This window comes from Enterobacter sp. E14S (assembly GCF_055666685.1).
Genome location: NZ_JBVODQ010000008.1, coordinates 1 through 55,565, shown reverse-complemented (window position 1 = coordinate 55,565; position 55,565 = coordinate 1). Strand labels below are relative to the sequence as shown.

At 57.2% G+C, this 55,565-nt stretch carries 54 protein-coding genes, 1 tRNA gene, 3 pseudogenes and 1 riboswitch (1 of these 59 running past the window's edge); of the genes and pseudogenes, 29 read left to right on the top strand and 29 right to left on the bottom strand.

Annotated elements, in window-relative coordinates:
- From qseC to ACZ6J2_RS16110, 3 genes are all read left to right on the top strand, one after another.
- Positions 1-1,341, top strand: the 3' portion of a protein-coding gene (qseC, locus tag ACZ6J2_RS16120) for a quorum sensing histidine kinase QseC (protein ID WP_471726191.1). The gene continues 9 nt to the left of window position 1, outside the view; the window shows 1,341 of its 1,350 coding nt (coding positions 10-1,350); its start codon lies beyond the left edge, outside the window; the stop codon is at positions 1,339-1,341.
- A gap of 105 nt (positions 1,342-1,446) precedes the next feature.
- Positions 1,447-2,028 carry an NAD(P)H-dependent oxidoreductase gene (locus ACZ6J2_RS16115; protein WP_023333418.1) on the top strand — a complete coding sequence of 194 codons (582 nt, stop codon included), beginning with the start codon at positions 1,447-1,449 and terminating at the stop codon, positions 2,026-2,028.
- Positions 2,029-2,059: 31 nt separating this feature from the next.
- Complete coding sequence (locus ACZ6J2_RS16110; protein ID WP_008502984.1) at positions 2,060-2,374, top strand: putative quinol monooxygenase; 315 nt, start codon at positions 2,060-2,062, stop codon at positions 2,372-2,374.
- 83 nt (positions 2,375-2,457) lie between these two features.
- On the opposite strand, the gene ACZ6J2_RS16105 is transcribed toward ACZ6J2_RS16110, so the two are convergent.
- From ACZ6J2_RS16105 to ACZ6J2_RS16085, 5 genes are read right to left on the bottom strand one after another with little or no spacing between them, the layout of a single operon-like run.
- Positions 2,458-3,345, bottom strand: a complete 888-nt coding sequence (locus tag ACZ6J2_RS16105; protein ID WP_033146656.1) for a MurR/RpiR family transcriptional regulator — start codon at positions 3,343-3,345, stop codon at positions 2,458-2,460.
- Positions 3,342-4,292, bottom strand: coding sequence for an iron-siderophore ABC transporter substrate-binding protein (locus ACZ6J2_RS16100; RefSeq protein WP_094935310.1), 951 nt, complete (start codon positions 4,290-4,292; stop codon positions 3,342-3,344). Before ACZ6J2_RS16100 ends, ACZ6J2_RS16105 begins: the two co-directional genes overlap by 4 nt.
- A gap of 9 nt (positions 4,293-4,301) precedes the next feature.
- Complete coding sequence (locus ACZ6J2_RS16095; RefSeq protein ID WP_039263001.1) at positions 4,302-5,342, bottom strand: FecCD family ABC transporter permease; 1,041 nt, start codon at positions 5,340-5,342, stop codon at positions 4,302-4,304.
- Positions 5,339-6,322, bottom strand: a complete 984-nt coding sequence (locus tag ACZ6J2_RS16090; protein ID WP_063439520.1) for a FecCD family ABC transporter permease — start codon at positions 6,320-6,322, stop codon at positions 5,339-5,341. Before ACZ6J2_RS16090 ends, ACZ6J2_RS16095 begins: the two co-directional genes overlap by 4 nt.
- A complete protein-coding gene (locus ACZ6J2_RS16085) occupies positions 6,319-7,131 on the bottom strand; it encodes an ABC transporter ATP-binding protein (protein WP_471726190.1) in 813 nt (270 codons plus the stop codon). The genes ACZ6J2_RS16090 and ACZ6J2_RS16085 overlap by 4 nt, the downstream gene beginning before the upstream one ends.
- Before the next feature lie 386 nt (positions 7,132-7,517).
- Between ACZ6J2_RS16085 and ACZ6J2_RS16080 the strand changes: the two genes are divergently transcribed.
- Positions 7,518-9,659: a TonB-dependent siderophore receptor gene (locus tag ACZ6J2_RS16080; protein WP_471726189.1), complete on the top strand. Its 2,142-nt coding sequence runs from the start codon at positions 7,518-7,520 to the stop codon at positions 9,657-9,659.
- 83 nt (positions 9,660-9,742) lie between these two features.
- Here ACZ6J2_RS16080 and parE read toward each other — a convergent pair whose 3' ends face one another.
- Genes parE through nudF form a run of 5 tightly spaced genes read right to left on the bottom strand, consistent with a single transcriptional unit; the run spans position 9,743 to position 14,151 of the window.
- The gene (parE, locus tag ACZ6J2_RS16075) at positions 9,743-11,635 is read right to left on the bottom strand and encodes a DNA topoisomerase IV subunit B (protein ID WP_029740698.1); all 1,893 of its coding nucleotides are present in this window, start codon (positions 11,633-11,635) and stop codon (positions 9,743-9,745) included.
- A gap of 28 nt (positions 11,636-11,663) precedes the next feature.
- Positions 11,664-12,245 (bottom strand): esterase YqiA, encoded by a 582-nt coding sequence (gene yqiA, locus ACZ6J2_RS16070; RefSeq protein WP_008502976.1) that lies wholly within the window; start codon positions 12,243-12,245, stop codon positions 11,664-11,666.
- Positions 12,245-13,072, bottom strand: a complete 828-nt coding sequence (gene cpdA / locus ACZ6J2_RS16065; protein ID WP_194401735.1) for a 3',5'-cyclic-AMP phosphodiesterase — start codon at positions 13,070-13,072, stop codon at positions 12,245-12,247. Before cpdA ends, yqiA begins: the two co-directional genes overlap by 1 nt.
- 27 nt (positions 13,073-13,099) lie before the next feature.
- The gene (locus ACZ6J2_RS16060) at positions 13,100-13,522 is read right to left on the bottom strand and encodes a DUF1249 family protein (protein ID WP_003862516.1); all 423 of its coding nucleotides are present in this window, start codon (positions 13,520-13,522) and stop codon (positions 13,100-13,102) included.
- Entirely contained in the window at positions 13,519-14,151 is a 633-nt protein-coding gene (nudF, locus tag ACZ6J2_RS16055; protein WP_471726188.1) for an ADP-ribose diphosphatase, read from the bottom strand. The genes ACZ6J2_RS16060 and nudF overlap by 4 nt, the downstream gene beginning before the upstream one ends.
- Before the next feature lie 204 nt (positions 14,152-14,355).
- Between nudF and tolC the strand changes: the two genes are divergently transcribed.
- The 3 genes and pseudogenes from tolC to ACZ6J2_RS16040 all read left to right on the top strand — a co-directional run bounded on the left by tolC (position 14,356) and on the right by ACZ6J2_RS16040 (position 17,857).
- The gene (tolC, locus tag ACZ6J2_RS16050) at positions 14,356-15,834 is read left to right on the top strand and encodes an outer membrane channel protein TolC (protein ID WP_032659905.1); all 1,479 of its coding nucleotides are present in this window, start codon (positions 14,356-14,358) and stop codon (positions 15,832-15,834) included.
- Between the two features lie 192 nt (positions 15,835-16,026).
- Positions 16,027-16,695 (top strand): DUF1190 family protein, encoded by a 669-nt coding sequence (locus ACZ6J2_RS16045; RefSeq protein WP_023309204.1) that lies wholly within the window; start codon positions 16,027-16,029, stop codon positions 16,693-16,695.
- A 2-nt stretch (positions 16,696-16,697) separates the two neighbouring features.
- Positions 16,698-17,857: pseudogene (locus ACZ6J2_RS16040) on the top strand (glutathionylspermidine synthase family protein).
- A 91-nt stretch (positions 17,858-17,948) separates the two neighbouring features.
- Here ACZ6J2_RS16040 and ygiD read toward each other — a convergent pair.
- Entirely contained in the window at positions 17,949-18,737 is a 789-nt protein-coding gene (gene ygiD / locus ACZ6J2_RS16035; RefSeq protein ID WP_182071626.1) for a 4,5-DOPA-extradiol-dioxygenase, read from the bottom strand.
- A 196-nt stretch (positions 18,738-18,933) separates the two neighbouring features.
- Here ygiD and zupT point away from each other — a divergent pair, with 196 nt between their 5' ends.
- On the top strand, positions 18,934-19,707 hold the full coding sequence (zupT, locus tag ACZ6J2_RS16030; protein WP_033146665.1) for a zinc transporter ZupT: 774 nt from the start codon (positions 18,934-18,936) through the stop codon (positions 19,705-19,707).
- A 31-nt stretch (positions 19,708-19,738) separates the two neighbouring features.
- Here zupT and ribB read toward each other — a convergent pair whose 3' ends face one another.
- Positions 19,739-20,392: a 3,4-dihydroxy-2-butanone-4-phosphate synthase gene (gene ribB, locus ACZ6J2_RS16025; protein WP_010435670.1), complete on the bottom strand. Its 654-nt coding sequence runs from the start codon at positions 20,390-20,392 to the stop codon at positions 19,739-19,741.
- A gap of 106 nt (positions 20,393-20,498) precedes the next feature.
- Positions 20,499-20,649: riboswitch (FMN riboswitch) on the bottom strand.
- Between the two features lie 119 nt (positions 20,650-20,768).
- On the opposite strand from ribB, the gene ubiK reads away from it, so the two are divergent.
- Positions 20,769-21,065 carry a ubiquinone biosynthesis accessory factor UbiK gene (gene ubiK, locus ACZ6J2_RS16020; RefSeq protein WP_471726187.1) on the top strand — a complete coding sequence of 99 codons (297 nt, stop codon included), beginning with the start codon at positions 20,769-20,771 and terminating at the stop codon, positions 21,063-21,065.
- 114 nt (positions 21,066-21,179) lie between these two features.
- On the opposite strand, the gene hldE is transcribed toward ubiK, so the two are convergent.
- Genes hldE through ACZ6J2_RS16005 form a run of 3 tightly spaced genes read right to left on the bottom strand, consistent with a single transcriptional unit; the run spans position 21,180 to position 26,829 of the window.
- The gene (gene hldE / locus ACZ6J2_RS16015; protein WP_061097033.1) at positions 21,180-22,610 is read right to left on the bottom strand and encodes a bifunctional D-glycero-beta-D-manno-heptose-7-phosphate kinase/D-glycero-beta-D-manno-heptose 1-phosphate adenylyltransferase HldE; all 1,431 of its coding nucleotides are present in this window, start codon (positions 22,608-22,610) and stop codon (positions 21,180-21,182) included.
- 40 nt (positions 22,611-22,650) lie between these two features.
- Positions 22,651-25,506 carry a bifunctional [glutamate--ammonia ligase]-adenylyl-L-tyrosine phosphorylase/[glutamate--ammonia-ligase] adenylyltransferase gene (gene glnE, locus ACZ6J2_RS16010; RefSeq protein WP_471726186.1) on the bottom strand — a complete coding sequence of 952 codons (2,856 nt, stop codon included), beginning with the start codon at positions 25,504-25,506 and terminating at the stop codon, positions 22,651-22,653.
- A 21-nt stretch (positions 25,507-25,527) separates the two neighbouring features.
- Positions 25,528-26,829 carry a CYTH domain-containing protein gene (locus ACZ6J2_RS16005; protein WP_471726185.1) on the bottom strand — a complete coding sequence of 434 codons (1,302 nt, stop codon included), beginning with the start codon at positions 26,827-26,829 and terminating at the stop codon, positions 25,528-25,530.
- 229 nt (positions 26,830-27,058) lie between these two features.
- Here ACZ6J2_RS16005 and ACZ6J2_RS16000 point away from each other — a divergent pair, with 229 nt between their 5' ends.
- Together ACZ6J2_RS16000 and ACZ6J2_RS15995 are read left to right on the top strand one after the other, a co-directional pair.
- Complete coding sequence (locus ACZ6J2_RS16000; RefSeq protein WP_024906484.1) at positions 27,059-27,679, top strand: TIGR04211 family SH3 domain-containing protein; 621 nt, start codon at positions 27,059-27,061, stop codon at positions 27,677-27,679.
- Between the two features lie 60 nt (positions 27,680-27,739).
- Positions 27,740-28,981, top strand: a complete 1,242-nt coding sequence (locus ACZ6J2_RS15995) for a multifunctional CCA addition/repair protein (RefSeq protein ID WP_023309213.1) — start codon at positions 27,740-27,742, stop codon at positions 28,979-28,981.
- Between the two features lie 10 nt (positions 28,982-28,991).
- Here the strand turns inward: ACZ6J2_RS15995 and bacA are convergent.
- Together bacA and folB are read right to left on the bottom strand one after the other, a co-directional pair.
- Positions 28,992-29,812 (bottom strand): annotated as a pseudogene (bacA, locus tag ACZ6J2_RS15990) (undecaprenyl-diphosphate phosphatase).
- Positions 29,813-29,917: 105 nt separating this feature from the next.
- A pseudogene (gene folB / locus ACZ6J2_RS15985) lies at positions 29,918-30,285 on the bottom strand (bifunctional dihydroneopterin aldolase/7,8-dihydroneopterin epimerase).
- 107 nt (positions 30,286-30,392) lie between these two features.
- Here folB and plsY point away from each other — a divergent pair.
- Positions 30,393-31,013 carry a glycerol-3-phosphate 1-O-acyltransferase PlsY gene (gene plsY / locus ACZ6J2_RS15980; RefSeq protein ID WP_048974922.1) on the top strand — a complete coding sequence of 207 codons (621 nt, stop codon included), beginning with the start codon at positions 30,393-30,395 and terminating at the stop codon, positions 31,011-31,013.
- Positions 31,014-31,097: 84 nt separating this feature from the next.
- Complete coding sequence (locus tag ACZ6J2_RS15975; RefSeq protein ID WP_471726184.1) at positions 31,098-32,564, top strand: MFS transporter; 1,467 nt, start codon at positions 31,098-31,100, stop codon at positions 32,562-32,564.
- A gap of 40 nt (positions 32,565-32,604) precedes the next feature.
- Here the strand turns inward: ACZ6J2_RS15975 and ACZ6J2_RS15970 are convergent, their stop codons facing one another.
- Entirely contained in the window at positions 32,605-33,027 is a 423-nt protein-coding gene (locus tag ACZ6J2_RS15970; RefSeq protein WP_045356087.1) for a MarR family winged helix-turn-helix transcriptional regulator, read from the bottom strand.
- Positions 33,028-33,174: 147 nt separating this feature from the next.
- Here ACZ6J2_RS15970 and ACZ6J2_RS15965 point away from each other — a divergent pair, with 147 nt between their 5' ends.
- The 9 genes from ACZ6J2_RS15965 to ureG all read left to right on the top strand — a co-directional run bounded on the left by ACZ6J2_RS15965 (position 33,175) and on the right by ureG (position 39,819).
- Positions 33,175-34,188: an alpha/beta hydrolase gene (locus tag ACZ6J2_RS15965; RefSeq protein WP_033146672.1), complete on the top strand. Its 1,014-nt coding sequence runs from the start codon at positions 33,175-33,177 to the stop codon at positions 34,186-34,188.
- Between the two features lie 145 nt (positions 34,189-34,333).
- On the top strand, positions 34,334-35,161 hold the full coding sequence (locus ACZ6J2_RS15960) for an urease accessory protein UreD (protein ID WP_471726182.1): 828 nt from the start codon (positions 34,334-34,336) through the stop codon (positions 35,159-35,161).
- A 10-nt stretch (positions 35,162-35,171) separates the two neighbouring features.
- Positions 35,172-35,474, top strand: a complete 303-nt coding sequence (locus ACZ6J2_RS15955) for an urease subunit gamma (RefSeq protein ID WP_006811999.1) — start codon at positions 35,172-35,174, stop codon at positions 35,472-35,474.
- Between the two features lie 10 nt (positions 35,475-35,484).
- Complete coding sequence (locus ACZ6J2_RS15950) at positions 35,485-35,799, top strand: urease subunit beta (protein ID WP_471726180.1); 315 nt, start codon at positions 35,485-35,487, stop codon at positions 35,797-35,799.
- Positions 35,792-37,495 carry an urease subunit alpha gene (gene ureC, locus ACZ6J2_RS15945; protein WP_471726179.1) on the top strand — a complete coding sequence of 568 codons (1,704 nt, stop codon included), beginning with the start codon at positions 35,792-35,794 and terminating at the stop codon, positions 37,493-37,495. The genes ACZ6J2_RS15950 and ureC overlap by 8 nt, the downstream gene beginning before the upstream one ends.
- 9 nt (positions 37,496-37,504) lie before the next feature.
- Complete coding sequence (gene ureE, locus ACZ6J2_RS15940) at positions 37,505-37,969, top strand: urease accessory protein UreE (protein ID WP_471726249.1); 465 nt, start codon at positions 37,505-37,507, stop codon at positions 37,967-37,969.
- A 9-nt stretch (positions 37,970-37,978) separates the two neighbouring features.
- Positions 37,979-38,518, top strand: coding sequence for a HupE/UreJ family protein (locus ACZ6J2_RS15935; RefSeq protein WP_471726178.1), 540 nt, complete (start codon positions 37,979-37,981; stop codon positions 38,516-38,518).
- Positions 38,518-39,192: an urease accessory protein UreF gene (locus tag ACZ6J2_RS15930; protein WP_471726177.1), complete on the top strand. Its 675-nt coding sequence runs from the start codon at positions 38,518-38,520 to the stop codon at positions 39,190-39,192. The genes ACZ6J2_RS15935 and ACZ6J2_RS15930 overlap by 1 nt, the downstream gene beginning before the upstream one ends.
- Positions 39,193-39,201: 9 nt before the next feature.
- Positions 39,202-39,819, top strand: a complete 618-nt coding sequence (gene ureG, locus ACZ6J2_RS15925; protein WP_471726176.1) for an urease accessory protein UreG — start codon at positions 39,202-39,204, stop codon at positions 39,817-39,819.
- Positions 39,820-39,863: 44 nt separating this feature from the next.
- Here ureG and tsaD read toward each other — a convergent pair whose 3' ends face one another.
- Entirely contained in the window at positions 39,864-40,877 is a 1,014-nt protein-coding gene (tsaD, locus tag ACZ6J2_RS15920; RefSeq protein ID WP_029741753.1) for a tRNA (adenosine(37)-N6)-threonylcarbamoyltransferase complex transferase subunit TsaD, read from the bottom strand.
- 236 nt (positions 40,878-41,113) lie between these two features.
- Here tsaD and rpsU point away from each other — a divergent pair, with 236 nt between their 5' ends.
- The 3 genes from rpsU to rpoD all read left to right on the top strand — a co-directional run bounded on the left by rpsU (position 41,114) and on the right by rpoD (position 45,203).
- On the top strand, positions 41,114-41,329 hold the full coding sequence (gene rpsU, locus ACZ6J2_RS15915; protein ID WP_001144069.1) for a 30S ribosomal protein S21: 216 nt from the start codon (positions 41,114-41,116) through the stop codon (positions 41,327-41,329).
- A 115-nt stretch (positions 41,330-41,444) separates the two neighbouring features.
- Positions 41,445-43,190: a DNA primase gene (dnaG, locus tag ACZ6J2_RS15910; protein ID WP_023294585.1), complete on the top strand. Its 1,746-nt coding sequence runs from the start codon at positions 41,445-41,447 to the stop codon at positions 43,188-43,190.
- Between the two features lie 165 nt (positions 43,191-43,355).
- The gene (gene rpoD, locus ACZ6J2_RS15905) at positions 43,356-45,203 is read left to right on the top strand and encodes an RNA polymerase sigma factor RpoD (RefSeq protein WP_023309228.1); all 1,848 of its coding nucleotides are present in this window, start codon (positions 43,356-43,358) and stop codon (positions 45,201-45,203) included.
- 100 nt (positions 45,204-45,303) lie between these two features.
- Here the strand turns inward: rpoD and mug are convergent, their stop codons facing one another.
- Complete coding sequence (mug, locus tag ACZ6J2_RS15900) at positions 45,304-45,810, bottom strand: G/U mismatch-specific DNA glycosylase (protein ID WP_029741755.1); 507 nt, start codon at positions 45,808-45,810, stop codon at positions 45,304-45,306.
- A gap of 125 nt (positions 45,811-45,935) precedes the next feature.
- On the opposite strand from mug, the gene ACZ6J2_RS15895 reads away from it, so the two are divergent.
- The 4 genes from ACZ6J2_RS15895 (at position 45,936) to ACZ6J2_RS15880 (ending at position 48,101) form a co-directional block, all read left to right on the top strand.
- Positions 45,936-46,011: transfer RNA gene (locus ACZ6J2_RS15895), tRNA-Ile, on the top strand.
- Between the two features lie 39 nt (positions 46,012-46,050).
- Positions 46,051-46,332, top strand: coding sequence for a hypothetical protein (locus ACZ6J2_RS15890; RefSeq protein ID WP_471726248.1), 282 nt, complete (start codon positions 46,051-46,053; stop codon positions 46,330-46,332).
- Between the two features lie 3 nt (positions 46,333-46,335).
- Complete coding sequence (locus ACZ6J2_RS15885; protein ID WP_471726175.1) at positions 46,336-47,355, top strand: phage integrase; 1,020 nt, start codon at positions 46,336-46,338, stop codon at positions 47,353-47,355.
- Positions 47,352-48,101: a hypothetical protein gene (locus ACZ6J2_RS15880; RefSeq protein ID WP_471726173.1), complete on the top strand. Its 750-nt coding sequence runs from the start codon at positions 47,352-47,354 to the stop codon at positions 48,099-48,101. The genes ACZ6J2_RS15885 and ACZ6J2_RS15880 overlap by 4 nt, the downstream gene beginning before the upstream one ends.
- Before the next feature lie 229 nt (positions 48,102-48,330).
- Here the strand turns inward: ACZ6J2_RS15880 and ACZ6J2_RS15875 are convergent, their stop codons facing one another.
- The 9 genes from ACZ6J2_RS15875 to ACZ6J2_RS15835 form a co-directional block, all read right to left on the bottom strand.
- Positions 48,331-48,531, bottom strand: coding sequence for an ogr/Delta-like zinc finger family protein (locus ACZ6J2_RS15875; RefSeq protein WP_029741756.1), 201 nt, complete (start codon positions 48,529-48,531; stop codon positions 48,331-48,333).
- A gap of 67 nt (positions 48,532-48,598) precedes the next feature.
- Complete coding sequence (locus ACZ6J2_RS15870) at positions 48,599-49,753, bottom strand: phage late control D family protein (protein WP_214580105.1); 1,155 nt, start codon at positions 49,751-49,753, stop codon at positions 48,599-48,601.
- Positions 49,750-50,214 carry a phage tail protein gene (locus ACZ6J2_RS15865; RefSeq protein WP_023309232.1) on the bottom strand — a complete coding sequence of 155 codons (465 nt, stop codon included), beginning with the start codon at positions 50,212-50,214 and terminating at the stop codon, positions 49,750-49,752. Before ACZ6J2_RS15865 ends, ACZ6J2_RS15870 begins: the two co-directional genes overlap by 4 nt.
- Before the next feature lie 11 nt (positions 50,215-50,225).
- Positions 50,226-52,505 carry a phage tail tape measure protein gene (locus ACZ6J2_RS15860; protein ID WP_471726171.1) on the bottom strand — a complete coding sequence of 760 codons (2,280 nt, stop codon included), beginning with the start codon at positions 52,503-52,505 and terminating at the stop codon, positions 50,226-50,228.
- On the bottom strand, positions 52,498-52,617 hold the full coding sequence (locus tag ACZ6J2_RS15855; RefSeq protein WP_023616176.1) for a GpE family phage tail protein: 120 nt from the start codon (positions 52,615-52,617) through the stop codon (positions 52,498-52,500). Before ACZ6J2_RS15855 ends, ACZ6J2_RS15860 begins: the two co-directional genes overlap by 8 nt.
- 32 nt (positions 52,618-52,649) lie before the next feature.
- On the bottom strand, positions 52,650-52,958 hold the full coding sequence (locus ACZ6J2_RS15850; protein WP_023309234.1) for a phage tail assembly protein: 309 nt from the start codon (positions 52,956-52,958) through the stop codon (positions 52,650-52,652).
- 56 nt (positions 52,959-53,014) lie between these two features.
- Positions 53,015-53,533, bottom strand: a complete 519-nt coding sequence (locus ACZ6J2_RS15845; protein WP_023309235.1) for a phage major tail tube protein — start codon at positions 53,531-53,533, stop codon at positions 53,015-53,017.
- 11 nt (positions 53,534-53,544) lie between these two features.
- Positions 53,545-54,732: a phage tail sheath protein gene (locus ACZ6J2_RS15840; RefSeq protein ID WP_471726170.1), complete on the bottom strand. Its 1,188-nt coding sequence runs from the start codon at positions 54,730-54,732 to the stop codon at positions 53,545-53,547.
- Positions 54,733-54,790: 58 nt separating this feature from the next.
- A complete protein-coding gene (locus ACZ6J2_RS15835) occupies positions 54,791-55,384 on the bottom strand; it encodes a recombinase family protein (protein WP_471726169.1) in 594 nt (197 codons plus the stop codon).
- Positions 55,385-55,565: the final 181 nt, after the last annotated feature.

Sequence of the window (55,565 nt, the reverse complement as noted above, 5' to 3'; positions counted from 1 at the left end):
ACGCAACGCCTTAGCCTGAAGCTGCGCCTGACGCTTCTCTTTTTACTTCTGTCTCTGACGGCCTGGTTTGCCGCCAGCCTGGTTGCCTGGCAGCAGACGACCCACAAGCTCGACAAGCTGTTCGATACCCAGCAGATGCTGTTTGCTAAACGGCTGCTGACGATGGATCTGGACGAGATCCGCGCCCCCGAACGCATGCGCGAGATCCCGAAAAAAGTGAAGCACGGTCGTCTGGACGACGACGCGCTGGCTTTCGCCATTTACGCCGTCGACGGCAAAATGCTCCTCAACGACGGTGAAAACGGACGCGATATTCCGTACCACTATCGCCGCGACGGGTTCGATAACGGGCAGCTGCAGGGCGACAACGACGAGTGGCGTTTTTTATGGCTAACCTCACCCGACGGGAAGTACCGCGTAGTGGTCGGCCAGGAGTGGGAGTACCGCCAGGAGATGGCGCTGGACGTGGTCAGCTCGCAGCTGACCCCCTGGCTGGTGGCGCTGCCCGCGATGTTGCTGCTGCTGATCGTCCTCCTGAGTCGGGAGCTGAAGCCGCTGAAAAAGCTGGCGCAGACCCTGTGCTCCCGCTCGCCGGATGCCACCGATAAACTGCCGACCGAGGGCGTCCCTACGGAAGTACGCCCCCTGCTCGACTCGCTGAATCATCTCTTCGCGCGCACCCAGGAGATGATGACCCGCGAGCGCCGCTTTACGTCCGATGCCGCCCACGAGCTGCGCAGCCCGCTGGCGGCCCTGAAGGTGCAAACTGACGTGGCCCAGCTCTCTCATGACGATCCGCAGGCGCGGGAAAAAGCGCTGACGCAGCTGCATGCGGGCATCGACCGCGCTTCCCGGCTGGTGGATCAGCTCCTCACGCTTTCGCGTCTGGACTCGCTGGATAACCTTGACGATGTCGAACCGATTCCCCTGGCCGACTTGCTGCAGTCGGCCGTGCTGGATATCTGGCATCCGGCGCAGCAGGCGGGCATTGATATTCGCCTGAACATTCATGCACCAGAGGTGACACGCACGGGCCAGCAGCTGCTCCTGAGCCTGCTGGTACGCAACCTGCTGGATAACGCGATTCGCTACAGTCCACGCGGCAGCGTGGTGGACGTGACGCTGGACGCGCGTGGCTTTACCGTGCGCGACAACGGCCCAGGCATTTCACCTGACGCGCTGGCGCGCATCGGCGAGCGCTTTTATCGCCCGCCGGGTCAGGATGCCACGGGCAGCGGGCTGGGGTTATCCATTGTAAAACGCATCGCCGCCCTGCACCGGATGCGCCTTTCGCTGGGCAATGCCCATGAAGGCGGTTTTGAAGTGAAGGTCAGCTGGTAAGGGATTATTGCGTTTAACGCAAAAGACTTTGCACATTTTGCTCATTTTACCGCACCGTCCTCGCGCGTAGAATACTGGCCATACTCTCATCATCGAGGACAAATAATGAGCAATATCCTGATTATCAACGGTGCAAAAGAATTTGCGCACTCTAAAGGCCAGCTGAATGACACCCTGACCGAGGTCGCGGACGGTTTCCTGCGCGACGCCGGGCATGATGTTAAGGTCGTGCGCGCGGACAGCAACTACGACGTGAAGGCCGAAGTGCAGAACTTCCTGTGGGCTGACGTGGTGATCTGGCAGATGCCAGGCTGGTGGATGGGCGCGCCGTGGACCGTGAAAAAATACATGGACGACGTGTTCACCGAAGGTCACGGCTCACTGTATGCCAGCGATGGCCGCACCCGCTCTGACGCCTCCAAAAAATACGGCTCGGGCGGCCTGATTCAGGGCAAAAAATATATGCTCTCGCTGACCTGGAACGCACCGCTGGAAGCCTTCACCGATAAAGATCAGTTCTTCGAAGGCGTGGGCGTTGACGGCGCGTACCTGCCGTTCCACAAGGCTAACCAGTTCCTGGGCATGGATCCGCTGCCGACCTTTATCGTCAACGACGTGATTAAAATGCCTGACGTCCCGAGCTATATCGCAGAATATCGCAAGCATCTCGCGGAAATTTTTGCTTAACTGGTAGCCTGGAATTAAAGGAGTAGTAAACATGCTTACCGTAATCGCAGAAATCCGTACTCGTCCAGGTCAACATCACCGTCAGGCGGTGCTGGATCAGTTCGCGAAAATTATCCCGACCGTACTGAAAGAAGAAGGCTGCCACGGCTACGCGCCGATGGTGGATGCCGCCACTGACGCCAGCTTCCAGGCGACCGCGCCAGACTCGATCATCATGGTTGAGCAGTGGGAAACCGTCGCGCATCTTGAAGCGCACCTGCAGACCGCGCACATGAAAGCGTGGAGCGACGCGGTGAAGGGTGACGTGCTGGAAACCCACATCCGCATTCTGGAGCAAGGGGTTTAAGTTTCCCCTCCCCCGCCCTCTCCCGAAAGGAGAGGGAGAACAGATCCTGGCCCGGTGAGCGTCAGCGCTACCGGGCTTTGTTTTTAAGTGCTTTTCTTCCCCGGCTTTAACCCACGGTGTAACTCGTTGATGCGCTTCATCGACTTGATAGTGCGCTGCGGCTCGGTGGAGGCGACGGATAAAATGATCATCTCCAGACACAGCAGCACCGTGCCGTGGAGCGGGATTTTGCCTTTTTCGCCGCCGCGCGGAACGTGGATCACCACGCTGGCCTCCTTGCTGAAGCGCGAATCGAGGGCGTTGGTCAGCAGGATGGTGGGAATGCCCAGACGTTTTGCTTCACGCAGCGTGGTTTGCCCCTCCCGGTGCGCGGATTTCTGCGCCATCATCACCAGCACGTCGCCGCGCTGAAGCGCAATCAGCTGCTCGGCAAGCCCTATTCCGGTACGGTTAAGCGGCGTGGCGGGTAACCCCATGCGGCTGAACAGCCTGGCGGTGTACTCGGCCAGAATGCCGGAGGCGCCAATGCCAAATATGGCAACCTGCCTCGCCTGCGCCAGCAGAGAGACCGCCTGGGCCATTGCGTAGCGGTTGTGGGGCTCGGATAACACCTCGCAGGTGTGCTGATGCCCCTCCAGCACGAAATCAATGCTCGCGTTGACGTCGCTGGCGAGCGTATTCACCGTGGTGGACATCTTTTCGCTGGAGGTGACCACCGGACCAAACCACTGCTCCAGCGTTTGCTTGAGATCGCGCAGCCCGGCGAAACCCAGCGCCTGAATGGCGCGGACTACCGTGGCATCCGAGGTTTTCAACAGCGTCGCGATCTCCATTGCGGTCTGTTCCATCACCGCTTCGCGGTTGTCATGGATATAGCGTGCAACCTGCAGCAGACGAGGCGTCAGCTGATGCGCACGCGCGCGAAAGCGGTCGCCATAGACATCCACGCGCCCTTTCTCTTTGCGGATCACCGTGACGCCTCCGGCAGCGGACGCCCGGCAATCTGCGACTGCACCTGCGCGGCCATCAGCCCTAACGAGGCGTACGAATTCGAGATGGCCTCTTCACGCGAGATCAGCACGTAATGCCCGGTTCGGCAGGCATTCAGGAACTGACACCAGCCCGGCATGACCGCATCCATCGCCGCCAGCTCGTCCTGCGGTTTACCGCCCGTATCCCCGCGCCAGGTGGCGAAGACGAAATCGGCATCCAGCTCCGGCAGGCGCTCGGCGCTGACGTCGATGCGCCCTCCGTCCGGGATGGACTCAATCAGCGGCGGGAAGGTGAACCCGGCGTCGCGCAGCACGCGGCCCAGCGAGTGGTAGCTGTGCATGGCATTAATCTTTCCCTGATTCGCCTGAATCACGGACACGGTCACCTTGCTGGTATCAATTGTCGCCTTCAGCGCCTTAATCTGCTCCTGATAGCGCCGCTCCAGAACCTTGAGCCGCGCCTGCGTTCCCGTCAGCTGAGCCAGCTTGCGGTAGATCTCCGGCGCGCCGCCGTCGAGATGATCGATGCTCACCGTCGGGGCAATTTTCGCCAGCTGTTCCACCGGGGTGTTGCGGGTCGGCTCGGTAACGATCAGGTCAGGCTTTGCGGCGGCGATAGCTTCAATATCGATATCGGCCGTGCCGATAAATGTAATGTCGGAATTATCAAAGTCGACGCCGGTCAACATGCCGCTGGAGCGCAGAAAGTGGCTGCCGTCCGGCCGCGTGCGGCCATGGCTTGCCACCGGCGGTACGCCAAGCTCAATCAGCGGAATGGTGATATCAAGATCGTGTAAAGAGACAATCCGTTTCGGATGAACCGGCACCACCACTTTTCGGTTCAGATCGTCAGTAAACGTCTGCGTCGGCTCCGCCGCACCCACCGCGAACCCCACCAGCAACAGCATCGAAAACACTACGCGCATCCTAGTCTCCTAAAATCTGTCCCGACGCTGCCAGAGCAGCAGCAGGAAAAACGGTCCGCCAATCAATGAAATCACAATTCCCGCCGGCAGCTGCAGCGGGAGGAACGCCAGACGTCCGACGTTATCCGCCAGCAGCACCAGCAGCGCGCCCAGCACGGCGCTTCCCGTCAGGAGCGCGGTTTGCCCACCGCGAAGCAGCAGGCGCGCCATATGCGGGGCAATCAGCCCCACGAAACCTATACTGCCCACGCACGAGACGCAGGCCGCCGTCAGCACCACCGGGGCGAGAACCCGCAGCAGCGCCAGCCGGGTTATGCGCACGCCAAGGCCCGCTGCGGCCTGATTGCCGAGCAACGCCACGTCCGCTGCCCGCGCGGTAAACAGCAGCAGCGCAAACGCGGGTGCAGCCCAGAGCGCGGCTAGCCCCACCAGCGTCCAGTTTGCCGCATGCAGGCTTCCCGCCAGCCACAGCATCGCTGTCTGCACGTCCCGCACGTCGGCGGTGGTGATAAAGACGCCCATTGCGGCGGCAAAGGCCCACGACACGCCGATGCCGATCAGGATGAACCGCGGGCGCGAGATATCGCGCGCCAGGGCGATAACCAGCAGCGCGGTAAGCAGCCCTCCGGCCATGCCGACCAGCGGACGCCAGGCCAGGCCCAGCGCCGGGAACTGAAAAATCAGCAGCAGTACCGCCGCGCTACAGCCCTCCTTCACGCCGATAAGCCCGGGATCGGCCAGACCATTGCGGGTGATGGACTGCATTGCCGCCCCCGCCATGCCGAGCATCGCGCCGCACAGCACCGCCATCAGCAGGCGCGGCAGGCGGATATCCATCACGATGTAGCGCGTCTCCGCCGTCAGGCTCTCAGGAGAAAACAGCGCCCGCCCGATGGCGGAGGTGGGAACAGGCAGAGATCCGTGCGTCAGGCCAAAGCCCAGCAGGCTTAACGCCACCAGCGCTAAAAGCGTCAGGCAGGCAAGCGCCCTCGGGCGAACCAGCGCCGATAAACGGCCAATACGGATCGCGCGGAATCCGGCCCGGTTCATTTGAACATCCTCGACGCCATAAAGATGAATACAGGCGCGCCGACCAGGGCCGTCATGATGCCGGTTGCCAGCTCCCAGGGCGTGAACAGCGTGCGGGCGGCGATATCCGCCAGCAGCAGAACCAGCGCGCCGCACAGGGCAGATAGCGGCACCATCACGCGTAAATCGACCGACACCAGACGACGAATGAGCTGCGGCACGACCAGGCCGATAAAGCCAATCGGCCCGGCAATTGAGACGGCCGCACCGCAGAGCAGCGCGATGGCCAGCAGGGCGAGCAGGCGGGTTTTCAGCAGCGACACGCCAAGCCCCTGCGCCATTCGGTCTCCCAGCGCAAGCATGTTGAGCGAGGGCGACAGACCGATGGCGAGAACAAAACCGGCTGCTGCGGCCCACAGGGCGCTCCGGAGCGTCTGCACGTTGATCCCGGCCAGGTCCCCTGCCAGCCAGGTGCGCATGGCGAGCAGAGTCTGTTCATCGAGAATTAACACCGCGGCGGTAATCGATGAGGCAAACGCCGACATCGCCACGCCGCACAGCGTGACCTTCATCGGCGTAAGCCCGGTGCGACCGGACGAGGAGAACATCAGCACCAGCAAAAACAGCGCGGCGGCACCGGCGGCGGCAACGAGCGGGCGACCAAACGGCAGCGACAGCCCAAGCGCGCTGGTAATCACGACCGCCAGCGCGGCCCCGGCGTTGAGCCCCAGAATATGCGGCTCGCCGAGCGGGTTGCGGATCACGGACTGCAGCAGCACGCCCGCCACGCCGAGCGCGGCGCCCGTCACCATCGCGGCGCAGAGGCGCAGCAGTCTTAATTTGATAATGACGTTATGGTCGAAATTGCGCGGATCGAAATGGAAGAATGCCTCCACCACCGTCTGCGGGGCGATGAAGCGTGCGCCGATGCCCAGGTGCATAATCGCGCCCAGCGCCAGCAGCAGTGCGAAGATCGGAAAGGCCAGAGAGGAGCGCATCATGGCTGAACGGTGCTCTGGCGAAACGGCATAAAGAACGGCTTGCCGGTCAACGGGTTTATGGACATATGCACGTCGACATCAAACACCGCTTTAATCAGCTCCGGCGTGCAGGCATCGCCCTCATGCAATACGCCTTCAACTTTCCCCTGGCGTAAAAAGACCAGCGAATCGCCGTAGTTCACGGCGAAGTTGAGATCGTGCAGCACCACCACGACGGTACGTCCGTGCCGGCGGGTCAGGGTGTGCAGCAGTTCCAGGATCTCCACCTGATAGCGAAGATCGAGAAACGTCGTGGGCTCGTCAAGCAGGATATACGGCGTTTGCTGCGCCAGCGCCATGGCGATCCAGCAGCGCTGACGCTGGCCGCCGGATAAGCTTTCCACCGGCATATGGGCAAACTCCGCCGTGCCGGTCAGGCGCAGGGCCTCTTCCACCGCCAGCTCGTCCTCGTCGCTCCACTGGCGCATAAAGTTTTGCCAGGGAAAACGCCCGCGCGAGACCAGTTCAAAGACGGTCAGCCCTTCCGGGAGCAGCGGAGATTGCGGCAGAATACCCAGCTGGCGGGCGACGGCTTTGGTCGGCAGTTCGTGGATCGCCTTGCCGTCGAGAACTGCCGCGCCGCCAAGCGGCTGAAGCAAACGCGCAATGGTGCTCAGCAGCGTGGATTTTCCGCAGCCGTTCGCCCCTACCAGCACCGTCATTTTCTGCTGAGGGATCGCAAGGGAGATATCATCAACGATGATTTTTTTCTGATAGCCCGCAGAGAGGTTCTCCAGAACCAGTCCCGGTTTTTTTGTGTTGTGAGCCACGTGAATGCCAACGTAATAAAAAAGCGCAACAAATATAAATAAAAATCATTCTCTTTTGAGAGTTTGACGCTGCGCCATGTAGTAGTCAAGAGAAGAAACACCCTGATAAAACCAGGGATAAGCCTGAAGGGAAATAAACAAAAAAGGACTTTCTAAAGCATTTAATTCAATAAGTTAAAAATCATCCCGCTGCGCTTATACGCCCGGCTAAACGTTGTAGCCGATTTTTTCTTTTTTCCATTTACTACTACATTCGCGCATGATTGAATGATTCTCAATTACATGTCCGATGCCCGCCGTGGCTAACGGACAGACCGTAAAGGGCAATGACTCACACATTTTTCCGCGAAACGTCATTCGCGGGATATTTCGGGATAACAGATGTAATGGCTACGTTCACACCTTCACTCTCTGGGGTAAAAGGGCGCGCGCTCTTTTCACTGCTGTTTATGGCGCCGCTGGTGCAGGCAGCAGATAACACCGCGGCTAAAGACGGCGAAACGCTTACCGTCACCGCCGATCCAAATACGACGGCGGAGGCCACGAATGGCTATCAGCCGTTGAATACCTCCACCGCGACGTTAACCAACATGCCGATGCTGGACATCCCGCAGGTGGTCAATACCGTCAGCGACAAAGTGCTGGAGGATCAGCATGCCACCACGCTGGATGAAGCGCTCTATAACGTCAGCAACGTGGTGCAGACCAACACCCTGGGCGGTACGCAGGATGCCTTCGTGCGCCGCGGATTTGGCGCGAACCGCGACGGCTCGATCATGACCAACGGCCTGCGCACCGTGCTGCCGCGCAGCTTTAATGCCGCAACCGAGCGCGTGGAGGTGCTGAAAGGCCCGGCCTCGACGCTCTACGGCATTCTCGATCCGGGCGGCCTGATCAACGTCATCACCAAACGCCCGGAGAAGACCTTCGGCGGTTCCCTTTCCGCTACCTCTTCCAGCTTTGGCGGCGGCACCGGACAGATCGATGTTACCGGCCCGATTGACGGCACGCGCCTGGCGTATCGCCTGACGGGCGAATATCAGGACGAGGATTACTGGCGTAATTTCGGCACCGAACGCAGCACCTTTATTGCCCCGTCGCTCACCTGGTTTGGCGATGATGCCACCGTGACCGTTCTCTATTCGCATCGCGACTATAAAACGCCGTTCGATCGCGGAACGATCTTCGATCTCAACACTAAAAAAGCCGTCGACGTCGATCGCAAAACCCGCTTCGATGAGCCGTTTAACGTGACCGACGGCCAGTCCGATCTCGCTCAGCTCAACGCGGAGTATCGCCTCAACAGCCAGTGGACCGCGAAGTTCGACTACAGCTACAGCCAGGATAAATACAGCGATAATCAGGCCCGCGTGATGGCCTACGATTCAAAAACCGGCAACCTGACCCGCCGCGTGGATGCGACCCAGGGCTCGACCCAGCGTATGCACACGACGCGCGCGGATCTGCAGGGGAACGTGGACATCGCGGGCTTTTACAATGAGATCCTGACCGGCGTGTCGTATGAGAATTACGATCTGCTGCGTACGGATATGATCCGCTGTAAAAACGTCAAGGATTTCAATATTTACAACCCAAGCTACGGCAGCCTCGGCAAGTGCACCACCGTCTCGGCATCCGACAGCGATCAAACCATCAAGCAGGAGAGCTACTCCGCCTACGCGCAGGACGCGCTGTATCTGACCGATAAGTGGATCGCCGTCGCCGGACTGCGCTACCAGTATTACACCCAGTACGCGGGAAAAGGCCGTCCGTTTAATGTGAATACCGACAGTAGCGACGACCAGTGGACGCCGAAGCTGGGCCTTGTCTATAAGCTCACCCCGGCGGTCTCGCTGTTTGCCAACTATTCCCAGACGTTTATGCCGCAGTCGTCTATTGCGAGCTACATCGGCGACCTGCCGCCGGAAACGTCGAACGCGTATGAAATCGGCGCTAAGTTTGACCTGTTCGACGGGATTACCGCCAACATCGCGCTGTTTGATATCCACAAGCGCAACGTGCTGTACACCGAGAGCATTGGAGATGAAACCGTCGCCAAAACCGCGGGCCGCGTGCGCTCTCAGGGCGTTGAAGTGGATCTTGCCGGATCGCTGACCGAGAACACCAACATTATCGCCAGCTACGGCTATACCGACGCGAAGGTGCTTGAAGACCCGGACTATGCGGGCAAACCGCTGCCGAACGTGCCGCGCCATACCGGCTCCCTGTTCCTGACCTACGATATTCACAATGCGTTTGCCGGGAATACCCTGACGCTGGGCGGCGGCGGGCACGGCGTAAGCCGCCGTTCCGCAACCAACGGTGCGGATTATTATCTGCCGGGCTATTTCGTGGCGGATGCGTTTGCGGCGTACAAGATGAAGCTGCAGTATCCGGTGACGCTGCAGGTGAACGTGAAGAACCTGTTTGATAAGACCTACTACACGTCATCTATCGCGACCAATAACCTGGGCAACCAGATTGGCGATCCGCGCGAAGTGCAGTTTACGGTGAAGATGGAGTTTTGACGTAAAAAAGCCCGGTGGCGCTAGCGCTTACCGGGCCTACGAACCATTCCCTCTCCCTATGGGAGAGGGTTAGGGTGAGGGCATCAGGCCTCAATATCCGCCATATCGCCTTTCTCCTGCAGCCAGTTACGTCGGTCTTCCGAACGTTTCTTGGCAAGGAGCATATCCATCATGGCGTTGGTTTGCTGCTCGTCTTCGTCGCTGATCGTCAGCTGCACCAGACGGCGCGTGTTCGGATCCAGCGTCGTTTCGCGAAGCTGCATCGGGTTCATCTCGCCCAGCCCTTTAAAGCGCTGCACGTTCGGTTTGCCCTTCTTGCGCTTCAGCTGTTCCAGCACGCCCGCTTTCTCTTCTTCCGTCAGCGCGTAGTAAACCTCTTTGCCGAGGTCGATACGGTACAGCGGCGGCAGCGCCACGTGGACGTGACCGTTTTTCACCAACGTTTTGAAGTGCTTCACGAACAGCGCGCACAGCAGCGTGGCGATGTGCAGACCATCGGAGTCCGCATCCGCGAGGATACAGATCTTGCCGTAGCGCAGCTGGCTCAGATCGTCGCTGTCCGGATCGATGCCGATCGCCACCGAGATATCGTGCACTTCCTGCGAGGCCAGCACCTCATCAGAAGAGACCTCCCAGGTGTTCAGGATCTTACCCTTGAGCGGCATGATCGCCTGATATTCACGATCGCGCGCCTGCTTGGCCGATCCGCCCGCCGAGTCCCCTTCCACGAGGAACAGCTCGGTACGGTTGAGATCCTGCGCGGTACAGTCCGCCAGCTTGCCCGGCAGCGCAGGGCCGCTGGTCAGCTTTTTACGCACCACTTTCTTCGCGGCACGCAGACGACGCTGGGCGCTGGAAATCGCCATTTCGGCCAGCATCTCTGCCGCCTGAACGTTCTGGTTCAGCCACAGGGTAAACGCATCTTTCACCACGCCGGAGACGAACGCCGCGCACTGACGTGACGACAGGCGCTCTTTGGTCTGACCGGCAAACTGCGGATCCTGCATCTTCACGGAGAGCACGTAGGCGCAGCGATCCCAGATATCTTCCGCCGACAGCTTCACGCCGCGCGGCAGAATATTGCGGTATTCGCAGAACTCACGCATCGCGTCCAGCAGCCCCTGGCGCAGGCCGTTGACGTGGGTACCGCCGAGCATGGTCGGGATCAGGTTGACGTAGCTTTCCGTCAGCAGCTCGCCGCCTTCCGGCAGCCACAGCAGCGCCCAGTCCACCGCTTCGGTATCGCCGCTAAAGTTACCGACAAACGGTTTTTCCGGCAGCGTTGGCAGGCCGTTTACCGCTTCGCACAGGTAATCGTTCAGACCATCGGCATAGCACCAGGTTTGTGCGGTATTGTTAACGTGATCGGTAAAGGTGATTTCCACGCCCGGACACAGCACCGCTTTGGCTTTCAGCAGGTGCGTCAGGCGAGAAACGGAAAAACGCGGGCTGTCGAAGAAGCTTTCGTCAGGCCAGAAGTGGACGCTGGTGCCGGTGTTGCGTTTGCCGCACGTGCCGACAACCTGCAGATCCTGCACCTTATCGCCGTTTTCAAACGCGATGTTATAGACCTGGCCGTCGCGACGAACGTTTACTTCCACGCGTTTGGACAGAGCGTTCACCACGGAAATGCCCACGCCGTGCAGACCACCGGAGAACTGGTAGTTCTTGTTGGAGAACTTACCGCCCGCATGCAGACGACAGAGGATCAGCTCAACGGCAGGCACGCCCTCTTCCGGATGGATATCCACCGGCATGCCGCGCCCGTCGTCGATGACTTCCAGCGACTGATCGGCGTGCAGAATGACGTCAACGCGTTTGGCATGGCCCGCCAGCGCTTCGTCCACACTGTTATCAATAACTTCCTGGCCCAGATGGTTTGGGCGCGTCGTATCGGTGTACATCCCCGGGCGGCGGCGAACCGGCTCAAGCCCGGTGAGGACCTCAATGGCATCAGCGTTATAGGTTTGCGTCATGATTTAAACTAGCAATTCGCATTGATTGTCAGTGGCTGTGCAGTCCAAGAAAATCGACAATCTGGGTGAAATGATTCTCAAAGCCCGTGAAAGCATGGTTTCCGCCCTCTTCTATAGTCTGGCGGCAGGAGGCGTAATACGCCACTGCCTGGCGGTAATCCAGCACTTCATCACCCGTCTGTTGCAGCAGCCAGATGAGATCCGGCGCCTCAAGCGGGTCGACCTGCATAACTTTGAGATCGTAAATATGGCGTGACTCTAGCACATATTGCTGCCCGGTGTAGGGGTTCTCGTTTTCGCCAAGAAAGTCCCTCAGCAGCTCAAATGGCCGAACCGCCGGATTAACCACAACGGCGGGCAGCATGAAGCATTGTGAGAGCCAGGTGGCGTAGTACCCGCCCAGCGATGAACCGACCACACCGAAGGTTTCGCCGCCGTGCGCAAGCACGATAGATTCCAGCATCTCCGCGGCCTCTGCCGGGTAAGGCGGCAGCTGCGGGATAATCATCTCAACGTCAGGGTGATGCTCGCTCAGCCACTGGCGAAACTGTGTCGCTTTTGCGGAGCGCGGCGAGCTGTTGAATCCGTGCAGATAAAGGAGCGTAGACATCAATAGCCTTCTGAAGCGGTATCCGGGCGGAATTTTGCACCGGTCAAACGGCAGACTTCCGTAGTCAACGTGCCGTCGGTATGCAGTTCCAGCCAGCGCCAGCCCGGCGCGATGGTATCAAGCGTAAAGTTGGCGCAGTGCGGCTTAAACTGAACGCAGGTCGACGGCGTCGCCAGCATGCGGCGTCCGTTCCAGTCGAGATCCTGTTCCTGGTGAATATGCCCACACAGCAGATTTTTCACCCGTGGGAATTTCGCCAGCACGCGATCCAGCGCCGCGGAGTTGCGCAGGCTGTGCTGATCGAGCCAGCTGCAGCCCGCCGGCAGAGGATGATGATGAAGCAATAGCAGCGTGTGACGTTCAGGTTCAGCAGCCAGTTTGGTCTCAAGCCAGTCGAGCTGAAACTCGCTTAACTCACCGTGCGGGACGCCAAACACCTGGCTATCGAGCAGCAGGATCTGCCACTGTTCACCCGCAAAAACACATTTCGCCGGAGAAATTCCCGCATCCTGAAGAGAACTGTACATGGCGGGCTGGAAGTCATGGTTTCCTGGCAGCCAGACGCAAGGCACGCTAAAGCTCGCGATGCCTTCAGCAAAATGCTGGTAGGCCGCGGAGGACTGATCCTGCGCCAGATCGCCCGTTGCGACAATCAGATCGCATGCACGGTTTTCAGCGTGAATGGCGCTAAGTACCGCCTGATAACTCTCCCAGGTGTTGACCCCCAGTAGCGTTTCATGCTTTTCGGCAAAAAGGTGGGTATCGGTGATTTGTAATATCCTGACTGGCGCCCCACCAGCAACAGTCAGGTTCAACAGGCTTTCCAAATGGTGTCCTTAGGTAGGTTTATGACGCTAACAAACCGGAATCGCCATTGCTCCATGTGCTAAACAATATCTTAGCCAGTCGGCTAAAAACTGGTTAATTTGATGCTTTTCGTCGCGTTGATGCAACTTTTTATTCGGGTAATCATACCGCGCCTTGAAGCGAAAGATCTGCTGGCTTGAACACACTTCAGCGACCATCGCATCGTGATAGAGGCGTACCGTCATCGACGGCAGGCTCCAGTAGCTAATGCTGGGTGCCGTTTGCTCAATCTCCACCAGCGTAGTGTAGCGCGTTGATTCTGTTATCGTTAACCGATACTGCGCGTTGCTCACCTGATAGCTTACCGTTTCGCCGGGTGCGTCGTTTCGCGGCAGCAGGCGGCGCAACTGTGCGAAATTGGTTTCGCACAGGCGCATCATTTCTGGGAAGTCAGGTGTATAGCGCTTCATTTTTTCCACTCGTTTAGTAATGTCTGATAATGCAGCTGTAGCCATTGCAGAGCGATGACAGACGCTGCGTTGTCGATTTTCCCCTCTTCTACCCACTGATAAGCCTGTTCCCGGCTCACCACATGAACCCGAATATCTTCGTTTTCATCTGCCAGACCGTGGATCCCTTCCGCCGTCGTGGCGTCCACTTCGCCCACCATTATGGACAAGCGCTCGCTGGTACCGCCCGGGCTTGCCAGATAGCTCAGCACCGGTTTTGTACGGCCCACCACCAGCCCGGCCTCTTCCAGCGCCTCGCGTCGGGCGACGTCTTCAACCGTTTCACCTTCTTCGATCATCCCGGCCACCATCTCCAGCAGCCACGGGCTCTCACTGACGTCATAAGCGGCGATGCGGATCTGCTCCACCAGCACAACTTCGTCACGCACTGGGTCAAAGGGTAGCAAGACTGCCGCATGCCCGCGCTCAAAAATTTCGCGTCTGATTTCGCCGCTCATTTCCCCGTTAAACAGGCGATGCCTGAAACGGTAAAGATCCATTGAAAAAAAACCGCTATAAAGCGTTTCTCGTGCAATAATTTCTACATCGTTTTTGGCGAATGTCACGGGCAACTTTTCTGGTTTTTGCATGAGTCGAGTCCTGGTAGCAATGGTGATGAAATTGTGAATTTCAAGGCTGTTTGGCTGCCGTTTGTAAGGCTATATGGTAGATTGGTGCAAATTACCGCCAGATGGCACGTTACGCCAACCTTTTGGTATGGAAGATTCTGTTAGAATCGGCAATTATTTTTTAATTAGATCAGCGCTAATACTGCTTCACAACAAGGAATGCAAATGAAGAAATTGCTCCCCATCCTTATCGGCCTGAGCCTGACGGGCTTCAGTGCAATGAGCCAGGCGGAAAACCTGTTACAGGTCTACCAGCAGGCACGTCTGGGCAACCCTGATTTACGTAAATCAGCGGCCGATCGTGATGCTGCGTTTGAAAAGATTAACGAAGCGCGTAGCCCCTTGCTGCCGCAGTTAGGCTTAGGTGCAGATTATACCTACAGCAACGGTTTCCGCGATGCTAACGGCGTAAACTCCAATGCTACCAGCGCCTCACTGCAATTGACACAGACGCTGTTTGATATGTCCAAATGGCGCGCCCTGACCCTGCAGGAAAAGAGTGCGGGTATTCAGGATGTGACCTATCAGACCGACCAGCAGACGCTGATCCTGAACACTGCCACGGCGTACTTCAACGTGCTGAGCGCGATTGACGCACTCTCCTACACCGAAGCGCAGAAACAGGCGATTTACCGCCAGTTAGATCAAACCACCCAGCGTTTCAACGTGGGCCTGGTCGCGATCACCGACGTGCAGAACGCCCGTTCACAGTACGACACCGTGCTGGCTAACGAAGTGACCGCGCGTAACAACCTCGACAACGCGCTGGAATCCCTGCGTCAGGTCACCGGGAATTACTATCCTGAGCTGGCGTCGCTGAACGTGGACAGCTTTAAAACGGATAAACCGCAGGCCGTTAACGCCCTGCTGAAAGAGGCGGAAAACCGCAACCTGAGTTTGCTGCAGGCGCGTCTGAGCCAGGACCTGGCCCGCGAGCAAATTCGTCAGGCGCAGGACGGCCATCTGCCAACCCTGAGCCTGAGCGCGTCTACCGGTGTCTCTGATACGACCTACAGCGGCTCTAAAACCAATACGTCCCAGTATGACGACAGCAATATGGGTCAGAATAAAGTGGGTCTGAGCTTCTCCCTGCCGCTGTACCAGGGCGGCCAGGTCAACTCTCAGGTGAAACAGGCGCAGTACAACTTTGTTGGCGCGAGCGAGCAGCTGGAAAGCGCCCACCGCAACGTGGTGCAGACCGTGCGTTCCTCCTTCAACAACGTGAACGCCTCGATCAGCAGCATCAACGCCTATAAACAGGCCGTTGTGTCTGCACAGAGCTCTCTGGATGCGATGGAAGCGGGCTACTCGGTTGGTACACGTACTATCGTTGACGTGCTCGACGCGACCACCACGCTGTACAACGCGAAACAGCAGCTCTCCAGCGCGCGCTACCAGTACCTGATTAACCAGCTGAACATCAAACAGGCTCTGGGTACGCTGAACGAGCAAGATCTGCAGATGCTGAACAGCGCGCTGGGCAAACCGGTCTCCACCTCTCCGGACAGCGTTGCGCCAGAGAACCCGGAGCAGGTTGCCGCGGTTGATAACTTCAACGCTAACAGCAACACCCCTGCGGCACAGCCGGCCGCTGCGCGTACCACTACATCCGCCAGCAAAGGCAATAATCCGTTCCGTAACTAAGAGTGTCATCAGGCCCATTGCGGCCTGATGCCCTCCACCCCGCCCCTATCCCACAGGGAGAGGGGCGCATCTGAATCACATCCGAACGTAAGCCAACGTAAAGATCCCCCTGATTCCGCCCCTCTTCGCTTCATTTTCAACCACTCATCCTCTATCCTGAGCGTTATTACCACTGGGTCCTGGAAGACAAACATGAAACGGACAAAATCCATAAATCACGCTTCGTTCCGCAAGAGCTGGAACGCGCGTCACCTCACCCCTGTTGCGCTGGCGGTCACGGCTGTCTTTATGCTGGCAGGCTGTGAGAAAAATGACGAAACGGTTTCGCTGTATCAAAACGCGGACGACTGCTCTGCCGCCACTGGTAAAGCGGCCGAATGTAAAACGGCTTACACCAGCGCGTTGAAAGAAGCAGAACGCACCGCGCCGAAATATGCCTCACGCGAAGACTGCGTGGCGGAGTTTGGTGAAGGTCAGTGCCAGCAGGCACCGGCTCAGGCAGGCACCGCACCTGAAAATCAGGCGCAGGCGCAGTCCAGCGGCAGCTTCTGGATGCCGCTGATGGCAGGCTACATGATGGGTCGCCTGATGGGCGGCGGTGCGGGCTACCAGCAGCAGCCGCTGTTTAGCTCGAAAAACCCGGCCAGCCCGGCTTACGGTCAATATACCGATGCCAGCGGCAAAGGCTACGGCGCAGCGACCCCCGGCCGCACAGTGACCGTACCGAAAACGGCAATGGCGCCGAAGCCTGCGACGACCAGCACCATCACCCGCGGCGGTTTTGGTGAATCGGTGGCGAAGCAGACCAGCATGCAGCGTAGTGCGACAGGCACCTCCTCTACTCGCTCAATGGGCGGCTGATCATGGAACGAGTCAGTATCATCGAGCGCCCGGACTGGCGCGAAAAAGCCACAGAGTACGGTTTTAACTTCCACACCATGTACGGCGAGCCGTACTGGTGTGAAGACGCCTATTACAAGCTCACGCTGGCTCAGGTGGAAAAATTGGAAGAGGTGACGGCCGAGCTGCACCAGATGTGCCTGAAGGTCGTGGAAAAGGTCATCGACAGCGACGAGCTGATGGCAAAGTTCCGCATTCCGAAGCACACCTGGGGCTTTGTGCGCCAGTCGTGGAAAACGAATCAACCTTCGCTTTATTCTCGCCTGGATCTGGCGTGGGACGGCAAAGGCGAGCCTAAGCTGCTGGAAAACAATGCCGATACGCCAACCTCTCTGTATGAAGCGGCGTTCTTCCAGTGGATCTGGCTGGAAGACCAGGCCAATGCCGGAAACCTGCCGGAAGGCAGCGACCAGTTTAACAGCCTGCAGGAAAAGCTGATTGAGCGTTTTGCCGAGCTGCGCGAACAGCATGGCTTTAACCTGCTCCATCTCGCCTGCTGCCGCGACACGGAAGAAGACCGTGGCACGGTTCAATATCTGCAGGACTGCGCCGCCGAAGCGGAAGTGGCGACCGAGTTTCTCTATATCGAGGATATCGGCCTGGGTGAAAAAGGTCAGTTTACGGATATGCAGGACCAGGTGATCGGCAACCTGTTCAAGCTATACCCGTGGGAATACATGCTGCGCGAGATGTTTTCCACCAAGCTGGAAGATGCTGGCGTGCGCTGGCTGGAGCCGGCCTGGAAGAGCATCATCTCTAACAAAGCCCTGCTGCCGATGCTCTGGGAGATGTTCCCGAACCACCCGAACCTGCTGCCAGCCTATTTTGCGGAAGATGATTACCCGCAAATGGAGAAATACGTCGTTAAGCCGATCTTCTCCCGCGAAGGCGCAAACGTCTCGATTATCGAAAACGGCAAGACGCTGGAAGCGGTTGAAGGGCCATACGGCGAAGAAGGGATGATCGTCCAGGAGTTCTATCAACTGCCGAAATTTGGCGACAGCTATACCCTGATTGGCAGCTGGCTCATCAACGATCTGCGGCCGGGATTGGCATTCGCGAAGATCGCGCGCTGATCACGCAGGATCTGTCACGGTTTTATCCGCACATCTTTGTCGAATAGGCCGCGGCTGATGCCCTCACCCCGAGCCTCTCCCACAGGGAGAGGATGCAAACACTAAAAACGGCAACCTGAGGTTGCCGTTTTGCTTTTATTATCCCACCTGTACCGAAAGCATACTCAGACTACCCATCTCAATACCGTCGACCGGGATCGTAACCGGTTCCTGACCATCCCACGCGCCAAGAACGTACAGCAGCGGCAGGAAGTGCTCCGGCGTCGGGTTAGAGAGCGAACCGCCTTCGTGATCCAGATAGTTCACCAGCGGATGCTCTTCAGCCGGGCCTTGCCAGGCCAGGTTCGCTTTGACGTAGTCGTTAAAAGAGGTTGCCCACGGGTACGGCGTGTTCTCACCGTGCCAGCGTGCGGTACGCAGGTTATGCACCACATTGCCGCTCGCCACCAGCATGATGCCTTCATCACGCAGGGTTGCCAGCTTACGCCCCATCTCCAGATGCCAGGCCGCCGGTTTAGTGCTGTCGATGCTCAACTGCACCATCGGGATATCCGCGTCAGGATACATTTTAATCAGCACGCCCCAGGAGCCATGGTCAAAGCCCCACGCTTCTTTATCCAGCGTCACAGGGACAGGTGCCAGCAACTCTACCAGCTTTTGCGCCAGCTCAGGCGAGCCGGGGGCCGGATAATGCGTGTCGTACAGCGCCTGCGGGAAGCCGCCAAAATCATGAATGGTTTTTGGCGCTTCCATGGCGGTCACGCCTGTCCCACGGGTAAACCAGTGCGCAGACACCACCACGATCGCTTTCGGACGCGGCAACGTCTCGCCAAGATGACGCCAGGCGCGGGTATAGACGTTGTCTTCCAGAACGTTCATTGGGCTACCGTGGCCTAAAAACAGGGCTGGCATACGGGAAGAAGTCATGGTGATATCCTTACAGAAGGTGTCAATTTAATGGTGCTACATTACGCGCAATCCGGCAAAGATGAACGCAGATAAGCGTGAAGATCATCATCAGGAAATTTGAATGTAAGGAATGTGTAAAGCCGGGTTTTAACCCTCGCTTTGCCAGAAATGAATCATTTATATTAATGAGAATCATTATCAAAAGGAGCAATGCATGTCAGTCCCCCTGATCCTGACCATACTGGCGGGCGCCGCGACCTTCATCGGTGCGCTCCTCGGCGTGCTCGGCCAAAAGCCCTCTAACCGCGTACTGGCCTTCTCACTGGGCTTTGCTGCCGGGATCATGCTGCTCATCTCCCTGATGGAGATGCTGCCTGCCGCGCTGGGCACAGAAGGCATGTCTCCGCTGCTGGGCTACGGCATGTTTGTCTTTGGCCTGCTGGGATACTTTGCCCTCGATCGGATGCTGCCGCACGCGCATCCGCAGGATTTAATGCAGAAAAACGTGACGCCCATGCCGCGCAATATCAAGCGTACCGCCGTGCTGTTAACGCTTGGCATCAGCCTGCACAACTTCCCGGAAGGGGTCGCCACCTACGTGACGGCCAGCAGCAATCTTGAGATGGGCTTTGGCATCGCGCTGGCGGTCGCCTTACACAATATTCCTGAAGGACTGGCCGTCGCCGGACCCGTGTATGCCGCAACGGGATCGAAACGCACCGCGGTGTTCTGGGCGGGCATTTCCGGGATGGCCGAAATCCTTGGCGGCGTACTGGCCTGGCTGATCCTCGGTAGCCTGGTCTCTCCGGTAGTGATGGCGGCGATTATGGCCGCGGTAGCCGGGATCATGGTTGCGCTTTCGGTGGATGAACTGATGCCGCTGGCGAAGGAGATCGATCCTAACAACAACCCCAGCTATGGCGTGCTGTGCGGAATGTCGGTGATGGGATTAAGTCTGGTTCTGCTGCAGACCGCAGGAATTGGGTAAAAAACGCCGGGACTTCCCGGCGTTTTTATTATCAGCTGGCTTTGCGCTCGTGCGCCTGGCGATACTCAACCAGATCTTCAATCGTGACCACCGGCATGTTGTGCAGGCGGGCAAAGGTGATGCACTCCGGCGCGCGCGCCATGGTGCCGTCATCGTTGGTCAGTTCGCACAGCACGCCAGCAGGTTTGAAGCCAGCCAGCGTCACCAGGTCGATCGTCGCTTCGGTGTGACCACCGCGGGTCAACACGCCGCCCGCCTGCGCACGCAGTGGGAAGACGTGGCCTGGACGGTGCAGATCGGATGGCTTCGCACCATCAGCAATCGCTGCACGTACGGTGGTCAGACGGTCAGCCGCAGACACACCGGTGGTCACGCCATGCGCAGCTTCAATGGTCACGGTAAAACCGGTACCAAAGGCGCTGGTGTTGTTTTCGACCATCATCGGCAGCTCGAGCTGCTTACGACGATCTTCGGTAATACACAGGCATACGATGCCGCTGCCGTGACGGATGGTCAGCGCCATCTGTTCAACGGTCATGTTTTCGGCGGCGAAAATCATGTCGCCTTCGTTTTCACGGTTTTCATCGTCAAGCACCATCACACCGCGGCCTTCGCGCAGTGCATCCAGTGCATGTTCAACACGTTGAGTTGAAGTGCCAAAAGAGGAAAGTAGCGTCTGATTCATGGTAAAAAAACCTCATTAACATTATGGTTACCAGAATCAGGGCAGTCTTAGGAGCGCCGTATAAGCGGCAAAAAGATAACGTGAGCGGGCCCATGCCCGACTTGATCGTTACTCTCTCCCATCCGGACTCTAACCGTCGGCCCCGGAATTACACCGGATCTGCTGACCTTTGAGTATTCACCCAAAGCGCTCGCGGGCTTTCAGCGTCACGCTGATTTACCGCCGGTGGGGAATTTCGCCCCGCCCTGAGAATAAGCGAGATAACTATAACGCTATTGATTATCCTGGGCAATGCATAAGCATCAAACAATTTTGTTTACCCCGGGCATGACGCGCTACAATGGACACTAACACTTTTCCATCAAGGGAAACGCCAATGATTGACCCGAAAAAAATTGAGCAGATCGCGCGTCAGGTTCATGAATCTATGCCAAAAGGCATTCGTGAATTTGGTGATGACGTAGAAAAGAAAATCCGCCAGACGCTGCAGGCGCAGTTGGTTCGCCTTGATTTAGTCAGCCGCGAAGAGTTTGACGTGCAGACCCAGGTTCTGCTGCGCACCCGCGAGAAGCTGGCGCTGCTGGAACAGCGTCTGAACGAGCTGGAAAACCGCAATGCGCCGGAAGAAGTGAAGCCGGCACCGGCCATTCCTCCGGTGGATGACCAGGAGTAAGTGCGGCCTGTTGTGCCCGGTGACGGCTACGCCTTACCGGGCCTACATGAACACGTAGGTCGGGTAAGCGAAGCGCCACCCGACATAAAAAACGGGCCAGCTGGCCCGTTTTTTTTACTGACTGTCCTTCTGGATCTTCTTGATGATGTTGGTGGTTGAGCACCCGTCCTCAAAGTTGAGCACCATCACCTCGCCGCCGTTGGCCCAGACCTCTTCGCTACCCGCGATTTGCTCCGGCTTGTAATCCCCACCTTTTACCAGCAGGTCCGGCAGAATACCGGCAATCAGGCGCTGCGGGGTATCTTCTTCAAACGACACCACCCAGTCCACCGCTTCCAGCGCGCCAAGCACAATCATACGCTGCTCGAGCGGGTTCACCGGACGCGTTTCGCCCTTCAGGCGTTTCGTCGATGCATCGCTGTTAACCGCCACAATCAGGCGATCGCCCAGCTTGCGCGCGTTCGCCAGATACGAAACGTGGCCCGCGTGCAGAATGTCGAACACGCCGTTGGTCATCACGACTTTTTCACCACGCTTGCGCGCGGCGGCGACGGCCACCTTCAGCTCGTCTTCGGTCATAACGCCAAAACCGGTATCCGCACGACCGCGCACCGCGTTTTCCAGCTCGATTGGCGAAACGGTTGAGGTACCCAGTTTACCCACCACCACGCCCGCCGCGGCGTTAGCGAAGTAGCACGCCTCTTCCAGCGAGTTTCCTGCTGCCAGCGTCGCCGCCAGCACGCCGATCACCGTATCACCGGCACCGGTCACGTCGTACACTTCCTGCGCCTGGGTTGGCATATGCAGCGGCGCTTTGCCCGGCTGCAGCAGCGTCATCCCCTGCTCGGAGCGGGTCACCAGCAGCGCGGACAGCTCGAAGTCAGCAATGATCTTCATGCCGCGCTCAACCAGTTCGTCCTCGGTTTTGCACTTACCCGCCACCGCTTCAAACTCGGAGAGGTTTGGCGTCAGCAGCGTCGCGCCGCGATAGCGCTCAAAATCGGTGCCTTTCGGGTCGATCAGCACCGGCACGCTGGCTTTGCGCGCCAGCTGAATCATCGTCTGCACGCTCGCCAGCGCGCCTTTGGCGTAGTCGGACAGCACCAGCGCGCCGATATTGCCCAGCGCCTGGTTGATACGCTCGTGCAGTGGCTCGGGGTCAACGCCTTCAAAGCCTTCTTCAAAATCGAGTCGGATCAGCTGCTGGTTGCGCGACAGCACGCGCAGTTTCGTAATCGTTGGGTGGGTCGGAACAGAGACGAAATCGCACTTCACGTTCACGTCCGCCAGCGACTTGCTCAGCGCGCGCGCCGCATCGTCGATGCCGGTCAGGCCCACCAGACGCGAGTGCGCGCCCAGAGAGGCAATGTTCATCGCCACGTTTGCCGCGCCGCCGGGACGCTCTTCAATGGTGTCGACCTTAACCACCGGTACCGGTGCTTCCGGAGAGATGCGGCTGGTAGGCCCATACCAGTAGCGATCCAGCATCACATCCCCAACAACCATTACCCCAGCACGTTCAAACTCTGGCAGTGTTACTTTCATTCCTGACTCCAGAAAGATTCACAATTTGCGCGCGATAATATCACACTTGATTTGTTACGCACGGTTCCACCAGCCACTTCTGCCAGCTGGCCGTTACCTGAGCACGTTCATGAGCAAAACAGTCCAGCGCCACGTGCCCCGGCTGCTCCTGCAGCGCCAGATGATGAAGCTCATCGCGCAGCGTCGTGTAGGCGCGGGTTAAGGCCTGCGCCTCCTGCTCGTCCATGATGTCGTTTTGCGCCAGCAGTTCCAGAATGCGCACGTTATCGGACCAGCGCGTCAGCTTCGGCTTGTCGTGGGCGTGCAGCAGCACCAGATACTGGGTGATGAACTCAATATCGGTAATCCCGCCCTCATCGGCTTTAATATCAAAGCGATCGCGGTGTTTATTGCCGAGATGCGCGCGCATTTTCTCGCGCATTTCGCGCACTTCCGTTTGCAGCGTGCTGCCATCACGCATGGTGGTCATAACGTCCTTACGGATGACGTCAAACTGCGTTTTGAGCTGCGGATCGCCATACACCACGCGAGCGCGCACCAGCGCCTGATGCTCCCACGTCCAGGCTTCATTCTTCTGGTAATCGGCGAAGGACTCCGTCGAGGTCACCAGCATGCCCGCCGCGCCGGACGGACGCAGTCGCGCATCCACTTCATACAAAATGCCCGACGAGGTGCGGGTACTGAACAGGTGCATGATGCGCTGCGCCAGGCGAAGGTAGAACTGGCGCCCGTCAATTTCACGCTCGCCGTCGGTCATTACGTCAACCGGGCAGTCGTGCAGGAAGATTAAATCCAGATCGGAGCTATAGCCCAGCTCCCAGCCGCCAAGCTTGCCGTACCCCACGACCGCAAAGCCGCGTCCTTCACGTTCGGCCAGGTGTTTCGGCTGGCCGTAGCGCGCCACCATCTGCACCCACGCCTGATGGACCACCGCGTCGATGATCGCCTCAGCAAGCCAGGTTAAGTGATCGCTCACTTTCATCACCGGCAGCGTTCCGGCGATGTCAGCCGCCGCCACTCGCAGCATCTGCGCCTGCTTAAACTGACGCAGCGCCTCCAGCTGTTGCTCTTCGTCCTCTTCCGGCACGCGCAGCAGATACTGACGCAGCTCGTCCCGGTAGGCATCCGTCGCCGTGGGCTGATACAGCGTGTTCGGGTCGAGCAGTTCATCCAGTAGCAGCGGGTAACGCGCGAGCTTGTTGGCCACCATCGGCGACGCGGCGCAGAGCGTAATCAGGTGCTTCAGGGCCCCCGGAAACTCGCTCAGGAGTTCCAGATACGTGGTACGCGTGATAATCCCGCTCAGCAGCGGCATCATGCGCGACAGCGGCACCGGCGCGTCCGCCCGCGAGCAGACCTCGCTCAGCAGGTGCGGCATCAGGTGATCCAGCACCTGACGGCCGCGCGGGCCGATGGCGCGTTTGTTCAGCTCAAGACGGAAATCAGCGATCAGCGCCACCACGCGATGGCGCGCGTCGTCGGTTAAGTGCGTCAGCACCGGCGTGGTGTCGTCCTCCTGAAGCGCGTCCTGCCACAGCTCGCGCCAGTGCTCGGAAAGCGCATCGTCCTGCGATTCACTTTCGTCATCACCGATCAGGTCGTTAAAGATGCGGCGCACGCCCGCCATGTGGGCGTCCAGTCGTTCGGTCAGCGTTGACCAGTCGTCCACGCGCATGCCCCAGGCCAGACGCGCCCGGTTAAGGTCATCGCCCGGCAGGGTCTGGGTCTGTTCGTCGTTGATGCTTTGCAGCAGGTTTTCCAGACGGCGCAGGAACAGATAGGCCTCGCGCAGGGTTTGCGCGTCGCCGTCCGGCAGCAGGTGCAGCTGCTCGATGGCGCTCAGCGTCGGCAGCAGCGAACGGGACTGCAGGGACGGCTCACGGCCACCACGAATAAGCTGGAAGACCTGGACGATAAATTCGATTTCACGGATGCCGCCCGCGCCGAGCTTGATGTTGTCCTTCAGACCACGACGGCGCACCTCACGGGCGATCATCCCTTTCATATTACGCAGGGACTGGATCACGCTGAAGTCGATATAGCGACGGAACACGAACGGGCGCAGCATGGCGCGAAGCTCGTTGGCGTAAGCGTCGTCGCTGTCGCCCATGATCCGCGCTTTAACCATCGCATAGCGCTCCCAGTCGCGCCCCTGCTCCTGGTAGTAATCCTCCAGCGCGGCAAAGCTCAGCACCAGCGGTCCGCTGTCGCCAAACGGGCGCAGGCGCATGTCCACGCGGTAAACAAAACCGTCCTGCGTCGGCTGATCCAGCGCCTTAATCAGACGCTGACCGAGACGGGTAAAGAACTGGGCGTTGTCCAGCTCGCGACGGCCACCGCGCGTGGAGCCGTTCTCGGGCCAGGCAAAAATCAGGTCGATGTCGGAGGAGAAGTTCAGCTCGCAGCCGCCCAGCTTGCCCATCCCCAGAATCAACAGCGGCTGAGGAACCCCTTCCTCGCTGCACGGCGTGCCCCACTCTTTACAGCAGGCGGCGTAGAGCCAGTCGCGCGCGGCGACAATCAGCGTTTGCGCCAGCTCGCTTAACTGCTGCAGCGTGCTCTCTTCGCTTACCAGCGCCAGCGCCTGAGCCCAGGCAATGCGCACCATCACCCGACGGCGGAACTGGCGCAGGACGCGCATCAGCGTCGCTTCATCCGCAACGTCTTCGAGCGCGGTTTGCAGCCAGCCGGCGTAATGCCGCCACTCGTCCGCCTGCGGCGGCGCGTTCTCAAGCTCTGCCAGCCAGTCCGGGTTGGCGGTGATACTTTCCTGCACAAAATCACTGAAGGCGAGCACGCTCTTCGCCTGCTCGCTTAACGATGACGTCGGTAATGACTCAGGCAGACGTTCGCAAACGGTCTGCCACTGCTGCTGTAACGGTGAAGAAAGCGGCATTATAGGGGTTCCTTGCCAGAGTTAACGTTTTCCGCTGTGCAGCCAGAACGGCTCCTGCGAAATGGCCTCGTTACGGAAATGCTCAATCTCAATATGCTGGCGGGTTTCAATGGCATGCTTCAGCCCCTGCCAGTTTTCCAGCCAGGCCTGGGTTTTAACGCCGTCATAAGCGCCGGAAAGCAGCAGCATGCTGTCGATGTTGCGCGACAGACGGGGAAGCTGATCGCCATACTGGTCGCCGAGCGGATACGCAAAAGTGCTCTTCAGCTCGGCGGCATGACGGGAAAGATGAATATCCGCGAAACGCTTAAAGTTTTCCGCGATTTTGGCCTCCGCTTTCGCATCCAGGAAGGCGCGCCAGCCGCGCGTTACCAGAAACTCGGTCAGCGCCAGTTTTGCCGAAGCGGCTTGCGGGCTGTAGATCGCCGTTTGCGCCGATACGTCGGAGAGCATCAGCGTTTCGGTTTGCGTCAGCAGGTCACGTAAGTGAGCGCTCGCTTTGCGAGGAATAATACCGCCGAACAGCGTCAGGGTATGGCGCACCAGGGCAATCGCCGCCAGCACGTTGGATTTCGCGTTTTTCACATTTCGCACCCAAAGCTCTTCATGGTACTGCCACTGAGAAAGCGCCAGCTCCAGCGCGGCTTCCAGGCCCTGTTCAACGCTGGCTTTCGGCGCAACGTGCAGGCTGGTCGTCTCTTTCAGCACGCGCGGCGCATTTCCGGCGGCCAGATGGTAACCCCGCGCGGCTTTACTCAGGCTTCCCTGACGCAGTCCGGACTGGTTCACCAGCCTGCGCGCCAGCTTCAGCACGTCATTTGCATCCCCTTCCAGCAGCTCAAGCTCGAGTTCGCAAATCGGCTCCTGGAACTCACCGGCCTTCACGTCCCCCAGATCGAGGGCGATTTCGATGCGGCTTTTGCCTTCCGTGACCAGCCATTTCTCGCGCCAGAAATCGGTGCTGAACAGCGGCTGCACCTGTTCCGCCAGCGTAGAAGGCAGCTCGCCATCCGGCCAGACTTCCGCCGGGAAACGTTCCAGCTCAAGTTCTGGCTTGCTGATGTCGATATTGTATTCCGGGCGCTGATGTAAACCGCCGACCACGCGGCCGGCAATTTTCATCGTCATCTCGTAGCGCCCGCTCGCGCCGCGGATGCGCAGCCCCATATCGTGGCGACGCAGCCAGTTGTCTGGCGTTTCGTAATAGATATTAAGCAGTTGTACCGGTGCATGGTGTTCGCCGGAAAGCGTATGCAGATGCTGGCGGAGTGCGTCAACGCTGTCTTGTTCGACGATAAACTTTAATTCGATTTCTTGTGCCATAGCCTTGTACTTTTGCGTGCGTCACAGACGCGTCAATGAGGGCGAACTTCCTCGCCATTTGTTTGTCAGTACATAGTATTTTGCGCCAAATTGCCATGCAATGAGCAATTTGTCGGGCGTAAATGTATAGAGTCGTGACACAGATGATTCTGATTGCTGACGAATGCTTTGCGTAGAGACACTGTTGCCACTACTATCGTTCCACTATTTATGAAAATAACGACTAATGATGCTTAAATTACGCCTGATTGGACTTACTTTACTCGCTTTTAGCGCCGCAACCGCAGTGCACGCTGAAGAGAAGCGTTACGTTTCTGACGAACTGAACACCTGGGTACGCAGTGGCCCCGGAGATAATTATCGCCTCGTGGGCACGGTGAATGCCGGCGAGGAAGTCACCCTGTTACAGACCAACGCGGACACCAATTACGGTCAGGTGCGCGACAGTACCGGTCGTACGTCCTGGATCCCGCTGAAAGAGCTGAGCACCGTGCCAAGCCTGCGCACGCGCGTTCCCGATCTGGAAAACCAGGTGAAGACCCTGACCGATAAGCTGAACAACATCGACGGCACCTGGAACCAGCGCACCGCTGAAATGCAGCAGAAAGTGGCGCAAAGCGACGGTGTGATTAACGGCCTGAAAGAAGAGAACCAGAAACTGAAAAACGAGCTGATTGTCGCGCAGAAGAAAGTGAATGCCGCTAATCTGCAGCTCGACGACAAACAACGCACCATCATCATGCAGTGGTTTATGTATGGCGGCGGCGTGCTGGGCGTGGGTCTGGTGCTGGGTCTGGTCCTGCCGCATCTGATCCCAAGCCGCAAGCGTAAAGACCGCTGGATGAACTAATTCGTCTTCTCTGCCAGACTTACGTATCATTCTGGAAAAGAGAAAACGGGAGAGTTGGGCGTGAAGAGTTATCTTGTCGGTGGTGCGGTACGTGATGCGTTGTTAGGTCTGCCGGTCAAAGATAAAGACTGGGTGGTGGTTGGTGCCACCCCTGAAGAGATGCTCGACGCGGGCTACCAGCAGGTAGGCCGCGATTTTCCCGTGTTCCTGCACCCGAAAAGCCGTGAAGAGTATGCCCTGGCGCGTACCGAGCGGAAATCGGGCTCGGGCTATACGGGCTTCACCTGCTATGCCGCGCCGGACGTCACGCTGGAGCAAGATCTCCTGCGCCGCGATCTCACCATCAACGCGCTGGCGCAGGACGAAGACGGGCAGATTGTTGACGCCTATGGCGGTCAGGACGATCTGCGCAACCGTCTTTTACGTCACGTCTCCCCGGCGTTTTCTGAAGATCCGCTCCGCGTGCTGCGCGTGGCGCGCTTTGCCGCGCGTTACGCCCATCTCAGTTTCCGGATTGCCGATGAGACAATGGCGCTGATGACCGCCATGACAGAGGCGGGCGAGCTTGAACACCTGACGCCAGAGCGCGTCTGGAAAGAGACGGAAAATGCCCTCACCACGCGCAACCCGCAGGTCTTTTTCCAGGTCCTGCGCGACTGCGGCGCGCTGAAGGTGCTGTTCCCGGAAATAGACGCGCTGTTTGGCGTGCCTGCCCCGGCAAAATGGCACCCGGAAATTGATACCGGCGTACACACGCTGATGACCCTGAGCATGGCGGCCATGCTCAGCCCAGACGTGGACGTGCGCTTTTCCACCCTGTGCCACGATCTCGGCAAAGGCTTAACGCCAAAAGAATTCTGGCCTCGCCACCACGGGCACGGCCCGGCAGGGGTGAAGCTGGTCGAGGGGCTGTGCCAGCGTCTGCGCGTGCCGAACGAGATCCGCGATCTGGCGAAACTGGTGGCCGAGTTCCACGATCTGATCCACACCTTCCCTATTCTGAAACCGGCCACCATCGTTAAGCTTTTCGATAACATCGACGCCTGGCGCAAACCCCAGCGCGTCGAGCAAATCGCGCTCACCAGCGAAGCTGACGTGCGCGGTCGTACCGGTTTTGAAGCGTGCGATTACCCGCAGGGACGCTTACTGCGCAAAGCCTGGGACGTAGCGAAAGCGGTGCCCACGAAGGACGTTGTCGAAGCGGGATTCAAAGGGCCGGAAATTCGCGAAGAGCTCACGAAACGGCGAATTCAGGCGGTGTCGGACTGGAAGGAAAAGCATTGCCCTCAGCCGAAAGACTGAGGGCCATCGGTCAGAAGAAGACCACGTACACCGCAGCCGCCACGATAAAGCGATAGATCGCGAACGGAACAAACGAGATACGCTTAATCAGCTGCAGGAAGGTTTTAATGGCAATCAGCGCCACGATAAACGCGGTGATGAAGCCGACGGCGAACATCGGAATGTCGCCAGCCGTCAGGAAGTGATAGCTCTTATAGACGTCGAGTACGGTGGCGCCCATCATCATCGGCACCGCCAGCAGGAACGAGAACTCTGACGCGGCGTAACGGCTTACGCCCATCAGCATCCCGCCGGAGATGGTAGCGCCTGAACGCGAGAAGCCCGGCCACAGCGCCAGACACTGGAAGCAGCCAATGATAAACGCCTGACGATACGTCATATCGTCCAGACCTTCCGCGCGCGCGTTTTTGGCTTCAGCACTTCCGCGGCGATGAGCAAGAAGCCCCCCACCACCAGCGCGTACATTACGTTAATCGGGTTAAACAGCGATTTGATGGCGTCGTGGAACACCAGGCCCAGCACCACCGCAGGGATCATCCCGAGCAGAATATGGATCAGTGACAGACGACCTTTACTGAGCCCCTCGTGCTGAGGCGGACGGCCAAAATGGATGCCGATCAGGCCAAACAGGCGACGCCAGAACATCACGACCACCGCCAGAATAGACCCCAGCTGGATCACCACTTCAAACGTTTTTGCGGTATCGCCTTCAAAGCCCAGCAGATGGCCAACGATAATCATATGGCCCGTACTGGAGACCGGCAAAAACTCCGTCAATCCTTCGACCACACCCAGTATTGCCGCCACCAGCAGCGAGTGCATATCGCTCATCTATAAACCCCTAAAAAAGATATAAAAAACGGTCGCCCCAACGGCTACCGTGAAAGATACAGCTTTAAGACCGGTATAACCTAAATTGGTTTAGCAATTATGACGTTAATTCTTGCCTTTCAGATTTGTGCCACGCTCAATGATGACGCCAACGTTGGCGCGCGCGCCACCGCTCCCGGCTTGCTCAGCTTGATGCGCACCCACGGTGAGTTGAATTTTTTCAACAGCAATTCTGCGACTTCTTCCGCCACCCGTTCGACCAGCGCAAAACGTTGACCTTCAACGTGGGCGATGACCGCTTCACTGATATCGGCATAGCTCAGACAGTCGTTCACGTCATCGCTTTTCGCCGATTTGCGGTTATCCCATCCCATTTCGATATCGAACACCAGCTTCTGCTCGATGGTCTGTTCCCAGTCGTAAACACCAATTGTGGTGATTACCGAAAGTTGCTCTATAAATACAATATCCATCACGACCTGCCTGCTTTTTGGCTAAACCGGATACCACTTCCGGCGAATTATGCGTATTATCCACAGATGCTGAGAATACAGATACATTTTCAAAACGGAACAGCGTTATGAGTGCAATCGCGCCTGGAATGATCCTCCTCGCCTATCTTTGCGGCTCAATCTCCAGCGCCATTCTGGTCTGCCGCATTGCCGGGTTGCCTGACCCGCGTGAAAATGGTTCCGGGAATCCGGGGGCGACCAACGTACTACGAATTGGCGGCAAGGGAGCAGCCGTAGCGGTTTTGATTTTTGATGTTCTGAAAGGGATGCTGCCCGTCTGGGGCGCCTATGCGCTGGGCGTTACGCCGTTCTGGCTGGGGCTCATTGCTATTGCTGCCTGCGTTGGCCATATCTGGCCCATTTTCTTTGGTTTTAAAGGCGGAAAAGGCGTTGCGACGGCCTTCGGTGCGATTGCACCTATCGGCTGGGATCTCACCGGCGTCATGGCCGGAACCTGGCTTCTGACCATTCTTCTGAGCGGCTACTCGTCGCTGGGCGCCATCGTCAGCGCGCTGATCGCCCCGTTCTACGTCTGGTGGTTCAAACCCCAGTTCACCTTCCCGGTGTCGATGCTCTCCTGTCTTATCCTGCTGCGTCATCACGACAATATCCAGCGTCTGTGGCGTCGTCAGGAGACCAAAATCTGGACGAAGCTCAAGAGGAAGAAAAAAGACGCTCCGAAGGGTTAGTTATGCCTTATAGCCAAATGTGATTTTGGTCACCTTCTGCCTGTGGTAACTGTTAGAGACACAACACAACCACATAAGAAGAAAATGGCTGAAATCACAGAATCAACTCCCCTTTCAACGGCAGGAAGCACCCCGGATGGCGACATCCAGTGGGTGCGCAGCGCGTCGGACGTATCACGCCTCGTTAATGACGGCTCTCAGGGCCGGGCAAACGCCCGTATCGTGGTCGGTATCGCGCTGGGCGGTATTTTCCTCGATGCCTACGATCTGGGCGCGCTGGCGTTTGGCATTAAAGACATCACCCGCGAATTTAACCTGACGCCCGCCGGTACCGGCATGGTGGCCTCGGCGATTACCTTTGGCGCCATTGTCGGGGCGCTGCTTGGCGGTTACCTCACGGATAAAATCGGGCGCTACCGCGTTTTTATGGCTGATATGGTGTTCTTCGTGGTGGCAGCGATCGCCTGTGCGCTGGCCCCGAACGAATATGTGCTCGCGGGCGCCCGCTTTGTGATGGGGCTGGGGGTAGGGATCGACCTTCCCGTGGCGATGGCGTTTTTAAGCGAGTTCGCCAGGCTGAAAGGGCCCGGAAATAAGGCCTCAAGCGTCGCAATGTGGTGCCCCACCTGGTATGCCGCCATCAGCATTTCCTACCTGCTGGTGCTTTTCTTCTACGCCGTGCTGCCGGAGAGCCACAGCGACTGGCTGTGGCGTTTGATTCTCGGCTTTGGCGCGGTGCCCGCGCTGGTGATTATCGCCATCCGCAGCCGCTATATGAGCGAATCTCCGGTCTGGGCGGCGAATCAGGGCAACCTGAAAGAGGCGGCGTCAATTTTACGCCAGTCGTATAACATCAATGCCCACGTGCCGCAGGACGCGCTCGGCCAGCCAGCCCCTGTCGTGAATAAAGCGAAATGGTCAAATTATCTGAACCTGTTCCGCGGCATCTACTTGCGCCGCACGACGCTCGCCACGCTGCTGTCCGTCGTCTCGTCGTTTGCCTACAACGCCGTGGCGTTTGGCCTGCCGGTGATCATCTCCAGCTTCTTTGTCCAGTCGATGCTCACCACCATTCTCATTTCTCTGGCGCTTAACCTGCTGTTTGCCTTCGTCGGCGGACTGCTGGCGGTACGCTACGTGCCGCGCTTCGGCGCCTGGCGGATGTCGCTTGCGGGTTATGCCTGCCAGCTTGTCGCATTGCTTGGCCTGGCGATGATTGGCCGACCGGAAGGTGCCTCTGAAGGCGTGCTTGCGGTGGCGATGCTGGCGCTTTTCCTGTTCGGTCAGGGCTTCGGCCCGGGCGCGCATACCATGACGTTCGCCTCCCTGAGCTACCCGACCTCGCTGCGCGGCGTGGGCGTGGGCCTCAACCAGACGCTGATGCGCAGCAGCTCGACGCTGTCGCTGTTTCTGTTCCCGCTGCTGGTGGCGTCGCTGGATACCGCCGTCTTCTGGGCGATCGCGCTGGCGCCGTTTATCGGCCTGGCGTCGCTGCTGGCGATCCGCTGGGAGCCGTCCGGGTATGACGTGGATGCGGAGGACTACCGGTAACGACACATCACTTCGGTGGGTTCACCCCGCCGAAGGGTTCTTACAAATCGTCGAGCAGCGTCCGGGAGAGTTTTTTTAGCGTCTCAAGCTCATCGTCATTCATCCGCATGCTGCAGCGAATCTGGTCCGGCAAAGCCATCACCCGTTTCTTCAGGTCTTTGGCCTTATCGGTCAGTACGACATTTTTCATCCTTTCATCACCTACAACCGCGATACGGTTGAGAAATCCTTTTGCCTCAAGCTTTTGTACAAGCGGGGTCAATGTGCCCGAATCAAAAAATGTCTTATCGCTGAGATCGCGAAGTGGGATGTTATCTTTCTCATAAAGCGCCATCAAAACAACGAATTGCGGATAGGTTAGATCCATCTCTTGCAGTAAAGGGCGATACTGGCGAACGAACGCGTTGGTGACCGAGTACAGCGAGAAGCAAAGTAAATCGTCTAGCGTTTTGTTTTCTTTCATTTTTCTATCAACTCCGAATCGGTTTCCTGAAAAAATTATAAATAATGTTTGACTAAAAGTATCTTGCGCGCAAGTATTGCACCAACAACTAAATAGCGCACTATTTAGCTATCTCATCCGATCAAATACGCTTAAAGAGGCACTACCATGAAAACACTAACCGCCATCCTGGTTTCTTCCGTCTTCGCGTCAGCTGCGGCATCCGCACAAACCACCAATACCCCAACCCCGACCGCAGGCGTACAGGCATTTCTTAATGTTTTGAATTCCGGCAAGGGTAAGCCAATGGAACAGATGACCCCGCAGGAGGCCCGCCAGGTACTGATTGGCGCGCAGCAAGGCGCAAAACTGCCACCCGCTCAGGTTTCTGAAAAAACGATCCAGGTAAATGGCCAGGCGATAAAACTGAAAATAGTGAAACCTGAAAACGCCAGCGGCACGCTCCCCGCCTTTATGTTCTTTCACGGCGGCGGTTGGGTGCTGGGTGACTTCCCTACCCACGAACGCTTAATCCGCGACCTCGTTCGCGCTTCGGGAGCCGCTGCGGTTTACGTCGATTACACCCCGTCACCTGAGGCCCATTTCCCGGTGGCAATTAATCAGGCCTATGAAGCGACAAAATGGGTCGCCGGGCACGGTCAGGAAATTGGCGTGGACGGTAGCCGTCTGGGTCTGGTGGGTAATAGCGTCGGCGGCAACATGGTGGCTTCGGTGGCGCTACAGGCCAAACAGTTCAATGGGCCAAAAATTCGCTACAACGTCATGCTCTGGCCGGTTACCGATGCGAACTTTGATACTGCCTCGTATAACCAGTTCGAAAATGGCTATTTCCTGTCGAAAAACATGATGAAATGGTTCTGGGATAACTACACCACCAGCGCTGCCGATCGCAACAATATCCTTGCCTCTCCGCTTCGCGCCAGCACCGCGCAGTTGAAAGGCTTCCCCGAGACGCTGATCCAGACAGCGGAGCTGGACGTTCTGCGGGATGAAGGTGAAGCATTCGGGCGTAAACTGGATGCGGCTGGCGTCCCGGTGACCGTCACGCGCTATAACGGCATGATCCACGACTACGGCCTGCTTAACCCGCTGAGCCAGGAGCCAACGGTGAAAGTTGCCCTTGAGCAGGCAGGTGCAGCGTTGCACGAGCACCTGAAATAGTCTCATCATTGCTTATTCAGAGCACGGCCCCGGCCGTGCTTTTGTATTTCTCCTGCCTGGCCATCCATAAGCGACTCATATGACAGGCTTCATTTCCGCCAGGGCATACTGAAACGTATCCCGATGGTGTGGAAATGGATGCAGCATGTTAGCAGCTCAGGTCACTGATAATACGTATAAAGGCTGGCAGGCATCGCTTGCCCTGCAGTTTTGTCACACCCCTGAGAAAACCCTCCTGCACTCCGCCCACCACGTCGGGCCGCTTACCGTTCAGCGTCCGTTTTATCCCGAAGGGGAAACCTGCCACCTTTATCTGCTGCACCCGCCCGGCGGAATTGTGGGCGGCGATACGCTGGACATTTCCGTTCGGCTGGACGCCAAAAGCCATGCGCTTATCACCATGCCCGGCGCCAGCAAGTTCTATCGCAGCAGCGGCCCGCAGGCGCGTCTTAGCCAGCATTTTTACCTCGAGGAAGATTCCACCCTGGAGTGGCTGCCGCAGGACACCATTATTTTTCCCGGCGCGAATGCCGCGCTGCGCTCCGTCTTCCACCTGAAGGCCTCCAGCACGCTGCTGGCGTGGGAGCTGTACTGCCTGGGCCGCCCGGTGATAAACGAAACCTTCAGCCACGGCACGCTGGAGAGCCGCCTTGAAATCTGGGTTGAAGACGAACCGCGCCTGATCGAGCGCCAGCATCTTAGCGACGGCGATCTCACGCCCGTCGCCGGGCATCCGTGGCTCGGCACGCTGCTGTTCTACCCTGCGCGGGAAGAACATCTCGACGCGGTGCGCGAATGGCTCGCGCCGCTGAAGACGTTTGCCGGAGCAACGCTCACCGATGACCTGCTGTCGGTGCGTTTTCTCTCCCACGACAACCTGATTTGCCAGCGGGTGATGCGCGATATCTGGCAGTCGCTTCGCCCGCTTCTCACTACCAAACCCGCCTGTTCGCCGCGTATCTGGCAGACATAAGAGAAACGTTATGGAACTGACCCCCAGAGAAAAAGACAAGCTTTTGCTGTTTACCGCCGCGCTGGTTGCCGAACGCCGCCTCGCGCGCGGGGTAAAGCTCAATTACCCGGAATCGGTCGCGCTGATCAGCGCCTTCATCATGGAAGGTGCGCGCGATGGCGAAACCGTCGCCTCGCTGATGGAGGCGGGCCGCCACGTCCTGAGGCGCGACCAGGTCATGGAGGGCGTGCCGGAGATGATCCCGGATATTCAGGTGGAAGCCACCTTCCCGGACGGGTCCAAGCTCGTCACCGTTCATAACCCAATCGTCTAAGGAGCGCGCGATGATCCCAGGTGAATACCGGATCCAGCCCGGAAACATTGCCCTCAACGTCGGGCGTGAAACCCAACGCGTGGTTGTCGAAAACCACGGCGACAGGCCGATTCAGGTCGGATCGCACTACCACTTTTACGAGGTCAACCCGGCGCTGAAGTTCGATCGGGATGCCACCAAAGGCTACCGACTGAACATCCCGGCGGGCAGCGCCGTGCGCTTTGAGCCCGGTCAGAAGCGGGAAGTGACGCTGGTTCAGGTCACCGGGGCGCAGCGCATTTTCGGTTTTCGCGGCGAGGTGATGGGCGAGGTGAAACATGGCTGAGATTTCTCGCCGGGCGTATGCCGATATGTTCGGCCCCACCACCGGGGATAAAGTGCGGCTTGCCGACAGCGAGCTGTGGATCGAAGTGGAAGACGATCTCACGGTCTACGGCGAAGAGGTCAAATTCGGCGGCGGAAAGGTGATCCGCGACGGCATGGGCCAGGGGCAGATGACCGCTGACGGCTGCGTGGATCTGGTTCTCACCAACGCGCTGATCGTCGATCACTGGGGGATCGTAAAAGCCGATATCGGCGTCAAGGACGGGCGGATCTTCGCCGTCGGCAAAGCCGGGAACCCGGACATTCAGCCCGGCGTGACGATCCCGATTGGCGCCGCGACGGAAGTCATTGCCGCCGAGGGGAAGATCGTCACCGCCGGCGGGATCGACACCCACATCCACTGGATCTGCCCGCAGCAGGCGGAAGAGGCGCTGGTCTCCGGCGTCACCACCATGATCGGCGGCGGCACCGGACCGGCGGCGGGCACCAACGCCACCACCTGCACGCCGGGGCCGTGGTATATCGCCCGCATGCTGCAGGCTGCCGATGCGCTACCGGTGAATATCGGCCTGCTCGGCAAGGGTAACGGCTCCAACCCGGATGCCCTGCGCGAGCAGATTGCCGCCGGTGCTATCGGGCTGAAGATCCACGAAGACTGGGGCGCGACGCCTGCAGCAATCAACTGCTCGCTGGAAGTCGCGGAAGAAATGGATATTCAGGTGGCGCTGCACAGCGACACGCTGAACGAGTCCGGTTTTGTCGAAGACACGCTGGCGGCTATCGCCGGGCGCACCATCCACACCTTCCACACCGAAGGCGCGGGCGGCGGCCACGCGCCGGATATCATCACCGCCTGCGCGCACCCGAATATTCTGCCCTCCTCCACCAACCCGACGCTGCCCTACACGGTGAACACCATCGACGAGCATCTCGACATGCTGATGGTTTGCCATCATCTCGATCCGGATATCGCCGAGGACGTGGCGTTTGCCGAATCCCGCATTCGTCGTGAAACCATCGCCGCGGAAGACGTGCTGCACGACATCGGCGCGTTCTCGCTCACCTCGTCAGATTCACAGGCCATGGGCCGCGTCGGGGAAGTGATTATCCGCACCTGGCAGGTCGCGCACCGCATGAAGATCCAGCGCGGCGCGCTGCCGGACGAGATGGGCGATAACGATAACTTCCGCGTGAAGCGCTATGTCGCCAAATACACCATTAACCCGGCGCTCACCCACGGCATCGCCCACGAAGTCGGTTCGATTGAGGCGGGCAAGCTGGCGGATCTGGTGGTCTGGTCTCCGGCGTTCTTTGGCGTCAAACCCGCCACCATCGTCAAGGGCGGAATGATCGCCTGCGCGCCGATGGGCGATATCAACGCCTCAATCCCCACGCCGCAGCCGGTGCATTACCGCCCGATGTTTGGATCGCTGGGCGCCGCGCGCCACGCCACCCGACTGACGTTTATCTCGCAGGCCGCCAGTGCGAACGGCCTCCCGCAGCAGCTCAACCTACAGAGCGCTACCGCGGTGGTGAAAGGCTGCCGGACGGTGAAAAAGGCGGACATGATCCACAACGGCCTGCAGCCGAATATCACCGTCGACTCGCAAACCTACGAGGTGCGCGTCGACGGCGAACTGATAACCAGCGAACCGGCTGACGTTCTGCCGATGGCGCAACGCTATTTCCTGTTTTGAGGAGTGATGATGATCTATTTAACCCAACGCCTGGACCACGCGCATCCGATTACCGCCAGCGTCACGCTGCCGATTGACGTGCGGGTGAAAAGCCGCGCCCGCGTAGCGCTGAACGACGGCCGCGAAGCCGGGCTGATGCTGCCGCGCGGCCTGCTGCTGCGCGGGGGCGACCTGCTGACCACCGACGACGGCAGCGAGGTGATCGAAGTGATCGCCGCCCCGGAGCCGGTTTCCGTGGTGCGCTGCGCCGATCCGTTCCTGCTCGCCCGCGCCTGCTACCACCTGGGCAACCGCCACGTGCCGCTGCAGATCATGCCCGGCGAGCTGCGCTATCACCACGACCACGTTCTCGACGGCATGCTGCGCCAGTTCGGGCTGGAGGTGGCCTACGCCAGCCTGCCGTTTGAACCGGAAGCAGGTGCTTACGCCAGCGATGCCCACAGCCATAGCCATTCTCACGCTCATTCACATTAAGGATCCATCATGCGCAAGTATTTACCGCTGTTACTGCTGGCTTTTTCCGTTCCCGCGCTCGCGCATCCCGGCCACGGCACCGACAGCTTCCAGGCCGGTTTTCTCCACCCGCTGACCGGGCTCGATCACCTGCTGATGCTGGCGGGCGCAGGCGTGCTCTCGGCGCTGAGCGGCCGCAAACTCCTGCTGCCGTTTGCCACCCTCGGGATGATGCTTGTCGGCGCCATTGCGGGCAGCCTGCTCGGCGGCTTCAGCGGCATGGAGATGCTGATTATCGCCTCGCTGGCGGTATCCGGCGTGATGATGTTTAAAACTGAAAACCGTCTGCTGCTGGCGGTACCTGCCCTGGCGATGTTCCACGGCTGGGCGCACGGCGTGGAGATGTCCAGCCACAGCTTCTGGCTCTTCACCAGCGGCTTTATGCTCGCCAGCGCCACGGTGCTGTGCGCCAGCTTTGCCGCAGGGCTGCTGCTGCGCCGTCACGACGGCCTGCGTAAAACCTTCGGCGGCGGGCTGATCGTCTCTGCCCTGCTGGCGCTGATGAGCTGATGGAGCACGCCCGCCAGAGGCTGCGCCTGATGCAGCTCTCAAGCAGCAGCCTGCCGGTCGGGTCGTTTACCTGGTCGCAGGGGCTGGAGTGGGCCGTTGAGGCAGGCTGGGTCACCGACGCCGACGCGTTCAAACGCTGGCAAATCCAGCAGATGGAGCAGAGCTTTTTCTGCGTCGATCTGCCGCTGTTTATCCGTCTTTATCAGGCCTGTGAGCAACGCTCTCTTACTAATGCCAAACGCTGGACGGCATACCTTCTCGCCTGCCGGGAAACGCGCGAGCTGCGCGAAGAAGAGCGCAACCGTGGAGTGGCGTTTACGCGGCTGATTAAGAGCTGGGAACCTGACTGTCCGCCCGAATGGCTGCCGCTGTTTATGCAAAGCCAGCTCTGCGGCATGGCCTGGCTCGGCGTGCGCTGGGGCATTAGCGCGCACGAGCTGGCGCTGAGCCTCGGCTACAGCTGGATGGAGAGCGCGGTGATGGCGGGCGTCAAGCTGGTGCCGTTTGGGCAACAGGCCGCGCAGCAGCTGATTATCGAACTGGGCGACCATTACGCCGCCGGGCTTGAACAGGCATTTTTGCGCAGCGACGACGCGCTGGGGGCAGCAACGCCGCTGTCCGCCATCGCCTCCGCGCGCCACGAAACCCAATATTCACGACTATTCCGTTCCTGAGGAGTCAACATGGCTGATTACAAACATCCCCTGCGCGTAGGCGTGGGCGGCCCGGTAGGATCGGGCAAAACCGCGCTGCTGGAAGCGCTCTGCAAGGCGATGCGCGACACGTATCACCTGGCGGTGGTCACGAACGATATCTACACCAAAGAGGATCAGCGCATCCTCACCGAGGCAGGCGCGCTGGAGCCAGAGCGCATCGTCGGCGTGGAAACGGGCGGCTGCCCGCATACCGCCATTCGTGAAGATGCGTCGATGAACCTGGCGGCAGTGGAGGCGTTAAGCGAGAAGTTCGGCAATCTGGATCTGATCTTCGTGGAAAGCGGCGGAGACAACCTGAGCGCGACCTTCAGCCCGGAGCTGGCGGATCTGACCATCTACGTGATCGACGTGGCCGAAGGGGAAAAAATCCCGCGCAAGGGCGGGCCGGGGATCACCAAATCCGATTTTCTGGTGATCAACAAAACCGACCTCGCGCCGTACGTCGGTGCGTCGCTGGAGGTGATGGAGCGCGACACCAACCGCATGCGCGGCGAGCGCCCGTGGACCTTTACCAACCTGAAGGCGGGTGACGGTCTGGCGACGATTATTACGTTTCTGGAAGAGAAAGGGATGTTGCGGGTGTAGGGCCATAATACCCTCTCCCTGTGGGAGAGGGTTAGGGTGAGGGATTACGCCTCCGGCAGTTCCGCCAGCGGCCAGCGCGGACGCACGGACACGCTCAGGTCGGACGTTGCGCCCGCATTCAGGCGCACCATTCCCGCGTAAGCGATCATCGCGCCGTTGTCGGTGCAGAATTCCGGACGGGCATAGAACACTTCCCCGCGACGCTTTTGCATCATCTCGGCGAGCTTCGCGCGCAGCGTGCGGTTAGCGCTCACGCCACCCGCCATCACCAGACGCTTAAAGCCGGTCTGATCCAGCGCGCGCTTGCACTTGATCATCAGCGTGTCCACCACCGCATCTTCGAACGCGCGGGCGATATCGGCGCGGGTCTGCTCGCTGTCATCGTTATTGCGAATCGTATTCGCCGCGAAGGTTTTCAGCCCGGAGAAGCTGAAATCCAGCCCTGGACGGTCGGTCATCGGACGCGGGAAGACAAAGCGCCCTTCCGTTCCCTGCGACGCCATTTTCGACAGCATCGGGCCGCCCGGATAATCCAGACCCAGCAGCTTGGCGGTTTTATCGAACGCTTCACCGGCGGCATCGTCGATCGATTCGCCCAGCAGCTCGTACTTGCCAATGCCCGTTACGCTAATCAGCTGCGTATGGCCGCCGGAGACCAGCAGCGCCACAAACGGGAATTCAGGCGGATTCTCTTCCAGCATCGGTGCCAGAAGGTGCCCTTCCATATGGTGAACCGGGATCGCCGGCACATCCCACGCAAACGCCAGCGAACGGCCAACCGTCGCGCCGACCAGCAGCGCGCCGACCAGGCCCGGGCCTGCGGTATAGGCCACAGCGTCGATATCGTTTGAACTCAACCCGGCCTCTTTCAGCGCCGCCTGAATCAGGGGAACCGTTTTACGCACGTGGTCACGAGAGGCCAGTTCAGGTACGACGCCACCGTAGTCAGCGTGCAATTTCACCTGACTATACAGCTGGTTGGCCAGAAGCCCTTTTTCGTCGTCGTAAATGGCGATGCCGGTTTCATCGCAGGATGTTTCAATACCCAGTACACGCATGACTTGTTTTACCTCGTTTCAATACCGCGCAGTGTAGAGCCTGGGCGGGTTGATGTAAAACTTTGTTCGCCCCAGGAAGAAGGCTCGTGTATACTCCTCACCCTTATTAAAGTCCCTTTCAAAATCGCATCGGTGCTTTACAAAGCAGCAGCATTTGCAGTAAAATTCCGCACCATTTTGAAATAAGCTGGCGTTGATGCCAGCGGCAAACCGAATTTATTAAAGGTGAGAGTTACATGCCGGTAATTAAAGTACGTGAAAACGAGCCGTTCGACGTAGCACTGCGTCGCTTCAAACGTTCATGCGAGAAAGCAGGTGTTCTGGCTGAAGTTCGTCGTCGTGAGTTTTATGAAAAACCAACGACCGAACGTAAGCGCGCTAAAGCTTCCGCTGTGAAACGTCACGCGAAGAAACTGGCTCGCGAAAACGCACGCCGTACTCGTCTGTACTAATTGGTTGAGGGCCTCAGCCCTCAATTGACAGACAGAGTAGTAGTCGTAAGGCCGTGCTTCCGGAAGGAATGCGCGGCTTGTTTTCGTTTATAAGTCGCTTAAAATTTTGGGGCATATGGCCGGAAGAATCCCACGCGTTTTCATCAATGACCTGCTTGCCAGAACCGACATCGTCGATCTCATCGACGCGCGGGTAAAGCTGAAAAAGCAGGGCAAGAACTACCATGCGTGCTGTCCGTTCCATAACGAAAAAACCCCCTCCTTCACCGTAAACGGTGAAAAGCAGTTTTACCATTGCTTCGGCTGTGGCGCACACGGTAATGCCGTCGATTTTTTGATGAATTACGACAAGCTCGAGTTCGTTGAAACCGTCGAAGAGCTGGCGGCGATGCATAACCTTGAAGTGCCGTATGAAGCAGGCAGTGGGCCAAGTCAGATCGAGCGCCATCAACGGCAAACGCTGTATCAACTGATGGATGGCCTGAATTCGTTTTACCAACAGTCTCTTAAGCACTCTGCGGCTGAGCCTGCGCGTCAGTATCTGAACAAGCGCGGACTGAGCGACGATGTGATTGCGCGTTTCGCTATTGGTTACGCCCCGCCCGGCTGGGACAACGTGTTAAAGCGTTTTGGCGGCAATAGCGAAGATCGTAAATCTCTCATCGACGCAGGCATGCTGGTCACCAACGACCAGGGACGAAGCTACGACCGCTTCCGTGAACGGGTGATGTTCCCGATCCGCGACAAGCGTGGCCGGGTGATTGGTTTTGGTGGTCGCGTGCTGGGTGATGCCCTGCCGAAATACCTCAACTCTCCGGAAACCGATATTTTCCATAAGGGCCGTCAGCTTTACGGTCTTTATGAGGCGCAGCAGGATAACGCGGAACCTCCGCGTCTTCTGGTCGTCGAAGGCTATATGGACGTCGTTGCGCTGGCGCAGTACGACATCAACTACGCGGTTGCGTCGCTAGGTACGTCCACCACCGCCGATCATATTCAACTGCTCTTCAGGGTGACCAACAACGTCATCTGCTGTTACGACGGTGACCGCGCTGGACGCGACGCCGCCTGGCGAGCGCTGGAAACCGCGCTGCCGTATATGACCGACGGGCGTCAGCTACGCTTTATGTTCCTGCCCGACGGTGAAGACCCGGATACCCTGGTGCGTAAAGAGGGCAAAGCGGCGTTTGAAGCGCGGATGGAGCAGGCTCAGCCGCTCTCCACGTTTTTGTTTAACAGCCTGATGCCGCAGGTCGATTTGAGTACCCCTGACGGGCGCGCGCAGCTCAGCACGCTGGCGCTGCCGTTAATCAGCCAGGTGCCCGGCGAAACGCTGCGCATCTATCTGCGTCAGGAGTTAGGCAACAAGCTCGGCATTCTGGATGACAGTCAGCTTGAACGTTTAATGCCTAAACAGGCTGAAAACGGTGCGGTTCGGCCCGCGCCTCAGCTAAAACGCACAACCATGCGTATACTGATAGGGTTGCTGGTCCAAAACCCCGAGCTCGCACCGCAGGTGCCGTCGCTGGCGGGTTTAAACCACGAAAAATTGCCCGGGCTTGGCTTATTTTCAGAACTGGTCAACACGTGTTTGTCTCAGCCAGGTCTGACCACCGGACAACTTTTAGAGCATTATCGCGGCACAAAAGAGGCCGCTACCCTTGAAAAATTGTCGATGTGGGACGATATAGCAGATAAGGACATTGCAGAAAAAACGTTCACCGACTCGCTCAACCATATGTTTGATTCGATGCTTGAGCTGCGCCAGGAAGAGTTGATAGCTCGCGAGCGCACGCACGGCTTAAGCAGCGAAGAACGCCGGGAGCTCTGGATGATTAACCAGGAACTGGCGAAGAAATAAGTCAAAGACAACAGTATTTAACGGCTTAAGTGCCGAATATCGATCGGGAAGCCCCCGGCAGCCGCACTGAGAGGCAGCGGCAAAAATATAAGTACGCCCTCGCTTTAAAGGTTGGCAGCCCCATCGCCGACACCAATCAAACGAATTAAGTGTGGATACCGTCTTATGGAGCAAAACCCGCAGTCACAGCTGAAACTTCTTGTCCAACGCGGTAAGGAGCAAGGCTATCTGACCTATGCCGAGGTCAATGACCATCTGCCGGAAGATATCGTCGATTCAGATCAAATCGAAGATATCATCCAAATGATCAATGACATGGGCATTCAGGTGATGGAAGAAGCACCGGATGCCGATGATCTGTTGCTGGCTGAAACCTCCAACAACACTGACGAAGATGCGGAAGAAGCTGCTGCACAGGTACTGTCCAGCGTGGAATCTGAAATCGGGCGTACCACTGACCCGGTCCGCATGTACATGCGCGAAATGGGTACCGTTGAACTGTTGACCCGCGAAGGCGAAATTGACATCGCAAAACGCATCGAAGACGGGATCAACCAGGTTCAGTGCTCTGTTGCCGAGTACCCGGAAGCGATCACCTATCTGCTGGAGCAGTACGATCGCGTTGAAGCGGAAGAAGCGCGCCTGTCTGACCTGATCACCGGTTTTGTCGACCCGAACGCTGAAGAAGATATGGCGCCTACCGCCACTCACGTCGGTTCTGAACTGTCTCAGGAAGAGATGGATGACGACGAAGACGAAGATGAGGAAGAGAGCGACGACGACACCGCGGACGATGACAACAGCATCGACCCGGAGCTGGCGCGTGAGAAGTTTGCCGAGCTGCGTACCCAGTACGAAGTGACGCGTGACACCATCAAAGCGAAAGGCCGCAGCCATGCCGCCGCACAGGAAGAGATCCTGAAGCTGTCTGAAGTATTCAAACAGTTCCGCCTGGTGCCAAAACAGTTCGACTACCTGGTGAACAGCATGCGCGTGATGATGGATCGCGTACGTACCCAGGAACGCATCATCATGAAGCTGTGCGTTGAGCAGTGCAAAATGCCGAAGAAGAACTTCATCACCCTTTTCACCGGCAACGAAACCAGCGAAACCTGGTTCAACGCGGCTATCGCGATGAACAAGCCGTGGTCTGAAAAACTGCACGACGTGAAGGACGATGTGCATCGCGGCCTGCAGAAACTGCATCAGATTGAAGAAGAGACCGGCCTGACCATCGAGCAGGTTAAAGATATCAACCGTCGTATGTCCATCGGTGAAGCAAAAGCCCGCCGTGCGAAGAAAGAGATGGTTGAAGCGAACTTGCGTCTGGTTATCTCTATCGCCAAGAAATACACCAACCGCGGTCTGCAGTTCCTGGATCTGATTCAGGAAGGCAACATCGGTCTGATGAAAGCGGTAGATAAGTTTGAATACCGTCGTGGTTACAAGTTCTCCACCTACGCAACCTGGTGGATCCGTCAGGCGATCACCCGCTCTATCGCGGATCAGGCGCGCACCATCCGTATCCCGGTGCATATGATTGAGACCATCAACAAGCTCAACCGTATCTCTCGCCAGATGCTGCAGGAGATGGGCCGCGAGCCGACGCCGGAAGAGCTGGCCGAGCGCATGCTGATGCCGGAAGACAAGATCCGTAAAGTGCTGAAGATCGCCAAAGAGCCAATCTCCATGGAAACACCAATCGGTGATGATGAAGATTCGCATCTGGGTGATTTCATCGAGGATACCACCCTCGAGCTGCCGCTGGACTCTGCGACCACCGAGAGCCTGCGCGCTGCGACGCACGACGTTCTGGCTGGCCTGACCGCCCGTGAAGCAAAAGTCCTGCGTATGCGTTTCGGTATTGATATGAACACCGACCACACGCTGGAAGAAGTGGGTAAACAGTTCGACGTTACCCGCGAACGTATCCGTCAGATCGAAGCGAAGGCGCTGCGCAAGCTGCGTCATCCAAGCCGCTCTGAAGTGCTGCGTAGCTTCCTGGACGACTAATCGGTCCTGACAGTGAAAAAGCTCCCTTCGGGGAGCTTTTTTTTGTTTATTCCCTCTCCCTGTGGGAAAGGGTAAGGGTGAGGCATCAGGCCGCAGAGGATTACAGCCCCCGCACCATCAGCGCCTCATCCAGCTCGCGATACGCTTCCACCAGCTTATCCAGCGTCGCCCTGTTAAGCCCGCTCGGGTTCGGCAGCACCCACACCTGCGTAACGCCAATCATGATGCTCTGCTTGCCCCACTGCGTTCCACGCTGGCTAAATGCCTGCTCGTAGGCCTGCTTGCCGAGGATCGCCAGCGCGGCCGGCTGATAATCCTCTATCTTCTTGATCAGCTCCCGTCCGCCGCTGCGCAGCTCATGCAGGTTAACCTCACTCGCCTGTACCGTAGGCCGCTCGACCAGCATGGTAATTCCGCAGCGCGTGTCCAGCAAATGCTGTTCCTCTTCGGGCTTGAGTAGCCTGTCGGTAAACCCGGCCTGGTAGATCACCTTCCAGAAGCGATTGCCCGGATGGGCAAAGTGAAAACCGGTGTGCGCCGAGGACTTACCCGGGTTGATTCCACAGAACACAACCCGCAGGCCAGGGGCCAGAATATCGTTGATCATCTTTACTCCCGCTCGATACATCGTCAGGGAAGTATAAAGGATTGATTATGCGTTGTTTATAAAAACAGCAGGCAGGTGTGAATGGCTGGATTGCTGCGGGGAGTTACTTTATAATTCACCGCCACGGCCCCTTAGCTCAGTGGTTAGAGCAGGCGACTCATAATCGCTTGGTCGCTGGTTCAAGTCCAGCAGGGGCCACCAAATTTTAGCTTTAAAATCATATAATTAAGTCACTCTAACATTGTCAGTGTTGGTGGTAAAACAGGTCTTCTGCTTGGCGAGATCACTATCTCAACTAGCGGTCAAAATTACACCATCAAAAACGTCATGAAAGCGTCGGTCGTTCCTTTTACAAATTTAGTGAATGAGACTCGCAGCACGTCCCAATCCACGACTCAACGACCAGCTACAAATCAAGATGACATCATCGTTAGGATTGAGCGTCTGGCAAAACTTAAAGCTGACGTCATTCTCACGGATGAAGAATTTCAACAGCAAAAACACCGTATTCTTAACGGGTAAAGCATGCCTGTACGTAAGCTATCAGACGACCGCTGGGTTGCCGATTTCTACACTGTAGATCGTAGCAGTGGAAAAGACGGAAAAAGAGTGCGAAAGAAGTTCGCGACAAAAAGCGAAGCCTTAGCATTTGAAAATTATATCCTCCAAAAGTTAGATGAGTCTCCTTGGCTGGCTGAAAGAAAGGAAACTCGTAAACTTTCTGATCTCGTTCAGCTTTGGTTCGATAGGCACGGCATAACCTTAAACGATGGAGAAAAGCGTCGTAAATCCATGCTGTGGGCATCTGAATGCATGGGCTCACCATTAGCCACAGAATTCAATGCTCAACTATTCACAATATATCGTGCCAAGCAATTGGATGGGCAATTTGCAAGGACAAAGCGTATATTCAAGGTTTCACCGCGCACAATGAATCTTGAGCACGCTTATTTCCTGGCTGTATTCAATGAACTTCAAATATTAGGTGAATGGGTTACACCTAATCCTTTAGAAAACGTTAGTCAGTTCAGAACCGATGAAACTGAAATGGCATATGTTACTGGCGAACAGATTAATCGTTTACTTGCAGAGTGCCGAAATAGCTCCGCCCTAGACTTGGAAATGATTGCAAAAATCTGTCTCTCGACAGGTGCCCAATGGGGAGAAGCTGAAAAATTAAGACATTCGCAGGTTTCAGCGGGAAAAGTTACTTTTACAAAAACGAAAGGGAAACGTAACAGAACAATCTCCGTAAGTGCAGATTTGCTTTCTGAACTTCCCATAAAAACAGGTGTGCTTTTCACACCTTGTTACTATGCCTTTAGAAATGCACTTGAACGTGCAGAAATTGAATTACCGCCGGGGCAACTTACGCATGTATTGAGACATACGTTTGCCAGTTATTTTATGATGAATGGTGGAAACATATTAGTTTTGCAAAGAATACTTGGTCACACCGATATAAAAATGACGATGCGTCATTCACACTTTGCACCAGAACATTTAGACGAAGCTTTAAAATTCAACCCATTGGTGGAAAAATGACAACCCTTTCTAAAATATATTATTGGTATAGAGAAAACAAATGTAAATCATTAATACTTGGATTGATTATATTCTTTATAACCGCGGCTCCACTAATTTTCTATCTTTGGAATTTTCGGCATGGGTTATCAGAAGATGCCAACGCCTGGGTTGTATTTGGAACTTACATAGGCGGAGTCTATGGCCCTGTTTTCACTTTAACCAGTGTAATTGTTTTGGTTGTTACAGTAGTGGAGATAAATCAATCAAACAGAATAAATATTGAGCTATCGAAAAACGTAAACATCATATCTGAAATTATTGAGCTATCAAAATTATTAGATAATTCATTAGAGAAAAATAAACATCTTACCCACTCTGGGCGTAACTACACTTTTGAATGGTTTGCAAATGCAGTGCAAAGTAAATTCATAGGTAACGATCCTGGAAGCGAAGAAGAAATAAAAGATGCATCTATTTTGAGATTCAAAGATAACGATATAGATCTTTTCCGTGATGAAATGTTCATCTTAAAAGAGATACTTTTGAGAATTCATAACATCGATGATGAGGATCTTCAAGAAAGAGCTCGAGCGATATTTAAAGGCATAATTCCAAATCAAGAGAGGTATTGGATGGCTTGTTACGTTTCAAGATTCCACAAAGATATGAAATTGCTGATTGCACTGTGGCCAAATTTCTCAGTAATGCCAAAATATCTGTACGATCTTCTACAAGATCCAGAAGAATTCTCCAACCACCCATAATGTCGCAGGAAATCAGTGATATTGGATGATACTGCCTTGCATTGGTATGCATAACCCACTGTTTTTAAAATAACTTATTGTTTTTATGTTGCACGTAACGGTTCTCACAATTGCCAGGTCGCTGGTTCAAGTCCAGCAGGGGCCACCAAATTTTAGTTTTAGAATCATATGATTAAGCCACTCGATTGAGTGGCTTTTTTATTGGTTTTTTGAGCCGATGACGCAGCCGCTAACCGTGGTTCAGCGAAGCCGTTCGGACACGCTCAGAGGCGCCCGGGGTCGCGATCAGGCGCTCCACGGACTCCATCGTCACGAACGTACAGCTGCAGTCCACATTGGTGCACTGGTGATAGCGCTCTTTGGTATTTTCACTTAGATAGCGACTGGTACGCGCATGCGCAGAGTGCTTGCACTTAGGACAATGAAACATGTACCCCTCCACTTGATTCACATTTTGTGAATCAATAATACCCAAAATAAAACCAATAGCAACTACATTACTCACTATCAACAGTAAATTTTTCGTCGCTGACGTTCAGCTCAAGCTTAAGCTGCGTGGTAAATCCGCTATCGTTGAGGGTATGCACCACCTCGCTGATGATCCACGCCTGCTCGTCAATGACGCGTTTAAAACCGTTTACCAGCACCGGCGTTTCGGGGAACAGATCGGCGCGTCCCAGGGCAAGCTGGATGGAAAACTCTACGGTTCCCCGCTGAAGCGCGCGCCACTTAGCCTCTGCGGCCCTGAGCGCCTGCTCTTCAGAGGCATAAACCGTGGTGAGCTCAAATACGTTCTCCGCCGATCCCACCAGCCTCTCTTGCGGTTTCTGCTCCTTGCCTGCTGCTCCCGCTACCGGTGCGGCGGCATCCGGGTGCTGCAGTGCTTCTGTCTGCTGCCCTCCGGACTGACGATTAATACTCAATTGAGGATTTTGTTGTTTGGGGTCACGCGTTTGCAGCCATTTGGCCGTTACGCCGGAATAATTTTCACGGTCAGTTATGGAAAAAAGGTGCTTATCGCCATCCCCACGTTCAATCATCATTAAGGAAAGCGGAGTGCCGCTGGCCGTCACGGCCTGGCCCGCTTTCATAAAGATAATCTTCCCGGCTTTGATTGAAACAAATGCTCCATTACGTTCAGCAAGGCGGGAGAGGAAGGCCGCGTCTGTCTCCTGAGACTGGTCAATATGAGAGATGGCGATGGATGCAAGCCCCGACGCGACGCTGGCGGTCAACTGGTTACGCTGAGCGATGGTATCGACTATCGCGCCAATCGTCGTGTCATGCCACGACTGTTCGCGCCGCACGTTTAGCTTTCCACGAAAATCTGCGCTGAATCCCTGGATGGTCAGCGTGTCCGGCGCGCCCCGGAAATGAATCGCATCAATCGTAAAGTCCCCTTTCTCCTCGAGCGGGGTTCCCTCCCATCCCAGCCATAAGGACAGCCTTGCCCCCCGGGCAGGCAAGTCCAGCAGCCCGTCGGAATCATCCAGCAGAATATCCAGCTGATCGGCTTCCAGCCCCCGTTTGTCGGTCATGGTCAGGCTGATAAGACGATGGCTGAAATTTTGCGTGATATCACGATCGTCAAGCTTAAGCATAAAATCAGGGGCGATTTTTCCACCCGCCCGGATATTCATTTCGGCGATCATCCCACCAGCCCTCCAATGCTATTCCGTGCGCTTTCCACCAGCTCTGAGGCCTGCGTTCGCAGGTCGCCAAACGTCGTCATCAGCGATTCGTCCACGCGTTTTAGCGACAGGGTAAACTCAATTTTTCGGGCGGTACCGTCACTGTAAAAATCCGAATGCGTGTGCGTGACTTTCTCAATGACAAACATGCCGTGAATGATGCCGGTACCGTCTATCAACGGCCATGCCCGCCCCTCATTTGCCATCAGCTCAACCGCCTTGAGGGAAAGCCGCCCTCCCGTGAGTTCCGGGTAAAGTAAGCCGGAGAGGCTAAAGGATGTCTCACCTTCGCCAAGGTACTGCCAGGCTTTGGGTTTCCCGATGCGAGCGCTGGATGCCCAGCGGTAGTCTTTTGTGAATATCATTGACTGATACGGTAAGGTTCGTCGTTCAAAGACAAACAGACCCAGCACCATTAACATTTTTTCTCTCCTCAACCATACATAAAGCTGGATTGCTGCCGTCTCGCTTTATCCTGTTCAATGCTATCTATCGTCTCCCGGATTTGACGCGTCAGATCCGTTCCGGAGGCCGTGCTCCCCTGCAGCGTGATGTTATATTCGCTTTTACTCTGATCGACGTAAGAGCGTCCTCCAGTAGCGATGGTCGGCTGATACCCCAGGCTGCCGCCAGAAATCCCCGCGCCCGGAATATAAGCGCTGCCCGCCGGTGAGGATGCCGCTTCTGCTTTTGCCGCAGCGGCGTCGAGATCGCCCGACTCGTTTTTGATAAGACCGAGCTTCTCCAGCAGCCAGCTGGCCTTGCCGCTCAGGCTATTAAAGAGATCAAGCGGTGCCATTAACGCATCGCCCAGCGCCTGACCAAAAATCACGCCAGCGTTTTTACAGCCATCCAGCGTTTCCTGCGTTGCCTTGATCGGCGTGATTAAGTCGGTGAACCATTGCCAGATACCGCCCAGCTTCTCCGAGATAGCGTCAAATACTGCCATCACCGGTGAGAACAGCGCCCCCAGCGGTGCGAAAGCCGTCGAAAGCCCTTCCATCACCCCGCCAAAGAAGGCGCTGATGGGCTCCCAGTATTTAAAAATCAGTAAAGCACCGGCAGCAATCGCCGCGCCAAGGGCAATCACCGGCCAGCTAAGCGCGCCCAGCACCGTCATGATGGCGCCTCCCACCACGCTGAATACCGTTCCCAACATCCCGGCCGCGGTAATAACCATATTGACGCCCGTCAGAACCGGGCCGATAACCGTGCCTACGCCACCCAGTACGCCAGCAAACGCCTGCGCGCCGACAACAATGCTGGCGAGGGTCTGCGTCAGCTCAGGGTTGGCATTCACCCAAAGGGAGGCCGTGCCAAGCCAGCCGGTTGCGGTTGTTATCAGGTTGCGCAGAGCGCCATCCGCTTGATCAAATACATCAATCTTCAACCCGTTCCACGCGGCCTGGAATCGGTTGATATCGCCGTCAAGATTATCGGTCTGCACGGAAGCCGCGAGCGCGGTACTGCCCTTTGCCCCCTGCAACTGCTGGCGTTTTTCATCAAGCGATCCATCACCCGCAGCGGAAGCCACCGCCCCCGCAGCTTTTATGGCATCCGGAGTCTGAACGTGGCGCAACATCGCGCTGAGCGCATCCCCGGCGGCGGCACCTTTCATTCCTTTTTCCGCCAGAACGCCAAGCAGCGCGGTGGTCTCTTCAAGCCCCATACCGGATGCACCCGCAGCGGGCGCAGCAGAGGTGACGGCTGCCACCATCTCAGCGAGGCTGGTATTCGAAGAGGTAAAACCGCGCGTAAGCACATCTGCGATGCGTCCCGCATCCGCATCGGCCAGGCTATACGCGGCCTGCGTGCTGGCGATCATATCGGCCGCGTTAGCCGCGTCGACACTCCCCGCCAGGCTGAGGTTGACCGTTGGCGCGGTGGCCGCAAGCAGCCCATCGGCGTCATAGCCTGAACGAGTCAGTTCGGTTTGTGCCCGGAGGACCGTATCTGCAGGTACTCCAGTCCCGGCACTGACCTCCCGCGCCTGCTGGCGAATCGCCTCAAGCCGGGGATCCCCCTTCGCCAGGCCAAGGTTTGCCTGAATGGCCGACATCTGCTTTTCAAAGCTGATGCCTGGCGCCATAAACCGGGACGTCTGGTCAAAGCCCGCTTTTGCCATGCCCACGCCCGCATTCGCAAGCTGACGCACCCGCGCGGTAACGCGTTTGCCGGACTCGTAGCGATTCTGAACGGCACTCAGCCGCTCCTGCTGCTGATTGACTCGGGCCAGCGCATCCCGCTGTCGGTTAAGCTGCTGCGTTTTTTCGCTGATGTGACTTTTTAAACGACGTTCATCCGACGAGAGCGTGCGCGTGTTCACTCCCGCCTGAGCGAGTTCAGCGCGCTGACGCTGTACCGAGTAGCGTAAGCTGTTGTACTCATGCTTAAGGTCGACTGCCGATTTTCGGGCTGCAGTCAGCGCATCAGCCTGTGCCTGGGTGGGGTTTTGCGTGCTTTTAAACTGTACCGCCAGCGCCGCGGCCTGCTGTTTCGCCTGAGCAAGCGACTGCTCCGTCGTGGCGAGCCGGGCATTTGCTTTTCTGAAGCCGTTAATGCGCCCCGCCTGCTCATCGAGCGCCCCCAGCGCCGTCTGCGCATCGCGGATATCGCTCGCGAGAGTGAGGCTGGCGTTCTGGAGAGCGTTAAGCGGTCGGGTTGCCCGGTCGACTGCCTTAAGCAGCTCCTGAAGACTGACATTATTACTCATGGTGGTTTCCGCTTCGCTGTAGCGCTTTTTCGCGCCATAAGAGGAGTTCGGTCACGCTAAGGGAGTACAGTTCTGACGGCGGCCAGTGAAAGATCACCGCGATATCCGCCATCAGATCGTCGACCGACACATTTTCGGGAAATTTCAGCGAGCCGAAGCCGGTGACAAAAAACCGATCACCTTACCTGCAAAAGAGAGCAGATCGCAGGCATCCAGGCGCGCAACCTCATGCTCGGTCAGCGCCGGCGAGGTCATTCGCGGCAGCACCTTAATCAGCGCATCCACGTCAGATTGCGCCAGCGACGCCAGCGATACGCCGCGCAGGGTCCCCGCATTGGGTTTTGCGACGGTCACCTTTTCGATTTTTTGCTCGCCGCGCTGAACGGGGCTATCAAGCGTGACGATGTGTGGGTTTTCACTTTCGTTCATGGCGGTCTCGTTGATATTTTCCATTTCGTTACTCTTCTGAAAGTTAACTCACCGGCCGGTCATCCCGGCCGGTTAAAGGGTTACAGGCCGATGGCCTTACGGTGTTCTGCCAGGCGATCAACGCCATCGACTTTGAGCACCATGTTGATGATGTCGATTTCGATGATCTCTTTACCATCAATGGTCAGCTGGTAGTAAGCGCACTCGGTGGACATCTTGGTGGTGCCGCTCTCGCCCTGCTTGTTTTCACCGCCGTCAAACTCTTTATGACGGCCGCGCATAACGATTTCGACGGCGGAGATTTCGCCGGTGTCATCGCGCTGATACGAGCCGGTAAAGCGCAGCGGCACGCTGTCCGCGCCCGGAGAGGCGTACTGCGCCCACAGCGCGGCGTCCGGCAGACCGCCAACGGTCCACTCCAGCGCCAGGGCATCATCGTCCAGGCCGAGGTCGACAGAGACCGAGCCCGGCATACCGCCACCGCGATACTTCTCCAGCTTGCGGGTAAGCTTCGGTAAGGTGACAGACTCAACAACGCCCATATAGCTCAGGCCATCGTTGAACATATTCAGGTATTTAAGTTTGCGTGGTAACGCCATGCTTCAGCTCCTTAGCTGTTAACCGAATCTGACAGGTCTGCCAGATAGGTATCGGTGATGCGCTGGCGCAGGGTCAGATTTTCCAGCGGCGGGACAGGGGTGTAGTCGTAATCGATATACAGTTTCCCCGCTTTCAGGGTGGTTGCATCGTTCGACTCAGGGTCATACCAGCAGGAGCCGTCGACGATATAGCCGTTGGTTTTCAGCTCGCGGAACTTGGCGTTAATACCGGAAACGATGTCGCGGATAAGCGTTGGCGTGATGGGTTTATCCATCGCCCACGCGTGCGCTTCCGCCATGGTATCGGCCAGCACCTGTGCGGTACGGGTGTAGTTTTCAAAGACGAATAACGGATCGTCTGAGCAGGTACGGTTACCCCAGAATTTGAAGCCGTCGTTGCGAATCAGCGTAGTGACGCCAGCCTGGTTAAGCAGGTTCGCATCGGTAGCCTGTTCCTGCAGATCCCACGAGACAGAGGCGCTTACGCCAGTAACGCCGTTGACGCCAACGTTTGACAGGGTTTTATGCCAGCCGATTGTCTGGTCGATTTTGGCGCGCAGGCCAAGCGCGCGGGCGGCCGCCCAGGCCGTCGTCGTGGCGTTCGCGGTGGTATCCCATGCCAGAAAATCAGGATGGATAACCATCAGCTCGCGCTGGCTGAAGTTTTTGCGGTAGTCGATCGCCTCAGAGATGGTTTTACAGCCCCACGCGCTGACATAGCCGAACGCGCGCAGGCTCTGGCACATGGCGGCCAGTGCGGTCGCCACTTCCTGAGAGTCCAGCCCCGGCACGCCGAGAATACGCGGCTTAACGCCGGTTACCGTTTTCGCCGTGAGAAGCGCCTTCAGGCCGGTATATTTACCGTTTTCATCGGTGGTACCGATGATGTTGGAAACGGTCTGCTTGCGCGCCTCTTCCGGGGTTTCAGCGGTGCCTTCGGCCACGCGAACAACCACGACAACCGGTTTGCACTGGTCGGCGATCGCCTGCAGAGAAGCGGACAGCGTTCCCGCCTTACCGGCTTTCGCAATCGCGTTTTGCACGTTGGTAATAAGCACGGGCTCGTTTAAAGGAAATGTCTTGTCGTCAGCATCGCTGGCCGTACAGACCATGCCGATGATTGCCGTCGAGACGGTGGAAATGGTGCGGGTGCCATCGTTGATTTCGATAACTTCCACGCCGTGGTGAAAATCACTCATCCGTTTAACTCCTTGGTTAGTTGGTGAGTGATATTGTCGCGGCTGGGCTTGCTATGAGCTAACCATCCCTGTCCAGCGGCCGCTGGCACAACGATTGTCCGACTATCGTGGCGGGGAATTTTTTATAAAGCGTGGAAATACCTACATCAAAAATTAACGCAACGCGCTGTCGGGATTCCCCGGAAGCAATCAGCCTGCCAGCCTGAGCCCATTCCTCCTGCGTCAATTTAGGGCGTCTGCCACCAATTCGTCCCTGTTCCCGCGCTGCGGCCAGCCCGGCGCACGTCCTCTCGACAATGAGTTCACGCTCCATTTCAGCAAGCGCCCCCATGATATGGAAGAAGAAACGACCCATTGGCGTTGAGGTATCAATGCTATCAGTCAAACTGCGGAAATTAATGCTTCGCTGGCGGAGTTCCTCGGTCATTGAAACAAGGTGGCGCATACTGCGCCCGAGCCGATCAAGTTTCCATACAACGAGAGTATCGCCCGCATTAAGTTGTTTGAGGGCACGATTGAGCCCTGGTCTGTTTGTCGATTTACCGCTGATTTTATCTTCAAAAATGAGCTCACATCCTGAACGCTGCAGCGCGTCACGCTGTAAGGCGGTGTTTTGTTCATTTGTTGACACGCGTACGTATCCAATAAGCATGGTATTTCTCTCCGTCAAAACCGGAAATCATGCCATTTAATTGATAAACACGCATTTTCGAAAACCTTGGTTTGGGAGAAGCTAAATACGTAACCAGTCGAGGAAGTAACGCAAATGGAGTCTGGGTAATATGGTCGGATGGAGCCATTGAGGTTATGGGGTATGGTGTAATCCTTGATAA

Excerpts from the sequence above, each read along its gene's own strand:
- ACZ6J2_RS16100 (WP_094935310.1), bottom strand. The coding sequence starts at position 4,292 with ATGCGCGTAGTGTTTTCGATGCTGTTGCTGGTGGGGTTCGCGGTGGGT.
- ACZ6J2_RS15950 (WP_471726180.1), top strand. The coding sequence starts at position 35,485 with ATGATCCCAGGTGAATACCGGATCCAGCCCGGAAACATTGCCCTCAAC.
- ACZ6J2_RS15840 (WP_471726170.1), bottom strand. The coding sequence starts at position 54,732 with ATGAGTGATTTTCACCACGGCGTGGAAGTTATCGAAATCAACGATGGC.
- tsaD (WP_029741753.1), bottom strand. The coding sequence starts at position 40,877 with ATGCGTGTACTGGGTATTGAAACATCCTGCGATGAAACCGGCATCGCC.
- rpsU (WP_001144069.1), top strand. The coding sequence starts at position 41,114 with ATGCCGGTAATTAAAGTACGTGAAAACGAGCCGTTCGACGTAGCACTG.
- ACZ6J2_RS16110 (WP_008502984.1), top strand. The coding sequence starts at position 2,060 with ATGCTTACCGTAATCGCAGAAATCCGTACTCGTCCAGGTCAACATCAC.
- hldE (WP_061097033.1), bottom strand. The coding sequence starts at position 22,610 with ATGAAAGTAACACTGCCAGAGTTTGAACGTGCTGGGGTAATGGTTGTT.
- dnaG (WP_023294585.1), top strand. The coding sequence starts at position 41,445 with ATGGCCGGAAGAATCCCACGCGTTTTCATCAATGACCTGCTTGCCAGA.
- ygiD (WP_182071626.1), bottom strand. The coding sequence starts at position 18,737 with ATGACTTCTTCCCGTATGCCAGCCCTGTTTTTAGGCCACGGTAGCCCA.
- plsY (WP_048974922.1), top strand. The coding sequence starts at position 30,393 with ATGAGTGCAATCGCGCCTGGAATGATCCTCCTCGCCTATCTTTGCGGC.
- ACZ6J2_RS15960 (WP_471726182.1), top strand. The coding sequence starts at position 34,334 with ATGTTAGCAGCTCAGGTCACTGATAATACGTATAAAGGCTGGCAGGCA.
- ACZ6J2_RS15885 (WP_471726175.1), top strand. The coding sequence starts at position 46,336 with ATGCCTGTACGTAAGCTATCAGACGACCGCTGGGTTGCCGATTTCTAC.
- ureC (WP_471726179.1), top strand. The coding sequence starts at position 35,792 with ATGGCTGAGATTTCTCGCCGGGCGTATGCCGATATGTTCGGCCCCACC.
- ACZ6J2_RS16090 (WP_063439520.1), bottom strand. The coding sequence starts at position 6,322 with ATGATGCGCTCCTCTCTGGCCTTTCCGATCTTCGCACTGCTGCTGGCG.
- ureG (WP_471726176.1), top strand. The coding sequence starts at position 39,202 with ATGGCTGATTACAAACATCCCCTGCGCGTAGGCGTGGGCGGCCCGGTA.
- yqiA (WP_008502976.1), bottom strand. The coding sequence starts at position 12,245 with ATGTCTACGCTCCTTTATCTGCACGGATTCAACAGCTCGCCGCGCTCC.
- ACZ6J2_RS15880 (WP_471726173.1), top strand. The coding sequence starts at position 47,352 with ATGACAACCCTTTCTAAAATATATTATTGGTATAGAGAAAACAAATGT.
- ACZ6J2_RS16045 (WP_023309204.1), top strand. The coding sequence starts at position 16,027 with ATGAAACGGACAAAATCCATAAATCACGCTTCGTTCCGCAAGAGCTGG.
- ureE (WP_471726249.1), top strand. The coding sequence starts at position 37,505 with ATGATCTATTTAACCCAACGCCTGGACCACGCGCATCCGATTACCGCC.
- ACZ6J2_RS15970 (WP_045356087.1), bottom strand. The coding sequence starts at position 33,027 with ATGAAAGAAAACAAAACGCTAGACGATTTACTTTGCTTCTCGCTGTAC.
- ACZ6J2_RS15955 (WP_006811999.1), top strand. The coding sequence starts at position 35,172 with ATGGAACTGACCCCCAGAGAAAAAGACAAGCTTTTGCTGTTTACCGCC.
- ACZ6J2_RS16080 (WP_471726189.1), top strand. The coding sequence starts at position 7,518 with ATGGCTACGTTCACACCTTCACTCTCTGGGGTAAAAGGGCGCGCGCTC.
- ACZ6J2_RS15850 (WP_023309234.1), bottom strand. The coding sequence starts at position 52,958 with ATGGAAAATATCAACGAGACCGCCATGAACGAAAGTGAAAACCCACAC.
- ACZ6J2_RS15930 (WP_471726177.1), top strand. The coding sequence starts at position 38,518 with ATGGAGCACGCCCGCCAGAGGCTGCGCCTGATGCAGCTCTCAAGCAGC.
- glnE (WP_471726186.1), bottom strand. The coding sequence starts at position 25,506 with ATGCCGCTTTCTTCACCGTTACAGCAGCAGTGGCAGACCGTTTGCGAA.
- ACZ6J2_RS15855 (WP_023616176.1), bottom strand. The coding sequence starts at position 52,617 with ATGGCGGATATCGCGGTGATCTTTCACTGGCCGCCGTCAGAACTGTAC.
- ubiK (WP_471726187.1), top strand. The coding sequence starts at position 20,769 with ATGATTGACCCGAAAAAAATTGAGCAGATCGCGCGTCAGGTTCATGAA.
- rpoD (WP_023309228.1), top strand. The coding sequence starts at position 43,356 with ATGGAGCAAAACCCGCAGTCACAGCTGAAACTTCTTGTCCAACGCGGT.
- zupT (WP_033146665.1), top strand. The coding sequence starts at position 18,934 with ATGTCAGTCCCCCTGATCCTGACCATACTGGCGGGCGCCGCGACCTTC.
- mug (WP_029741755.1), bottom strand. The coding sequence starts at position 45,810 with ATGATCAACGATATTCTGGCCCCTGGCCTGCGGGTTGTGTTCTGTGGA.
- ACZ6J2_RS16005 (WP_471726185.1), bottom strand. The coding sequence starts at position 26,829 with ATGGCACAAGAAATCGAATTAAAGTTTATCGTCGAACAAGACAGCGTT.
- ACZ6J2_RS15845 (WP_023309235.1), bottom strand. The coding sequence starts at position 53,533 with ATGGCGTTACCACGCAAACTTAAATACCTGAATATGTTCAACGATGGC.
- ACZ6J2_RS15860 (WP_471726171.1), bottom strand. The coding sequence starts at position 52,505 with ATGAGTAATAATGTCAGTCTTCAGGAGCTGCTTAAGGCAGTCGACCGG.
- ACZ6J2_RS16060 (WP_003862516.1), bottom strand. The coding sequence starts at position 13,522 with ATGAAGCGCTATACACCTGACTTCCCAGAAATGATGCGCCTGTGCGAA.
- ribB (WP_010435670.1), bottom strand. The coding sequence starts at position 20,392 with ATGAATCAGACGCTACTTTCCTCTTTTGGCACTTCAACTCAACGTGTT.
- nudF (WP_471726188.1), bottom strand. The coding sequence starts at position 14,151 with ATGCAAAAACCAGAAAAGTTGCCCGTGACATTCGCCAAAAACGATGTA.
- ACZ6J2_RS15865 (WP_023309232.1), bottom strand. The coding sequence starts at position 50,214 with ATGTTAATGGTGCTGGGTCTGTTTGTCTTTGAACGACGAACCTTACCG.
- tolC (WP_032659905.1), top strand. The coding sequence starts at position 14,356 with ATGAAGAAATTGCTCCCCATCCTTATCGGCCTGAGCCTGACGGGCTTC.
- ACZ6J2_RS16000 (WP_024906484.1), top strand. The coding sequence starts at position 27,059 with ATGCTTAAATTACGCCTGATTGGACTTACTTTACTCGCTTTTAGCGCC.
- ACZ6J2_RS15975 (WP_471726184.1), top strand. The coding sequence starts at position 31,098 with ATGGCTGAAATCACAGAATCAACTCCCCTTTCAACGGCAGGAAGCACC.
- ACZ6J2_RS15965 (WP_033146672.1), top strand. The coding sequence starts at position 33,175 with ATGAAAACACTAACCGCCATCCTGGTTTCTTCCGTCTTCGCGTCAGCT.
- ACZ6J2_RS15835 (WP_471726169.1), bottom strand. The coding sequence starts at position 55,384 with ATGCTTATTGGATACGTACGCGTGTCAACAAATGAACAAAACACCGCC.
- parE (WP_029740698.1), bottom strand. The coding sequence starts at position 11,635 with ATGACGCAAACCTATAACGCTGATGCCATTGAGGTCCTCACCGGGCTT.
- ACZ6J2_RS16095 (WP_039263001.1), bottom strand. The coding sequence starts at position 5,342 with ATGAACCGGGCCGGATTCCGCGCGATCCGTATTGGCCGTTTATCGGCG.
- ACZ6J2_RS16115 (WP_023333418.1), top strand. The coding sequence starts at position 1,447 with ATGAGCAATATCCTGATTATCAACGGTGCAAAAGAATTTGCGCACTCT.
- ACZ6J2_RS15875 (WP_029741756.1), bottom strand. The coding sequence starts at position 48,531 with ATGTTTCATTGTCCTAAGTGCAAGCACTCTGCGCATGCGCGTACCAGT.
- ACZ6J2_RS15870 (WP_214580105.1), bottom strand. The coding sequence starts at position 49,753 with ATGATCGCCGAAATGAATATCCGGGCGGGTGGAAAAATCGCCCCTGAT.
- ACZ6J2_RS15935 (WP_471726178.1), top strand. The coding sequence starts at position 37,979 with ATGCGCAAGTATTTACCGCTGTTACTGCTGGCTTTTTCCGTTCCCGCG.